This is a genomic window from Rhizobium sp. NZLR10 (genome assembly GCF_019685125.1).
Classification (GTDB): domain Bacteria; phylum Pseudomonadota; class Alphaproteobacteria; order Rhizobiales; family Rhizobiaceae; genus Rhizobium.
In genome coordinates this window covers 168,246-209,238 of the sequence record NZ_JABDWE010000013.1, presented here as the reverse complement: position 1 = coordinate 209,238, position 40,993 = coordinate 168,246, and the positions used below count along the sequence as shown (strand labels likewise).

Sequence of the window (40,993 nt, the reverse complement as noted above, 5' to 3'; positions counted from 1 at the left end):
GGGCCGCACTGCGGCGCTGCCTCTGGACGGTCAGGTCACTCGTGACCTGGGACAGCCGCGCCATCAGCGCCGACAGCCGCATCTGCGCGGCTTTCGGCGGCGGCAGGGCAGCCAGCCGCTTGGTTTCGGCATAATGGGCGATCATCGCCGCATCGATGCGGTCGGTCTTTTCCAGAAAGCCCATGGCTTCGGCAAACCGGCGCACATGGCGCGGATTAGCCAAGGCGCAGGCGATCCCCATCTCCCACAACAACAGGAAGGCCGTCCGCTCGTAACCGCCGGAAGCCTCCATGACGACGAGCTCGACATTCTCGGCCCGGCAAAGATCGGCCAGCGCGCCGATGCCGGTGGCGTCATTGCTGAAACGCTCAAACGTCCCGGACGGGCGGATAGACGCATCCAGCCAGTCCTTCGAAACATCCACTCCACATATAACTCTGTTCACGGTAACCTGCCTTGTGCGTGCGATTGGAACCAAGCGACTATTCGGTCGTACGTGACGATGACGAAGATCCCAGGCTCATCCACGGTTGTAACCAGAGGGGGAACGGGCGACTTCGTCACGCCTCTGGCCGGGTGGCCACCCGGCCAGAGGCTCAATCGCTTCCATCGCACAAAATCTCTAACGTGCAGATACAAGGGGGCTGCTTGTTTAGGGCTTCTTCAGGCTGCTTGCCGGCTGCGGGCCTTGTTGCCCTCGCCTTCCTTTTCGAGCGCTTCGAAGCGCGAGGCGATCTCCCTCATCTGCTCCTGCAGGCGGGTCACCTCATCCTTCAGCCGCTCGTTTTCGGCTGCGAAGGCCGAGGCGGCGCTGGAGTTTTCGGCACTGGCGAGATAGGCGCGAGCGGCGGCGACGAGCTCGTTGGCGCCCATGCCGATTTTCTGCTTGGCGGTGTCGGAAAGGGCTGCGAGCTGCTCGACGGTGTAGATATTGACCGCCTCCATCTCCTTGATCTGGCTGGGCTTCAGATAGGGCCACTGCGCCAGCGGCGTGCCGGTCAGCTGCTCGCGGGCCTCAGCCCCTTGCTTGAACCGCTTGTAGGCGTCGGCGAAGCGGAGTTTGTCGTTCTCGGTCACCTCGCGGTAGACTTCGGTGTGTTTGTCGCCGGCGATAAAGATGCGGACGAATTCCTTGTCGGCAAAGATCGGCCGGCCTTCCTTCTCGGTCAGAAAGGTCTGCTCGACCGGTTCGAGGCTGAAGGAGGCATAGATTCCGGTGTTGTCGGGCATTTGCTGGTCTCGCTGTTGATGGCGGGGAAATAGGGATGGGCGGGGAAGCATCCCCTCCTCGTCATCCTCGGCCTTGTGCCGAGGATCTGCTGCGCATCGACCGGCGGCAGCTGCTCGGGACAAGCCAGAGCATGACGGAAGAGAAGTTTGCAGGCATTGTTAGTAGCCATGACGGGCGCCGAAACGCCCGTTGATAGCTTGATTTAGTTCACCTTCGACAGGAACGGCCGCATCAGCGTCGCTTCGAGTACGCCGGTCGCGGTGATGGTGATGCCGGTGCCGTTGACGGTGGCGTTGGCCGAGAGCGTGATGCTCTGGACGACGCCGTTCGGGCTGTAGGTGATGCCCGAGATCGTCGTGCCGCCTGCGATTCCGGTGCCGGCGACCGCCGCACCGATGAACGGGCCGGAACCGGCACTCAGACCGGCAATACCCGCCAGCAGGTTGGAGCCGTTGACCGTGGTTGCCGTAAACGTCTGATTGGCGGCCGCGAAGTTGACGTTGGCGATGGCCTTGGTGGTGGCCGTGGCCGAGGCCGGGGCGCTCGCCTGGCCTGCGGTGGCGGTGGTTTCGGCAATGACGAGGGCCGCCGTTGCGGTTGCCACCTGCGACGGCGCCTGGCCGTTGCGCTGCAGCCACAGGTAATAGTTGCCGGCTGCGAGTGTCACGGCCCCGACCGGGCCGCCAGTCAGCGTCGGAGGCTGGGCGGCACCGGAAAAGACGCCGCAGCGCTGGCCGACGACGGCCGCCGCCGTGGTCAGCAGCGAAGCGACATAATCCCGGGTCCACTGGAACCACTGGCCGGGCTGAAGGGTGGTCGGCGAGGCCAGCACCAGCTGGCAATAGACCCATTCGGATTCACGGTCCCCGCCGGCGATAGCGCCGAGGGAGAAGTTCGGGCCGGGAATACCGGAGCCGGAAACGATCGGGCCTTCGACGACGAACGGGTTCGCGCCAAGACGATCGGACTGGATTGTTGCGACCGACATTTGCTTGTTCCTTTCGTTGACGATCAGGCGAACAACACGCCCTGCAGGAAGGCGTTGTTCATGGTGAGGTTGCCGGCAAAGCCCATCAGCTGGACGAAGGCATCCTGGTTGGTGTTCATGCGCTCGTCGCCGATCGGGGCCATGTCGCGGTCGCGGTGCGGGCGGTAGAACAGGTATTTGGTGTTCAGGAAGAACATCTGGTTGAGCGGCGCACCGCCGCCGAAGCCGCCGTCGAAGATCACATCGGCGCCCATGTATTGCAGCGACTGGAAGCCGGCCATGCCCTTGTCGGCCGAGGTGATGCGCTGGATTGCCTGCAGCGATTCCCAGTAGAGGCGGAAGAAGTTGTTGTCGGCGACGACGAGATCGGGCGCGTCGGAGCCGCGAACGCAGGACATATAGAGCCGGTTCATGTAGCTCTGGATGTTGGCATTGGTGGCAGCCGCACCACCATCGGCCGAGGCCGAGAATTTCTGGTTGCGCCAGAAACCCCAGGTGGCGCGCGAGATGCCGCCGACGGTACCCGAGGTCGGCGAGGTCGAGATCAACAGCTGCAGGCCGCCGATCTGCCGCCCGCCATCGGCCGTGCCATCGGAATAGCAGTCAAGCGCGATGTTGTTCTTCAAAGTGGTTTCGGCGTTCTCGATGCGCTGCTCGAGCAGATCGAGGATCGCATCCTCGCCGGAGTTCTGCAGCTGTTCGAGGCCGGACATGGAAACTGCGACCGCGGCCTGCTTCAGATCGTATTCGGCCGCAGTGATGACGTCGGACGGCTGCACATTCAGGATATCGTAGCCGGAATAGCGCTTGAAGGTGCTGTTTTCCTGGTACTGCAGTTCCTGGACGATTGTGCGACCGCCGGAGATCGGCTTCTTGCGGCCGCGGCTGTTCAGACGGGTGAGAAGACCGTTGTTCTTCGTCACGTCGTCGGCCACCGTGCCGCTGCGATTGCGCAGCGTCGTGGTGACGATTTCAGAGAGGTTGGGCGAAATGGGCATTGATCATTCCTTTGCTCAGACCTGACCGCGCGAAAAGCGCATGGCGTCGCGCAGCGAGTCTCGGATGGAGGTGGGCTGGCCCCTTGCCGCATCGCGGGTCGGGCCCGGCGCCGAAGAACCAGAGATGGATCGCGAGGCGCGGCGGGCTTGATCTGCCGCTGCTGCCCTCTGGGCTTGCTGTTGTGGGACAGGCGCCGGTGCAGTCTGGCTGATCAACTGCTGGCGAATGTCCGGGCGCATCCAGCATGCGGCGTCGTAGGCGTCCTGGAGCGACGTTGCCCGCCCTGCGTTGACGAGGGCGATCATGTCGTCGAGCACATCTTCGGCGTGCGCGTTTGCCGGGTCGGAAAGGAAGGCATCGACTTGAGTTTCGGTGTCCCTTTTCCGCAAAACATGTTCGACCGTCGCCTCGACATTGAAAGATCGAGGCTGCGGCCCTCCTTGCTGGGGTCCTGCCTGCTGCGAATTGCGCTGCAGGATCTCTCCCGTCTGGCCATTGACCAGAGCGTGAAGATTGACCCCGGCCATCCTGGCGACGTGAACGACGGTGTTGACGGGATCGTGGATCAGCGCCTTCTCCCAGTCGATCGCCCGACGCATGACATCGGCATGGGTCATGCCGGCCTGGCGGACGATCGGGGTGAATTCCTCCAGCCCCTTGTAATCCTGCAGGACGCGGAAGCCGTTATCGACCTCCTGTTCGCGCTTGGCGATCGCCGCCTGCACTTCCCCGGGAAGGCTCGTGAACTGCGCCTTGGCTTCCGCCGACCAGCCGGGCGGAACCCGGTTGCCGATGGCTGCCGGCTGTTCTCCGCCCTGCCCGCGGCTCTGCAGCGTCTGCTGCTGGGCGAGCGCGGCGTTTGCCGCCGGCGCCTGCCCTGCCCGCGCCGTAGCGCCGGCTTGCTCCTGCCCCTTGGCCATGAAGCGGCCGTTTTCGCCGTCGCGCGGCTGGCCTGATATATCGCCCGGTCCATTGGTCTCGACGGTGTCGATCGCCGCTTTCAGGCTGTCGCGGATGCTGACCGGCCTATCGTTCAATGGCTTATCGTCGAACGCACCAAAATCTTCGCTGCCGTTGCCGGCCTCGTTCAGGTCTTCCATATCCATTGGGAAATTTCCTATGTCGGGGATTGATGCCCGGTTCAGGCGTTGTACTCGGTGTAAATTCGCCTCAAGTCGTTGCGGATCTCGCTGCGATCCGTCTTCGGCTTCTCGATCGGCTGCGGCTTTTCATTGCCGATCTCGATCACCCCGGCTGCCCGGTAAGCCGAACGCAGCCTGGCCTTCGAGGTGTAATGCTGTCCGTCATGCATCGACTGGATGTCGATGCTGTCGCTGACGAAATGCGGTGCCGGCAGATCCGACTGCGCCGGGTTTTGCGCTGGCAGGCAATTGTGCGGCCACTGATCGAGTTGGTGCCAGCCGCCGCAGACGCGGCAATAGCGTTCTCTCATGCTGTTGCTCCCGACCAATTCATTGGTACGCTGGCTGCTGGAACTGCTGCACGGCCTGCGCCGCCATTTCGCCGCGCGCCTGCTCCACCGTGGCGCGATGTTCGATCTCGGCCTCGGCGACGCTGAGCTCGGCTCTGCGCTGTTCGGCGCCGGCCTTCACCTCGGCCGTCTTCAGCTTGAGCATCTCGCCGGGCGCAGGCTGCGGCTCCGGTTTTGGCGTGGCTGCTGCCTGGGAGAGCTGCGCTCCCACCTGCTCCAGCGTGCTTTCGAGCTGACGGCCGGCCCGGAAGCCGCGGGCGGCAAAGAGCAGCGTTTCGACCATTACCGGCACCAGCATCGGGCTCTGCTGCGCCATCGCTCCCGCCTGCTGCATAAAGCCGCCGACCATCTGGACGAATTCCATGCGGCGCTGCTTTTCGGCATCCTCGTCAGGCTCGATGGTCGAATCCGTCTCGATCTCGATCTGGAAGCCGCGAATGCTGTCATTGCGTAAGAGCTGCACCACCTCGTCGATCGTCGGCTGCTGCATCATCTGCTGCAGCTGCGGCGGCATTTCGGGCGGCGGTGGCGCCGGTTGGCCGGTCTGCTTTGCCCGCATGGCCGCCTGCTGTGCCGCCATCTGCATCTGCTGCATCTGCATCTCGACCTGCTGCTTCTCGGCCATCGTGGGCAGCCGGATGCCGCTGACCACCATCAGCGTTTCCGGCTGGAACTGGTCGCAGATGATCTCGCCGGCAAGGCGGATGATGTCGCGGGCAAAGCGGGCCAGCTCGGCCTGGCGGTCGCGGATGCGGATCGAGCCCCACTGGCTCTTGATGCGCTGCGCCGTCGCGGTTTCGGAGGCCTGGGTGTCACCGCGGACGATGTCGGAAATGCCGGTAATCTGGTAGACATCCTCGATCAGCTGCTTGCGCGCCGTCATGCAGGCAATAAGGACCTTCTGCACCTCGTCGATCGGCAGCGTCACGATGGCCTTCGAGCCGCCCTTGTCGGTAAACGCCGCCCATTCCGGGATCGGCACCATGACCATGTCGTTTTCCGGCCGCATCGCCTTCTCGATCGCCGGCGAGATCGCGCCGTCGCCGGAGGGATAAAACACTTTCAGCCGCAGCTGATCGGTCAGCTTGTTGATGCGTTTGGTCAGCAGATCGATCTCGTCGCATTGCTGCTGGTAATAGACATAGTCGGGAACCGGGATCAGCGAGCTCGTCGACATCGTGCCATAGGCCGGGCGCGGGCACGGCCAGAAATGCGTCAGATCGAGCGGCGGCTCGGAGACTTCCAACGCCATCGGCGAACCGTCGGCGATCCAGACGGTATAGTTCTCGCTCTTGCACCAGATCTCCCAGACATGGGTCTTGCCCTCATTCTCCAGGCGCTCGGCCTGGCTGATGCCCGTGCGGCTGCCGGCACCTTCCGCCGCCCGCGAAGCCATGGCATCAGTGCCGAAGCGCTTCTCCATTTCCGCGTCGGTCATCGGAACGCGCCGCGCCACCCAGGTCACGTCCTTCCAGCGCCGCGCCGGCGAATGCAGGAAGTCCGACCAGTGGACGTAATCGATGCACACACGCTCGTCGCTGATCGCTTCCGGCTGAGCACCGCCCATCCGACCGGGCAAACTCTCGGGAAGACTTTGGGCTGCCGCCGGGTCCGAGGGCTGGACACCCATATCGAGCGGCTCGAAATCGGCCTCATAGCGCAGCCACACCGTGCCGCGGGCGCAGAGCAGAAAATCGTCGCGCACCGCCCGCATGATCGAATCGATATCGGCCTCATCGCCGGTATAGGCGAGATTGCGCTCGACCAGCTCCGAGGCGATGCGCGCCACCGGCTGGGCATCCTTGAAGCGGCGTTCGACGACCGGCTGCGGCACGCGGGCATAGACGGCCGGCTGCAGCACCGAAGTATTGGCCCAGAGCATCGGAAAGCGGCGCTTGGCCGCGCTCGTCTGGTCCGACTGCTGGTCGAGATAGATCTTCTCGATCTTGACGCAGCGGTCGTGCCAGGACTTGAAATAGCGCTGGGCGCGTTCGAGCTCCTGCTGCCAATGGGCGCCGACCTTGGCCGGATCCCAGCGCTGCTCGCCGTCTGAAGCCGTCATCTCGTCTTCCATCAAACACGCTCGCTTTGGCCAGGGGTGGAATCGGCAAATTCGTTGAATGTCATCGTCTGGAATGTCGGCAGCGCCTTACGCTCGGGCTTCAGCGGTTCGGGCGCCAATCCGGTGAAGATGATCGCCAACCCGCCGAAAGCATCGGCGCCGTGCGACGCCCAATTGTGCAGCGGCTCGTCGCGGAACACGCTCAGATCCTCGTCCCAATCCTTGCGGTAATTGCGCAGGCACTTGATGCCCTCGATGCAGCCGGCCTGGTCGAACTCGATCCTCGCCAGCATGCGCCGCGTGGCGTTGATCCGGTCATGGACATAGGCGCGCTCGACCTTGCGAACGGTGCCGAGACCACGCGCCCTCACCTCTTTCAGCATGACTTCGATGCGGGTCATGCCGCCGCGCGTCCACTCCCGGACCTTGATGTCATGCGGCATGTTGTGGACGCCGTAGACATAGCCGTTGTCGCGGGCGCGGCGCTCCAGCTCGTCGAGCATGCCGTCCATGCCGGTGCCGGTATGCTCGAAATAGCCGATCATCCGCACCCGGCCGGGCAGCACCTGAAACAGCCAGACGCTGTTGGCATCGTCCATGCCGATGTCGGAAATGGTGTGAACCGGATAGCCTTCGGCATGCGGGAAGACCCCGATGCGCTCGTCGGCGTCGGCGACCGCCATCTGCTCGGCGTAATAGGCGCCTTCGACGCTTGCCTCGAAAGCCTCGGCCGGCGTCGAGGGATATTCGCGCTTCATGTCGCCGAGCTGGGTTTCGGCCTTCTTGACGTACCAGGCTTTCTGCCCCTCGGTCAGGGTGATGCCCTGGTCGCCCAGAGTGCGGAAATATTTGGCGAAAGCATCGCTGACGATGACGCCCTGAGGCGCGAGCGCATATTGCGGTTCCTTCCACCAGGGAAAGAAATGGAACTTGAAGTCCAGTTCGGTCAGCTTGGCGACTTGCCGCTGCTTGACCTTGGCATCCTCGCAGAGCGTATAGAAATGCCCTTCCTGGCCTTCCGCCGTGCTTTCGATGAACACCAGCTGGCCGGCCTGCACCGTATTCAAAGCGCCGGTCCTGACTTCCCGCGCCTTGTCGGGATATTTGGCGCAAAGCTTTCCATATTCGGAAATATGCAGATATTGCAGCGTTCCCGAGCGCAGCGAGGTGCCGACGCGGATGCTCGAATTGTTGGCGAGCAGCAGTTCGGCCTGGTTGCCCCTGACGACGGGCACGGCGTTGCGGATGGCTTCCGGCAGATTGTCATAGGGGTATTTGACCTTGTCCCGGAAGATCGTCTGCACGTCACCAAGCGTATGGGCGATGGTGCCGGCCCTGATATCCCGGTTGAAGACGCAGGCATCGAGCATGAAGATCTGGATGAAGGTCGTCAGACCGAGCTGACGGGCCTTCAGCAGCACGTTGAGATAGTGCATCTCCTCGAAAAACGTCATCTGCGTCCAGTTCATTTCGAACCTGACGCGTCGGCCCGCTTTGTCGGTGATCCAGTAGAGATTGTTCAGCCGCCAGCGCCAGTCGGAAAACTGGTCAACCGCCGTTTGGAAGTCCGCGGGTTTTGCCATTGATATCTTCCAGCAATTGCGAGACTTCGCCGGTCACGCCCTGTTCGGGCTCGATCTTCGAACCGTATTTCTTCGGCTTCAGCTTCTCGGCGACCCATTGGCGGGTGGCGATGCGCAGTTGCGAGCGCCTTATCGCCTCGCCGTTCTCCTGCCAGCCGGTGGTCTCGCCGGCGGCATTCTTCTTCTCGATCCAGTCGTCGCTGCGGTCATCGGCTATTTCGACCAGTTCGTCGACGAAGCTGTCGGCGAGGATCTCGCGGGCCAGCGCATAGCGCGCCCGAAACGCCGCCTTGCCGTCATCGGCGAGCCAGGAGAGCACCGTCGATTTCGCCGGCATATCCTCATCCCGGCAGATCGACCGCAGGCTTTCCCTGTCGGCAATGCGCTCGCAGATCTTCTCGGCCAGCGCCTGGGTGAACTTGGTCGGTCTGCCCATGGGATCCGCTTCTGAAGGCTCAGAACAGCGCGATGATGTTCGACGCCGTCGTCCCGGTCAGCGCCACGATTGCCGCATGCACCGGCAGGATCGTCCCGGCCGGCACGCTCTTGAAGATTACCGGATCCATATCCCGCCGCGGCGCAATCGCCACATCTCCCGCCGTGCCGATATAGAGCGCGCGCGCCCCGACAATGGCACTATCATTCGGCGTCACCACCGAGGCCCGCGAGGCCGGAGCAATCGAAGGGTCCATTGCAGTTCTCCTTGAAAGGACACAGCCCGACCCGGCTCGATCCCGATGTGATCGAACATGAAGGCTCGGGCGGAAGGGGTGGGGATCGACGACGATCAGAGGACGCTGTCAGGGCCTCGGAAACGGCCGGTGCGCAAATCGTGCAAGTGACGCACGCGACCGCAGGCCGGCGCCGACTTGGTCGATCACCTCTGAATTCAAATCTCGCAGTTTGGATTTACGGTAGTCTTAACTGATCTGCCGGGGGGTGATCAAGGGTTGATCGTGGGTTAGTTTTGAAATCAAGCCTGCCCGACCAATTGGCGGCAGAATGCCATCCGCTATCCAGCAAGTTTGGCAAAACACGCTCCCCAACCTCCGTCCTCCTCGGCCTTGAGCCGAGGATCCATGCCCGCTGCTGATGGAGGCCACCGTGGATCCCCGGGTCAAGCCCGAGGATGACGGAGCAAGGAGTGAGCTCCTTGGGAAACCCGCGGCTGTGCTCAATGACCGTGGCGGCTCGCAAGTCTGGGCGAGTGACGCATGCGGCGGGAAGGACGACGCCGATTTGATCGTCATTCGTTAAGGACTCAAATTTCGCAGCTTGAATTTACGGTAGTCTTAACTGAGCTGCCGGGGGGTGATCAAGGGCTGATCGCGGATCGGTCTAAACTCTGCCCTGCCCATGCCCCAATCGGCAGCAGAACGCCCCATCCGCTTTGCCAACCTTCAGCTCCGGCGTACAATTGGCAGCCTGTCGGTCAAACGGTGGAGGCGTCAGTGAAAACCGCGGGACTTTTTCTTTGCCTTGTCGCTTGTCTCGGCATCACGCTTGCCGAAAACCGGGCCGATGCCGACGAATTGGTGCGGTTCGAAAGCGTGCCCGTCAAGCTGAGCCCCTTCCGGATACGCAAGGCTGGCGAACAAGGAGAAATTATCTCCCAACCGCAAGGCACGCCATTGCTGGGTTATCTGTCCCGCCCCCAGGGTCAAGGCCCCTTCCCGGCCATCGTCGTCATGCATGGATGCGATGGCCTGCGGTTGAGCGTCAAAGACCTTTGGCCGAAACGGCTGGTCTCATGGGGGTACGTCGTGCTGGTCGTCGATAGTTTCACCACCCGCAATATCAAGGACACCTGTCAAAGCACTCTCCCCGACCGGGTCTTCGACGCCTATGGGGCTTTGGATTTCTTATCGAAATCGAGTTTTGTCGACGTGCAGCGCGTCGCGCTGATGGGCTTTTCGGCGGGCGGCACCGCGACGCTGGAGGGAACGAAAATCGAAGGTAACGAACAGCTGATGGATCACAAATTCAGGGCGGCGGTTGCCTACTATCCGGTCTGCGCAGCCAGTCAGGGCGATGCGACGGTGCCGATCCTGATTTTGAGTGGCGAACGAGACAATTGGAGCCCAACGGAACCATGCCGGAAGAGGCTTGCCAATCTGACTGACGATAGTCCGCCCATCGAGCTGAATATATACAAGGGTACCTATCACGATTTCGATGCCCCGGAGTTTGCAGTGGGAAGGCGGGTGTTCGGTCATATCGAAAAATACGATCCGGACGCCGCAGCAAAATCCATCCGCAGCGTTCACACATTCCTTCGAAAGTATCTCTCGAACTAACGGGAAACTCCGCGATCTGGTGCGACATCGTAATGCGCCAGCGGCGAGTGTGGCACCAGCGCACCCCCAATCTCCGTCATTCCAGGCCTTGAGCCTGGAATCCATGCCCGCTGCTGATGGGGCCGGCATGGATCCTCGGGTCAAGCCCGAGGAGGACGGAGGGTGGGGTGAGCTACGCGGCAAATCACGACGTATGGCGGAATATAAGGGCAATTGCGCTTCCCGATCGCCCTCGCAACACGCGCCGGCTGCCTGCCGGCCGCGCGCCCATTTACCCAGGATTTAGATGCTGCTCGGCCGTGCCGACGTGGTCGAACTGCTCGCCGAAGACAAAAAGTCTTCTTCGGCGCTCGGCAGCTTGCCCTGCGGCGTCAGGTCGTCGACGGCCTTGGGGAGATCGCGGCTCAATCGGCCAAGAATCTCCTCGTGCGAAAGGCCGGTATTTTGAGCAATTTCGTTCAGAACATCCGGACCGAGGGCTTCGGCGAGCTGGCCGTCATTGATCTCGGCATTCTCGCCGGGCTTGACCCACGAGTCGATCTTGTCGCCGTGGCCGTTCTGCTGAAAGGTCTTGAGGAGATCGCCGAGACCGCCGCTGACGATGCCGCCGGAGGTGAGACCGCCGAGAAGGCCGCCCAAACCACCCGAGCCGCCCAGCCCGCCGAGGATGCCACCGAGCCCGCCCGGCTGCTGGCCTCCGGCACCGGCCTGCTGCTGGCCTCCGGGGCCGGCCTGCTGCGGGTTCTGCATGCCGCGCAGGAGTTCCCCGATCTTGTCTCTGTTCTGATAGCCGGCAAGGGCAAGAACGGCGAGAAGCGCCTTCAATTGACCGCTCATCATGATGAATCCTCCCATGGTTTTCCAAAGCGCAGCCGACCCAAGCAGAGTGCTGCATGGGCAGCAATGTCCAGAGCGCCCAAAGGTTCCGCGCCAGGCGCTTAAAGCCCGGCCGTTCACCCTGCCGCAGACGCCGCAGATCAGATTTCCGGGCAGCCGCGCCGGTTGGCAAAGGTCATTCCTCAACGCAAAGAAGACGCGTGGCGGGCGCGGGCTAATCGATGCGGCCACTTCACCGTCCCTCTATCAAACTAATTAGTATTGACTCATCAATTAGTCCACGCTATTGCTTTCCTCATGATCGAAACCGCCTCCATTACCGCCGTCATGCGCGCCCTTGCCGATCCCACCCGGCGGGCAGTGTTCGAACTGATCGTCCGCTCCGACGAGATCACCGTCGTCGAACTGACGCGTGCAGGCCACGTCACCCAAGGCGCCGTTTCCCAACACCTCAAGGCGCTGAAGCAGGCGGGGCTTGTCACTGAGCGTCCCGAAGGCCGAAAGGTCTATTACCGTGCCGCCCCTGATGGCCTCGAGCCGCTTGTCGACTGGATGAGCCATTACGGCCTCTTCTGGCGCGAACGCTTTGCCGATCTCAGAACATTGCTGAAGGAAATCGATCCATGAACGAGACCGCATTGAAGCCCGACACGCAGGAGATCGTGATCGACGAGATCTTCCCGCATCAGCCGGAGACGCTCTGGAAAACATTGACCACGGCCAGTCTGATGGGCCGCTGGCTGATGGTGCCGGCCGGTTTCGAGCCGGTGGAAGGCAAATGCTTCACCTACGAGACGACGCCGGCCGGCGCCTGGGACGGCACCATTCACTGCCAGGTGCTGGAGGTGACGGAAAACGAACGTCTGGCCTATGCCTGGAAAGGCGGGCATGCGGAGAACGCCGGATATGGCTCGCCGCTCGATACCGTGGTCACCTTCATCCTGACCAGGGTCGAAAAGGGCACGCGGCTGCGCCTCATCCATTCCGGCTTCGTGCTGCCTCGCAACGAAACCGCCTTCCAGAAAATGGGCGAAGGCTGGAAGAAGGTCGTCCAGAACATCGGCGCCATCGCCGAAGGCAAGAACTGAGGCGACCAACCCGTCGTCCAACAACCCTTATCAGGAGAGAGACATGAGCAAGCCCTACACCGGCGGCTGCGCCTGCGGTGCGATCCATTATGAGATCGCAGCCGAACCGATCGCGATGAATGACTGCCAGTGCCGCGACTGCCAGAAGACCAGCGGCACTGGGCACGGCTCCTATCTGACCTTCCCGAGCCGGCAGGCGGTGAAGCTTGAAGGCCAGGCGACGCATTGGGACATGGTCGCCGACAATGGCAACGTCAAGACCCGCGGCTTCTGCCCCGCCTGCGGCGCACCGGTCTACCTGACCTTCTCCTACATGCCCGACTTCTTCACCATCCATGCCGCCAGCCTCAACGATCCCGATAGATACCAGCCCGAGATGGTGACCTACACCCAGAGCGGCCTTGGCTGGGACCAGGTCGATCCGACCGCGGCGAAATTCGAAACGATGCCGCCGATGTGAAGCTAGGCCAGCGGAAGTCGCGCGCTTCTTGTTCACGCGATCTGAACAGCAGATGCCGTATTCGCAGGAAAGCTGGGCACCACACTTGGCCCAGTTTTTCCCGTTGCGGGATCTGCAGACGCGGGACTTCCCGCTTCGTTGCCAACGGGTGAGTTTCTTTCCCGTCACTGCCAATCTACCGCAAAATTGCCTTTGACATTTCGCTCCATAGAATATATCCATATGGCTATATAGCTGCATGGTGATATATGGACGACAGGCTCGATGCGATTTTCTCCGCACTCTCCGATCCCACAAGGAGAGCAATTCTTGGGCGGCTTGCTCACGGCAAGGCGACCGTGGCCGAACTCGCTGATCCCTTCGAGTTGTCTCAGCCTGCCATATCAAAGCATCTCAAGGTCCTGGAACAGGCCGGATTGATCCGCTCCGGCCGTGAAGCGAATTCGCGTCCCCGCGTCCTTGAGCCGGACGCGTTGAAGACAATCGCTGATTGGATCGCCGATTACCGACGCTTCTGGGATCAAAGCTTTGATCGTCTCGATGACTATCTGTCCAAGGTACAAGGATACGAAAATGACAAATCCGGAGATCGACACTGACAACACCCGCGACCTGGTTCTTGTGCGAAGGTTCGATGCCCCATGCGATCTCGTTTTCAGGGCATGGACCGACCCGAAAGCGTTGGCGCAATGGAGTGGTCCTCACGGTTTCAAGGCGGTGGGCGACCAGCTTGAAGTCCGGCCGGGCGGTAGACACCGCGCCTGTCTGATCGCGCCAGGTGGAGAAGAGCACTGGGTCGGCGGAAAATACCTGGAGGTCGAGCCGCCACACAGGCTTGTCTTCACACATGCCTGGGAGAGCGGGACCGGCGAAAATAGCCCGGAAACGGTCGTCACGATCACGTTCAGGGAAAGCGACGGAGGCACTGAAATGACTTTTCGGCAGAGTGGATTTGAAAGCGCATCATCGCTTGAGGGTCATGAAGCCGGTTGGTCGCAAAGCCTCGAGCGATTGGGCGTTTTTCTAGAATCCGAAGGACCGGATCATGCGTAAGGCGGCGATGAAACTATACTATTGCGAGACGCTCAATCCTCGGAAGGCCTGCGCCGCCGCTCGTTTTCTTAAAGCCGACGTCGAGTTCGTCAGGATTGACCTGGCAAGCGGAGAACAGCGCACCGCAGAATTCCTGGCGCTTAACCCGAACGGGAAAGTCCCGGTGTTGCAGGATGACGCCGGAACCTTGTGGGAAGCGAATGCCATCATGTGCAGGCTGTCTGACAGCGTTGCATCGGATTTCTGGCCGCATGACCACCGGCAGATCGACGTGCTCCGCTGGTTGAGTTGGGATGCCAGTCATTTTACCCGGCACGGGGCAACACTGTGGTTTGAAACCTTGATCAAGCCGTTGTTCGGTGGAGAGCCTGACGTCGGCCTGATCGAAGATGCGAAGACGAATTTTCGGCACCATGGCCGCGTGCTGGACGATCATTTGGCGAGGAACAGCGTCGCCGTCGGGAAGACCCTGACCGTTGCGGATTTCGCGCTGGCCGCTGCACTTCCTTATGCAGCCGCCGCCGAGATTCCCCTCGCCGAGTTTCGGCATATCCAAACCTGGTACGAACGGCTTGAAGAACTGGATGCGTGGCGAAACCCTTTCCCGGCGTAGGAGCGCACCGGCGAAGGACCCCTTTGCGTGTGAAAGGCGTTGTCAACGTGGTCATGGGCTTACGCGGACCGAGTTACTCCGTTGCCGAACTCTCGGCCGGCGGCGTGCGGCGAGTTAGTGTCGGCGGATCGTTTGCGCGGGCAGCACTCGGGGCTTTGATGCGGGCCGCCGAGGAAGTGGGATCAGCCGGCACGTTTGGCTATGCCGTCGACGCGCTCCCGGCTGCTGTCATCGGCCAGCTGATGTCACAGGGAAAACGCCGTGACAGGCAATGAGCCAAAGCGCGGGCCACGCGTCCGGCAATGCGATCAAGGCGTCAGTTGCAAGCGGATGAAGTTTTGCCTAAGGCGCTTTAACGACCGAAGTCTCGACCCACGCATTCGAAACGTCTTGCGGCGTGCCACTGTTTGTGACCACCACAGTCATCCACGTGTTTTGGCCCTCTATCAAATAGGCCGTGCCGCTTTGCCTGCGCTCTTTCGTTATCTGACCCAGCGAGGCTGCAGAGAGCCCAGCTTCGAAGGCTTCAAGCTCAACGTTGGAACAATGCATCCCTTCCTGACCACCCTTGCCCAAGGCTAAGACTAAATTGAACGAGCAAGTGGCAGAAAAGAGGTTTCGGTATTCCCGAAAAAGCATGGCGAACCGCTGCCCGCTCGGCATCGTGTAAACCTCGCTGCCGGTTCTTGGCTCCGAGCTTGCATTGGGCGGAGAAGAAATCGCGTCGACTTTCCAATCGCCTCGATCAACGCCGCTGTGCAGGGCAGCCAGGCTTCGGCCATTCAATACGCAGAGCTTCAAGGTATCGTCGAGAGGACACGCAACCGCTCCCACCTGGCTCGATATGATTATAATCGCCAAAGCTGCAATCAAACGCACGCGCTCAATCCCCAAATCACCCTGTCGGCACCGTAGTTTGGATGCTGGAGAAAGCAAGACAGCAGCCAGGCAAACACCCGCGGTGAAGCTTGAAGGCCAGGCGACGCATTGGGAAGTCGCCGGCGACAGCGACAATATCAGGAAAGCGCGGCTTCCACCTGGGACGCGGCGCGTCTTGGACGCGGTTCTGGCGATATTGCGCAATCGATCACGCGATATCTTTCCCTGGTCCGTGCCGCAGGCACCCGGGTAAAACCGTCAAGCGAAAGCTCAGGAGAGCCGCATCCTAAGGCGCGGGGGCCGAAGGCCGGAGCCTCGAAGGAGGGGGCGGGTGCCGCAAGGCCGCGGCAACCTCCCGTTTCTCTGGCTGGGAGCGCGCGCCCCGGCAAGGCGCGCGCAACCTTCAACCAGCCTTAGCGAAAGCCGCCGCTGGCATTCAGCCGTTCGCCGGTCAGCCAGCGGGCGTCGTCGGAAGCGAGGAAGACCGCGACGCCGGCAATATCGTCCGGCTGGCCGACGCGGCCGAGTGGCGTCTGGCCGACGATGACCTGCTGGAAATCCGAGCCGATGACGCCGGCGGTGTGCGTGCCCTCGGTCTCGACCATTCCCGGCAGGATGGCGTTGACGCGGATTTTGCGTGGGCCGAGTTCCTTGGCAAGCACGCTGTTGATGCCTTCCACGGCTCCCTTGGTGCCGGTGTAGACCGCAGAGGCCGGCGGCGCCATGCTGGTGACCACCGATGAGATGTTGATGACGCTGCCACCCTCGCCGAGATGCTTGACCGCCGCCTGGGTGGTCAAAAGAAGGCCGAGCACGTTGACGTCGAACATGCGGTGATAATGTTCCTCGGTCACCTCATCGATCGGCGCGAATTCGTAGACACCGGAGTTGTTGACCAGCACGTCGAGCTTGCCGAACTCCCTGACGGCGGCATCGACCAAGCCCTGTGCCTGCTCGGCCTTGGAAACATCGCCCTGTACCGCGATCGCCTTGCCGCCGGCGGCGCTGATCGCCTCAACCACCGCGTCTGCCCCGGCCTTGCTCGAAGCGTAGTTCACCACCACTTGCGCACCTTCCGCCGCAAGGGCCTTGGCAATCGCGGCACCGATGCCCTTGGAGGCCCCGGTTACCACAGCGACCTTTCCCGTGAGCTTTGCCATATCCAATTCCTTCTGACCCGGACTGCCATCGACACTGACGGCCTTGTTCCGTAGTTCAGAAATTCGGAACTGTTGATCTTAATGTCAAGGGTCGCTATATAAAATTCATGAGACCGCTCTTTCACCCAGCATTAGAGGACATCCGCCCCGAAGCGGTCCTTTATGCGCTTTCCGATCCGGAGCGCGCCGCAATTTTCGCGTGGCTTTCCGGCGCCGGCTGCGGCGGGACCTGTTCTGCGCTGGGCCAGCTCGGCGAGCGGGTCATCCCGAAGTCGTCGCTGTCGAACCACTTCAAAGTGCTGCGCGAGTCCGGGCTGATCCTGAGCGAGCGCCAGGGCGTGGAGATGCGCAATCAAACCCGCTGCGCCGAGCTGGACGAGCGCTTCCCGGGCTTGATCAAGGCCATTCTGACGGCTTACAAACAGCTTCCCGGGCAGCCGGAGGCAGATTGACGGGCGGACTGCCGGAGCTTGCGCCGCCCGCTATTCCAGCCATCCTTATTCCAAGATGACGACGGCTTCGACCTCGAAGAGCATGGGGTCGATCGCCAGCTTGGGAACGGGAATCAACGTCTGCGCCGGCAGTGCAGCGCCGAACATCTCCCTGACGTTCTCCGTCAACACTTGAAGCTTGGACATATCGTGATCGACCACGAAGACCGTCAGCTTGGCGACCTGATCGGGCCTGGCGCCAAGCGCATCGAGGGCAGTGCGCAGATTGGCGTAGGCCTGCTTCACCTGGACGGCGAAGTCTGGCGACAAGGCGCCGGTGCTGTCCTGGCCGCCCTGTCCGGAGATGTAGGCCAGCCGGCCTTCCCTCGGCACGATCACCGCCGTGCTGTAGCCGTTCGGCGAGGGATCGTAGAGGTTTTTCGGATTGACGATGGTCAGCTTGAGATCGTTCTCGTTGGCTTTCGTCGCAGCGGAAATTCCGATGGTCATGATGATGAGCCCTCCGATGAGCAGATGCGTGATTGCGCGTGACATGAATTCTCTTGGGCGTTGAGGACTGAGGGGAACCTCCCCCACGGCCTGCAGGTTTGAACGGCGAATTGTTCGCCTATACGATTGGCTCGTACATTGTACGATTAACTCGCATCGTACAATGTACGAGTCAATCCGTCAGCATCGACATTCGTCGCTTTGTCGGCTTAAATTGACGTTTTGTTCACTAAGGAAATCGGATGGCAGCCAAACGCAGCGGCGCTCGGAGCAAGCAGTCTCAACGGAAAACTCCGTTGCCCCAGTCCGGGCCTGAACCGCGCCATGAACCGCCTCTTTCTCTCGAACGGATCGTCGCGACGGCGGTCGAACTGCTGGATACCGAAGGGCTGGACGGATTGAAGATGCGTCGGCTGGCCGATCGCCTCGGGGCCGGCGCGATGAGCCTCTATTGGCACGTCGGCAACAAGGAGCAGGTCTTTGATCTGGCGCTCGATTCGGTGCTCGAATATCGCGGCCCGGCGCCAATCGATGCGTCGGAAGACTGGCGCGGCGACGTGGTTCACATGCTTGAAGACTGGCGTGCCGGCATGCTGCGCCATCCCTGGTCGGCATCGCTCTTGCCGCGCCGGGCGCTCGGCCCGAACATCCTTTCTCGCCTGGAACTGCTGGGCAGAACCTTGTCCAGAGCCGGCGTGGCGGACGCGGATTTGAACGTCGCAATATGGTCGCTGTGGAACTATGTGATCGGCGCCACCACCACAAGGGCAAGCTTCGAGCTCTCGGACGAGGACAGAGCCGCCGCGCAGCAGCGCCTCGCAAGCCTCAGCCAACACTACCCGACAATCGAACGCTCTGGTCTGCTGTTGGACAATGACTGGGACGGTGCTTTCAGCAAAGGCCTCGACTTCCTGCTCGATGGCCTCGTTCCCAAACAAGGAAAGTCGTCGCGCCTGGAAAATGTGGGAGGGAAGTGATTTGTTTCGCTATGTCTGCGGCGTAATATTTGCCTGCGTGCCGCTTGTTGCCGCCAATGCCGAATCTCCCAAATTTTGCCGAAACAGTATCAAGCTGAACGAACCGATCGAGACGCGATTCATGGGAATCGACTACGCACTGATGGTGCATGTCCTGGCGGAGAAATATTGCGGGGCAGAGCCGAAGCCGATGCGTCCACGATTTTTGGGATATATCCAAAAGCAGGGCTGTCCTCCAGGAACGCAGATATATTCGGACGTTGAGGAGGCGATCGCAAAATTGGAGGGAGCGAGCTTGCAGTTTCTCGCTGAAACTGAAGTCCCTGACCTACCGATTTCCGAACGGCAGGCGCAGGAGTGGGCATCAAGCGTTACGAAAGAGCTTGGGGGATGCGACGCACTGAAAAACGCTCATGATGCCGAGCTTCAGCGGTAAGGCACAGACGCCATTTCTTTCCGACCAGCCACACAGATATATCCTTTGGCAAAACGCCCCCCACCCTCCGTCATCCCGGGCGTTGAGCCTGGGATCCATGCCCGTCGCGGATTGAGGCGGCGTGGATCCTCGGGTCAAGCCCGAGGAGGACGGAGGGTGGGATGAGCCTCGTGAATCCAGCGACGTGTGGTGCAAGAAAAGTGTCATTACCCCCACGGCCCAGCCTCGATTATCGCCGGTATTGTCGAGTGCGCCGGCGGCGGGTCTGGCGAAACCGCTCCCACCCTCTGCCGCGTTACGGACATTGACAAACCGCGACATTATGAGGTACGTACATCATTATGGCGCAAGGCTGATCAAGCCAATAACGCAACTCGAAAGGCAAATGGAATGAAGGAGTTCAAGGTCAATCCAGATTTCGCCATAAGAGATGAGCGAGCTCTTCGAGGTCTGTTCGAGGCGACACATGCTCTGGCCATTCAGAAGTGTCAGGACACTATCGGCAAACATGCGCAAGAATTTATCAGGCGTTCGCCATTCCTGTGCATCGGCACGCAGAGCCCGGATGGAAAAGCCGATGTCAGCCCCCGCGGTGATCCTGTGGGCTTCGTCAAAATACTTGACGAGCGGACGCTGGCGATACCGGACCGGCCCGGCAATAACCGCCTCGACACCTTAGTCAATATTCTCGCCAATCCGAGCGTCGGGCTGTTGTTCATCATTCCGGGCTTTGACGACACATTGCGCGTGAATGGCTACGCCACTTTGATGACTGACCCTGAACTTCTGCAAAGCATGAGTGTCAACGACCGCGCTCCCAAACTCGCGATCGTCGTCAAGGTGAATGAGGTTTTTCTTCACTGCGCCAAGGCCTTCCGGCGCTCGCACTTGTGGAACCCGGATCATCTTCAGGATCGCACCGAGATGCCGTCCCTTGTAAAGATCATTCTGGATGAGACGACTGGCGCGCCAAGCGATGAGGATGAGATGCGCAAAATCGATGCCGATCTCGAAGATGCATACAAGCGGACGCTTTATTAACCGGCACGCTTGCGTTTCATTTCAGCCGGCTTGATGCCAGGGTCATGCGGGCGTAATTCAAATAACCGCCCTCTCCGCGACACCCATCTGAAACGATCCCATGGCCCACTCGCTCAACACGACCCCCTCGCCCGCCGCCGGCCCCAACCAGCCGAAACTCGATACGGAGGAAATCTGGCTGGCGCGCGTGGATCTGGCGGCCTGCTTCCGGATGGCGGCGCGGCTCGGCATGGAGGAAGGGATCTGCAACCACTTCTCGGCGGTGGTTCCCGGCTATGACGACCTGTTCATCGTCAATCCCTACGGTTACGCTTTCGCCGAACTGACGGCTTCGATGTTGTTGATCTGCGATTTTCACGGCAACGTCGTGTCGGGCAGCGGTCAGCCCGAGGCCACCGCCTTTTACATCCACGCCAGGATCCATAAGAACATTCCGCGCGCCAAGGCGGCGTTCCACACGCATATGCCCTATGCCACCGCCCTTTCGATGACCGAAGGCGATCCGCTGATCTTTGCCGGGCAGACCGCGTTGAAATTTTATGGACGCACGGCCGTCGACCGGGATTACAACGGTCTGGCGCTCGACGCGCGCGAGGGCGATCGCATCGCGGCAGCGATCGGCGATGCCGACATCGTCTTCATGAAGCACCATGGCGTGATGGTCTGCGCAGCCAATATCGCCGAGGCCTGGGACGACCTCTATTATCTCGAGCGCGCCTGCGAGGTGCAGACGCTCGCCCTGTCCACAGGGCGCCAGGTCCTTGCCGTCGCGCCTGAGATCGCCGAAGCGGCGTATCGGCAGATGCGCGAAGGAGATCCGGAGTCGGCCCGGCTCCATCTGGAGGCGGTGAAACGCGCGCTCGATCGCAGCGAGCCCGACTATAAGCGCTGAGCCCTCGCGACATTCTGCAGCGACAGCGAAGTTCTCGCCAGGGCGGGAGAACTGATATCAGCGGCTTGTGCAAGCCTGCAAAAAGCAGTTAGCTGGCATCGTTGGGTCTGTTCATTCCTGCTTGCCGAAGACAGGCCCCACAAGACGGGCATTGAGCTATAACTGCCGAGACGTGTCCGCATTTCGGGGGAAATCGCGTGCGCTGGTCCAAACCCCTAAGACTGCATCTCGGCGTCCTGGTCGTCGCGTCGCTGCTTTGCACGTCGGCGCCGATCATCTGGATGGCATTCAGCCACGGAAGCGATGCTGCGGTCAGCGCCGGCGCGCAGCAGATGCGCGCGATGAGCTTGCGGCTGATCGAGGGATACCGGAATACGCTGCAGGGCGGCACCGAGGCCGTGGCGCTGGCATCCACCCTGCCGCAGCTCGTTTCGCCACCGCCTCAGGATATCAAGGCAAAACAGCAATTCTTTCTGGAGGTGCTGCGCAACGTCCCCAACGCCACCAGCGTTTACGCCGGCTATCCCGATGGCTCCTACCTGCAGGTGATCAATACTGCCCGGCGCGACGTCCGCCAGACGCTTGCCGCACCCGATGGCACGGCCTTCGCGATCAGAATGATCGCACGCAGACAAGCGGCCGACATCATCTCGACGCTTGGTTTTCTCGATCGGGATGCACTAGTGATCGGGGAGCGGAATGGCGAGGATACATCTTACGATCCGCGGCAACGCCCCTGGTATCAATCGGTCGTTCAAGACGGCGTGCCGGTTTCCGTCGGACCCTATGTCACCCGACCTCTCAATGTTCCGACGCTGACGATCGCAGCCCCGATGCGGGACGATGGCCAGGTGGTCCTCGGCATCAACATTCACCTGCAGACCGTCAGCCGCCTGCTGGACGCAGGTCAGATTTCACCGCGAGCCCGGGCTTACATCATCGATGCCGGCGGCAATCTCGTTGCCCATTCCGACCCTGCTATCATGAGCAGGATCATCGGATTATGGTCGAGAACATCAGGCGCCTTTGCCGTAACGGCAAACAGTTTCGACCCGAGCCTCGAAACCGTGGCGCGGCTCAGGCAGGATCCGGCCTTTGCAGGCGGCGGCCTGGCACGGGTCGATTTCGATGGCGAAACCTATCTGGTGCAGATCGCCCCGGTCAGCGTGTCCGGCCTGTTCGAGGGCAGCGTGGCGGCAATCGTCGTGCCGCTGGAGGACCTGGTGGCGGAGGCCAATCGGCTGTTGCTGCGCAATCTCTTCGTTGCCGCCGCCTTCGTGATCGCCGGTGTCGCCGCATCGGTCCTGCTGTCCCGCATGGTCAGCATCTCGCTCTATCGCCTGGCCGACGAGGCGCGCAGGATCGGCGATCTGGATGTCGGCGAGCAAGGTGTGTCACATTCGTGGATATCGGAGATCAACACGCTGGCGACCGCGCTGGCGGCAAGCCGCCATGCCATCCGCCAGTTTGCCCTCTTCGTTCCGCGTGAAGTGGTTCGGCGGATCGTCAGTCCGGAAGGAAGAACGGTCGTCACGGCGAAGCGACAGGATGTGACCGTGCTGTTCACCGATATCAGAGACTTCACGACCATCGCGGAGCAGCATTCGCCCGAGGACGTGGTCGATATACTCTCGGCCTATTTCGAGCTGCTGAACACCATCGCCGAGCGCAATGGCGGGACAGTCGTGCAATATCTCGGCGATTCCATTTTCGTCATGTGGAACGCCCCGGTCGACGATATCAGCCATGCCGAACATGGTTGTCGATGCGCGCTGGCGATGAAAGCGGCGGTCGACGGCCTGAACGACGCCAATCTCAGCAATGGCCGCCCCGAACTGTTCACGCGATTTGGATTGAACACCGGCCCGGCCGTCGTCGGCAGCTTCGGCGCGATTTCGCGCCAGCAGTACACGGCCATGGGCGATACGATCAATATCGCCTCACGGCTGGAAGGCATGAACAGGGAGCTGAACACATCGATCCTGGTGAGTGCCGCCACCCGCGACGCCGTCGCCGACCGCTTCGCCTTCCGCGCCTTCGGCCTGGCCCCGGTCAAGGGACGCGCCGAGAAGGTCGACATATGGGAGCTTGTCGGGGAAATCAAAGACTGAGGATCATGAACTGAGCGGACCCACCATGACCGACATTCACGCCCTACGTCAAATTGGATGGGATCATTGGGATCCTATCGGAATTCGTCAGCTCGATGATCTGGCATGGCGAAACAACGCAGCCGATGAATACGATACTTATCTCCTTCAAGCCGCCAACATGATCCTGGAGGGTGCGACGCTCGAAACGGCTGCTGCGTATCTGGACGACATCATTTCCAATGACATGGCGCTCGGACCTGTAGACGAGGCTGTTCATGGCGCTTCCCTGCGTACGGCCGAGGCGATCTCGGCCTGCTTGCAAGTCAGTCGCTCCTGACGGCGGTCACTTCGCGCGGGTCCCCCAATCTCCGTCATCCCAGGCCTTGAGCCTGGGATCCATGGCCCCGCTAGTGGGCCCGGCGTGGATCCTCGGGTCAAGCCCATGACCGAGGTGGACAATCGGGATGAAGCAGTGTCGGGGTCGGGCCTGTAGCCGGGTTTACCGGTGCGCTCGATCCAGTCGAGGAGACCGCCGCGCGAGTTTCCCAACGCGCGATCATGCGGTGATTTCCGGCGCGGCGACTGTCTCGCGTTCAGTCAGGATGCGATCAATCAGCCCCCATTCCAGCGCTTCCTCCGCCGTCATGAAGCGGTCGCGGTCCATCCCTTGCTCAAAATCTTCATAGGAGCGTTTGCAATGCTGGGCATAAAGCCGCGTCATACGCTGCTTGGTCTTCAGCATTTCTTCGGCATGGATCAGCATGTCCGATGCCTGTCCTTGGAAACCGCCTGACGGCTGGTGAATCAGGATGCTGGCGTTCGGCAGCGCGGCGCGCTCGCCGGGTTCGCCCGCCATCAGCAGGAACGACCCCATTGAACGGGCCGTCCCCATGCAAAGTGTATGAACCGGCGCGCGGAGGTAGCGCATAGTGTCATACATGGCGAGGCCGCTGGTGACGACTCCACCGGGGGAATTGATGTAGAGCTGAATCGGCTTCTTGGGATTCTCGGCCTCCAGAAACAGCAACTGTGCGCAAACGAGCGCGGAAACGGTGTCGTTTACCTCACCGTTCAGGAAAATGATCCTCTCGCGCAGAAGACGGGAATAAATGTCGAAAGAGCGTTCGCCACGGCTGGATTGCTCGATGACCATAGGGACGAGTTGCATCGCTTCGCGCATGGGCGAACTCCTGTCGGTTAGGACTTTAGGTGACTGGCTAGCTAAAGCGTCAGGCAGCCAGCATCATCAACGGCGCATTGCTGTTTGCCGCTGGCGCCAGCCTCGTATCGGCCAGCCCGTGTACAATTCTGAGTATCGTGCCGCCGTTGGCATCGGGCCTGACCTGAAACGTGACGATGCTCTCGAGGAAGGGCGGCTCATCGTCCCGCATCCTGTAGCTCACTTCCTCGCCCGGTGCCGTGGAGATCGGCTCGGCGTCTGCCAGTTGCTGCTCAGGCAGCCATTTGTCCCGAAAGGCGGGAATACTGACCGCCCGCCAGACTTTTTCCGGAGACACGTCGAGTTCGTATTCAAACACCAGATCTTTTTCCTGCCTTTCGGCCTCCGTATCGCTCATTGGTCCATGTCCTTCAGTAGAGCCTTCAACGCATCAATCCGCGCTGGCCAGTAAGCCCGATACTTCGCCATCCATCCGGCTATCAGTGCGAGGCCGTCAGGATCGACCTCGTAGTTCACGAAGCGCCCCCGCCGTTCCTCGCGGACCAGCCGAGCATTGCGCAGCACGGAAAGGTGCTGGGACATCGCCGGCTGGCTGATGGCCATGCCGTCACGAAGGGCGCTGGCGTTCATGCTGCCGCTCGCCAGCTTCTCGAAGATCGCGCGGCGTGTCGGGTCGGCCAGAGCTTTGAAAATCTCGTTCTCGATCATGCCAACAGATAAGCACACACTTATCTGATTCGCAATGCTGTTGTTGAGCTGCGGGTGCCGGCGTTGATCGAGGCGAAGCTTGCCCGTGGCAAAACGTCAATGGTAACCAGAGGCAGAGGAAGAACAGATCGGTTGGGTTCGCCATGAACGAAATCGGCTGTTTGCTTGGCATCGGGAAAGCCGCTGATGGGATGGGAAGCACTGGAGCTGTGGGATAAAGACGCAGCGCGCATCGAAAAGCTCTCTGGCGGCGTTGCCAATGATGTCTGGAGTGTGCGCGTCCGCGGCCAACTTGCAGTCGGTCGTCTGGGGACCAGGAGTGATGCTGATCTCGCGTGGGAGGCCGACCTCCTGCGCCACCTCGACCGCGAAGGCCTGAGTGTGCCGGTGCCGATCCCGACGGCCGATGGCCGCCTGTTCGCCGGTGGCCTGACGGTGATGGAATACATGCCTGGCGGACCACCCGAGACGGCGGCCGACTGGCGTCGCGTGGCCGACACACTCCGCGAGGTGCATCGGTTGACGCAGGGCTGGCCGCAGCGCCCGGGTTGGCGATGCTCGACCGACCTGCTGCACGTGGAAATCGGGACGAGGATCGACCTTGCCGCGATGCCGCCAAATGGCGTCGCTCGATGCCGAGCGGCGTGGGCGCGGCTTGTCGGTCGCGAAACAAGCGTCGTTCACGGCAATCCCAACAACCCTGGTAACATCCGCATGACCGCGAACCGCGTCGCACTGATCGATTGGGATGAGTCGCATGTCGACGTGCCCGACCTTGACCTCGTCCTGCCCCACAATGCAGCAGGCCTGGAAGGCATCGCCTATGACATAGCCGCGCAAGCATCGGCAGCATGGGAAGCCGCCATCTGTTGGGATGACGAATACGCAGTCAGGCGGCTTGCCGAAGTTCGAGCGCTCTGAGCCGTTTCGGCGGCCCGACGAGCTGCGTCAGGAACCTGCCGCGACTGCAGTGCGCCATGAGCGGACCTTCCTCAAAAAGGAAAAATGCCATCCGGCATTTGCGCCGATGCTGCTTTAGGATAGACTAATCGCTGTCCGTGCCTAGCACGACACGCCATACTTTGGCGCAGGCGACAGCGCACGAACGACCCACGGGTCTTTCCCGCCATTCGCCCACCTCCCCCAACATCGCTAATCTTTGGAGCCCGAGACAATGATCTCAGCCGGATATTGCCGACTTATGGCCCGTTACAACAGCTGGCAGAACAGCTCTCTGGTGACTGCCGCCGATGGGCTTACGCCTGCGGAGCGCTGGAAGGATCGAGGGGCGTTCTTCCAATCGATCGCCGCGACGCTGAACCATCTTTATTGGGCCGACGCCCTGATACTGGAGCGATTGAAGGGCAATGGGCGCCCCGAGGAAACCATCAAGCACTCGCTGACAAGCCCATCGGATTGGGATGAGTTCAAGACACTGCGTCTGCAACGCAATGCGGAAATCGAAGCGTGGGCCGCAGGATTGCGCGACGCAGAGCTTGACGGCATGCTCGTCTGGTATCCCGGCGATGGTGCAACGCGGGTCGAGAGGCCAAAGGCGCACTGTGCCGTCGAACTGTTCAACCACCAGACCCACCACCGCGGCCAGGTGCACGCGATGTTGACGGCAGCGGGTGCAAAACCGGAGCCGACCGACCTTTCGCGTCTGCCATAGCCTGTCCGCCTCGGGCTCGACGAACCTGCCCCCAGCACTCGGCAAGCGCCACTGCCTAAACCTGCACGTTCCAGATTGTGTCGTTTCCGCATCACTTTCTGTCAGGTTGTAAATTCCCGGTTGGCAACGGCGATCGCCTTCGCTACAAGAGGCTTACCGCGTCAGATCGAACATAAGGGAGGCGTTGCATGACAGCAGTATTCACCAAAATCCTCCCGTGTGGAATGTCCCGACACTAGGTCATTTCCATTCGCGGCCCGCCTCAGGCGCGCCCGACATGCGGTTTTCACTCCCTTCATAGCCCGATTGATCTGACGGGATCATTTCGTCTCCCGCTTGGGCTGTGCCAATTCACTCTCGATTTTGAGGACCGGTTGCCGATATGCGGCCGGGTTGGTTCAAATGACTCGCAAGAAGCTCGATTTCCGCGCCGATGCCTATCGCAACGTGCTCGGCTTTATCTTTCATCATTGGACCCACCGGCCTGCTTTGGTGGGGCTGATCATCGTGCTGGTGATATCGAGCACGCTGGCCGAAGTCATGGTGCCGGTCTTCTCCGGCCAGATCGTCGATGCCATCGCCGGCACGAATGCGGCCGACGGCGCGCTCAGCGCCTTCGTCATTGTCGTGGCTTTGGGCTTCAGCAGCGTGGCGCTGCGTTATTTCATCTTCAACGGCATCATCCGGCTGACGCTGCGCACCATGGCGGATGTCACCAATGGTGGTTTCCACAAGGTGCAGCGCTTCTCCACCGACTGGCACGCCAACAGCTTTGCCGGTTCGACGGTGCGCAAGATCACCCGCGGCATGTGGGCGCTGGATTCGCTCAACGACCTGCTGCTGGTGGCGCTATTGCCGTCGATCGTCATGCTGGTCGGCGCCAGCATCGTGCTCGGCAGTTACTGGCCGATCATGGGGCTGATCGTCGGCCTGGGATCGCTGATCTATATCGGCGTCACCGTGGCGCTTTCGATGGGCTTCGTGTCGCCGGCGGCAAGGCTTGCCAATGCCTGGGATACCAAGCTCGGCGGCGCGCTGGCCGATGCGATCAGCTGCAATTCGGTGGTCAAGGCATTCGGCGCCGAAAACCGCGAAGAGATCCGGCTCGGCCATGTGCTCGGCAGGTGGGACAAGCGCACGCGGCGGACATGGAAGCGCGGCACATTGAGCGGCACGATCCAGGGCTTCATGATGGTCTCCATGCAGGCCGGCATTCTGGGAACGGGCCTCGTCATGTGGCAGCAGGGGCTGGCGACGCCTGGAGATGTGACCTTCGTGCTGGCGATGTTCTTCGTCCTGCAGGGCTATTTGCGCAATGTCGGTCAGGACATCCGCAATCTGCAACGGGCCGTCAACGACATGGAAGAGCTGGTGCTGCTCGACAAGATGCCGCTCGGCATCGAAGACAGGCCGGACGCCACACCGATCAGGATTGGCAAGGGCGAGATCGTCTTCGATCACATCACCTTCCAATACGGCGCGCATCCCAGCCCGCTTTATGAGGATTTCTCGGTCGTCATCGAGCCGGGCGAGCGTGTCGGGCTGGTGGGGCATTCGGGCTCGGGCAAGACGACCTTCGTCAAGCTCATCCAGCGCCTTTACGACGTGAACTCGGGCGCAATCCGCATCGACGGGCAGAATATCGCCAGGGTCGAGCAAGCAAGCCTGCGCGGCCAGATCGCCATCGTCCAGCAGGAGCCGATCCTGTTTCACCGCACGCTGGCCGAAAACATCGCCTATTCCAGGCCGAACGCCTCGCGGCGGGAAATCGAGCAGGCGGCGAAACAGGCGAGCGCCCACGACTTCATTCTGAGCCTACCGAAGGGCTATGAGACGATGGTGGGAGAACGCGGCGTCAAACTCTCGGGCGGTGAGCGACAACGCGTCGCCATCGCCCGCGCCTTCCTGGCCGATGCGCCGATCCTGATCCTCGACGAGGCGACCTCCAGCCTCGACAGCGAGAGCGAAGTGCAGATCCAGCAGGCGATGGAACGCCTGATGGACGGCCGCACCACACTTGTCATCGCCCATCGGCTATCGACGGTGCGGGCGCTCGACCGGCTGCTGGTCTTCGACAAGGGCAAGATCGTCGAAGAGGGCGATCATCAGGCGCTGATCCGGCGCAGCGACGGCATCTATCGCCGACTGTTCGAGCGGCAGGCGCTGGAGCTGACCAAGGGTCTTGTGGCCTGAACCGAAACGCCAGGGTTTTGCTCTGGCGTTTCCTTTCTCGTGTTCAGCGAACAATGGCTGCGCTGTTCTGCAGGCAGTCAGGAAAGTGGGTCTATGGGGGTGTCCGCTCAGACCTTCATATTTAGGAAGCAGTCGAGGAAACGATTAGATCGGCAGCTCTTCTAGCCGTGATGAGGAAATTCATCAATCGACTGCGAATGAGTGTCTCTGTGGATAGCGGAGCGCTTTGATCACCGCTTGGAAAGCCGGTGTGACCTGCCGTTTACTTGGATAATAGATGTGATATCCGGAATAGGTGGGGCTCCAGTCGTCGAGCAGCAGGACCAACTGCCCATTCTGGATGTGCTGCACCACCATTTGCTCCGGCATATAGGCCAGGCCGTGGCCAGCAAGCACCGCATGAAGGATCATGTGAGCCGTGTTGAACACGAGCTGCCCTTTGACGCGGACATTGACCTCTCTGCCATCTTTGCGGAACTCCCACGGATAGACGCCGCCGTAGGTCGGAAGCCTGTGGTTGATACAGTCATGGGAGGTGAGATCCTTGGGATCGAGCGGAAGCTCCCGGCTTTCCAGATAGGTCGGTGAGGCGACCACCACCATGCGCATGTCCGGTCCGATGCGCACTGCAATCATGTCCTTGGCGATGTATCCCCCGGACCGTACGCCAGCATCATACTGCTCGGCCACGATGTCGCTGAGGCCGTAGTCGACTACGACCTCGACCTCAATGTCAGGATATTCGGGCAACAGGCGATGAATGGTCGGCCATAGGATGGATTCCGCTGCGTTTTCGTCAGAGGTCAATCGGACCTTGCCCGAAGGTTTGTCTCTAAGTTCGCTGAGCGCATCGAGCTCGTGCTTTATGCCGTCTACGTAAGGACCAACCGTGCGAAGCAAGCGCTCGCCGGCCTCGGTCGGCGCAACGCTTCGGGTCGTTCTGGTGAGCAGCCTGAGCCCCAGCCTCGCTTCCTCGCGACGGCGAGAAATGCCACGAGGTCCTGGATGTTGTCCTGCGCCATTCATGAGCTCCGTTTCTGAAATCATGCGCATATTAGCGGATTATCGTTCAGTGGGAAATCCGTTAGTTTCGTCTCGTTAGATGAGGAAAGGAATTTTAGATGAAGAAGAGAGTTTTGGGTCGCGAAGAACTGAACGTCTCGTCCATCGGCCTGGGATGCATGGGCCTTTCGTTTGGTTATGGCCCGGCGACGGATCGCGATGACGCCATTGCGCTGATCCGCGCCGCGCATGATCGCGGTGTGACTTTTTTTGATACCGCCGAGACCTATGGTGCGGCAAACGAAGAACTGCTGGGCGACGCCGCCGCTCCATTCCGCAAGGACGTAGTGCTCGCCACTAAGTTCGGCATGAAGGATGGCAACGCGCGAGCCGGAATGGACAGCCGTCCCGAACGTATTCGCTTCGTCGCAGAGCAGTCGCTCAAGCGGCTCAAGACCGACGTGATCGACCTGTTCTATCAGCATCGCGTCGATCCCAATGTCCCTATCGAGGACGTCGCCGGCGCCGTCAAGGACCTGGTGGCAGAAGGCAAGGTGAAGCACTTCGGTCTGTCCGAGGCAGGGGTCGATACCATCCGCCGTGCCAATGCCGTTCACCCCGTCACTGCCCTGCAGAGCGAATACTCCATGTGGACGCGCGAACCAGAGAACGAGATCCTGCCGACCCTTAACGAACTGGGGATTGGCTTCGTCCCCTTCAGCCCACTCGGCAAGGGGTTCCTCACCGGCAAGATCGACACCGGCACCAGCTTCGGTGACGGCGATATTCGCAGCACGCTGCCTCGGTTCACCGAAGAAGCTCGCCAGTCTAACTTGAAGCTCGTGGAACTGGTGGGGCGCATCGCCGAGCGCAAGAGTGCAACGCCGGCTCAGGTGGCCCTTGCATGGTTGCTGGCGCAAAAACCTTGGATCGTTCCGATCCCCGGCACCACCAAGCTGCATCGTCTCGCGGAGAACGTCGGCGGCGCGGACGTCGAGCTGACCGAGGAGGACAGACAGGATCTGGCAAAGGTTCTTGCTGCGGTGAAGATCCAGGGTGAACGCTACAATTTCCAGCAGCAGAGCATGATCAACCGCTGATCAATGGGCTCGCGGCCAATCGCCGCGAGCCGCCTGGTCATCTGCCAATTGCACGAACCGCGGTGCACCCACGGGCAGGCTGCCGTTGGCATAAGCGAAACTGCGGCGATTTGGGACGAGATTACATGGACGAGCAGCGCACGGTAGCAGAGCGGATCGGGAGCAGTGTATCGACACCTTCGCGTCTGCGGGAATTTCAACGACTGGCGATCCTCAGCACGCTGATGGCCTTTGCGGCGATCTCGACGGACCTCTATCTGCCCGCCATTCCCAATATGAGCGCGTCGCTCGGTGCCAGTCAGAGCACTCTGGAATGGACGGTGTCGGGCTATCTTATCGGCTTCAGCCTGGGCCAACTCTTCTGGGGGCCGATCAGCGACCGCTTCGGGCGCCGTATGCCGATAGCGATTGGGATCGTCATTTTCATTATCGGTTCGGCAGGGTGTGCCCTCGCCACGGACGGATGGCAATTGATTGGTTGGCGGATCATTCAGGCGCTTGGGGCATGTGCGAGCGTAGTGCTATCCAGAGCCATTGTCCGTGATCTCTACGGCAGAGATCGCGCGGCACGCGTTCTGTCGACCCTGATAACGGTTATGGCTATTGCACCATTGGCGGGACCAAGCCTTGGAGCCCAAATCCTTGTGTTCGGCTCGTGGCAAGTCATCTTCTGGGTGCTCGTCGTGATCGGTATGGCGACCTTGGCGGGCCTATTTACGCTGCCGGAATCTCTGGCATCAGACAACAGGAACCATGAACCCCTGACCAAAGCCTTAGCTGCTTATGGCTCACTCCTCCGAAACCGAAAGCTTGTCGGCTACGCGGGCACGGCCGGGTTCTTCTTCAGCGGCACCTTTGCCTATATAGCCAGTTCGGCTTTTGCGTTTATCGACTTCTATGGCTTGTCGCCTGAGAGCTACGCATTGCTGTTCGCAGTGGGAATCGTGGGGCTCATGATCTCAAACCAGATCAATGCCCGACTGGTCACTCGGCTGGGTAGCGACCGAATGCTGTTGATCGGTGCTATCGGTGCAGCGATTACCGGACTTGTCGTGGCCGTGGTTACCTTCACTGGTCTTGGCGGCGTATGGGGATTGGCGATATCAACCTGGCTTTTTATCGGGATGAACGGCTTCATCGTTGCCAATTCGATCTCCGGCGCATTGGCGGATTTCCCGCATCGCGCGGGAACGGTTTCGGCACTCCTCGGTGCCATCCAATACGGTAGCGGTATAGGCGGCTCAGCGGCTGTTGGCCTCTTCGCCAACGGAACGCCCGCTCCCATGGGATGCATGTTCGCCGTGGCAGGGTTGGGCTGCCTATTGTCCGTCCTTTGGATGAGCAGCACTGGCGATCATGAAGTAGGACCTTCAACCAGCAAGAATGGCAGCTAAGCAGCCTTGGGTGCTGGAAACCGGTGTTGCGGCTCTCCCAACCGTCACCAAACTGATAAGGGGGGTTGACGGTATCGTGCAAAAATCAAGAATTCTGCCCCATGCGGTTGGCCTGGAATGGCAGGGCTTTTCAGAGTGGACCGTGTGAGACGAAGCACGGGGCGCGTTCGCCCCGCCGTGTTTTATCGTTCGAAATTCGAGGTTTCTGCAGCGCTACTGCAGTTGTGTTTGTGCACAGCGTGCCAGGTTGGCCCTGACCACGAGGTGATGAAAAGGCCTGATCGCGTTGAGATAGGTGAAGCCCAAGGCATTGTGGGTATGCACAACGGTTGTCGCGATGAGCAACGTGCCTATTGGAGAATGCCGTCGGAGCAGAGATAGCCGGAAGTCCAGGTGTCGGTCATCCGTACCGCGCACAATTTCGTCCTTGGCCTCCCAGTGCACCGGGAAGAAGTCCACCCGTTCATGGCTATCCCGGGACGTCCTGACCGTATCGGAGGTTTTGATGCGAAAGGGCGTAACCATGGCGTCACGCAGCGCGATCAACGCCTTTTGCCACGAGGGTGGATTGACGAGTGTCCGCGTCGCCAGCTCGCGCATGCTCGACTGTTCCGATGCGCTCAAGTCAATGCTGTAGCTATCGAGTAAACTGGCGTTCTCGTACCAGCTCGCAATGACACTTTCCGACGGCGGCGTCGTGCTGCGTACCTGCGGTTTGCGGTCTAAACCCATGTTCATGATAATGCCACCTATTCAAGGGGCCATCAACTACGGGCGTGAAGACAAGCAAAGGTCAATGTTCGAGGCCGATTCAGGCTCAAACCAGGAGGGACTGATTGCGGCTAGCTGCATTGAGAAGGAAGTCCGCTCCGGGCCGAGAGCGGACGTCGATGCCATCGGCAGGACGCTACACCCAGGGATAGTGTGGATAACGCTGCAAAGTCGTCAAACGCGCGCCGACAGCGATTGAATTGACCAAGCCCATTGGAGTTTTATAAAATAGCTTTTTGCGAAACGCCGATTGGCCAAAATAATCATTTTAGATCAATGAGTTTTTACCGTAAGCGCTGTTTTACCCCCACCTTCCGGACTGCCGGTTGATCGTTGATGTTGTGCTCGAACGGGGCTTCGACATATGACGATTACAGGACTTACGCATAGCACCAGGGCTGATGATGTGGTGCAGCGGTTTGAGGTTTTCACCGGCGCTGGCCGCCGTCGCGAGTGGAGCGATGAGGAGAAGCACCAGATTGTCGCTGAGAGCTATGGCGGCGAGGTGTCGGTGAGTGCTGTTGCTCGACGGCATGGTTTATCGCCCGGTCAGTTGTTCACTTGGCGGCGGCAGTTGCGAAAGCAGCCAGAGCAAGCCTCATCAGCAATGTTTGTGCCAGCAGTGATCGATATCGCAGCGGAAAGGCCTTCGACCCGGCGCAAGACGATAGCGAGGAACACTCCGCATCTTTTTGCTATTGAGTTGGAGATTGATGGAGCGATACTGAAGATCGCACCTGGCACGGATGCCGCGACGATTGCAGCCGTCATTCAAGCCCTGAAGGCATCATCGTGATTTGTCCGTCAGGCGCGGTTAAAGTCATGATCGCCATGAAGCCTGTCGACTTCCGCAAAGGTGCAGAGGGGTTGGCCGCGCTGGTGAAGGCTGAGATGGGAGCCGATCCGTTCTCCGGAACAATCTACGTGTTCCGGGCCAAGCGAACCGACCGCATCAAGTTGATCTTCTGGGATGGGAGCGGCGTGTGCCTGGTGGCAAAGCGGCTTGAGGATGGCGAGTTCCAGTGGCCCCGGATGCAGGATGGCGTGATGCATCTGACATCCGCCCAGTTCTCGGCTCTATTCGAAGGGCTGGATTGGAAACGCGTGCATGCGCCGAGCGAAACGCGCACGCCTGTTCAGGCCGGATAGCAGCCGCGACGAATTGAATCAGCCGCACCAGACATCTCGTCTTGCGGGGCTGAATATGCTGTTCTTTGCCCATGACGATCAGAGCGGACGAGCTTCCGGATGACCTGAACGCGCTGAAAGCTATGGTGCTTTCGCGCGAGGCGGAGAATGCTCGCTTACGGCAGATTATCAAGGAACTGCAGCGTCATCGTTTTGGTCGCCGCGCCGAAACGCTTCCCGAGGATCAGCTTCTCCTGGGCTTGGAAGAGGCCGAACAGGTCGAGGCGGACGGACTGGAGGAGAAAGAACAGGCCTCAACCGATCTGCGCCAGACGCGGGTCGCCAAACGGCGAACGAACCGAGGCTCGCTTCCAGCTCACCTGCCAAGGATCGAGATGGTCGTTGATATCGATGATCATGCCTGCCCAGGTTGCCATCATGATTTGCATCGGATCGGAGAAGACATCAGCGAAAAGCTGGACATTGTTCCGGCCCAGTTCCGGGTACTGGTTGTTCGCCGTCCGAAGTACGGCTGCCGGGCCTGCGAGGATGTCGTCGTCCAGGCTCCGGCTCCCGCCCGATTAATCGAAGGCGGCATTCCGACCGAAGCAACTGTTGCCCAGGTTCTAGTCTCCAAATATGCCGACCACTTACCGCTCTATCGTCAGGCGCAAATCTACAAGCGGCAAGGGATCGACCTCGACCGCTCGACGCTTGCCGACTGGGTTGGCCGTGCCGCTTGGCACCTTCGTCCGGTCCATCAACGGCTGCTCGACGTGTTGAAGACATCATCCAAGCTCTTCGCGGACGAGACGACAGCACCGGTGCTCGATCCGGGGCGTGGCAAGACCAAGACCGGCCAACTCTGGGCCTATGCGCGTGATGACCGGCCGTGGCAGGGAAGTGATCCGCCGGGTGTCGTTTATATCTATGCACCGGATCGCAAGGCCGAGCGCCCGATGACTCATCTCGAAGGCTTCGTCGGAGTCCTGCAGGTCGATGGTTACAGTGGTTATCGACCGCTTGCGGCCAAAAATGCCGTGTCCCTGGCATTCTGCTGGTCTCACGTTCGACGTCGCTTCTATGAACTGGCCGCTGCCGGTCCCGCACCCATTGCCACCGAGGCGCTACGGCGTATTGCCGAACTCTACAGGACTGAAGACGACATCCGTGGCCGCGCCCAAGACGAACGCCGCGCCGTCCGACAGGAGAAGAGCCGCCCGATCACCGACAGTCTTGCTTCCTGGCTCACCGAACAGCTCGGCCTCATCAGCCAGAAGACAAAACTGGCCGAAGCAATCCGATACACCTTGTCGCGCTGGGATGGGCTGACCAGGTTCATCGATGACGGCCGCATCGAAATCGACTCCAACGCAGTCGAGCGATCTATCAGGCCAATTGCTCTCAATCGGAAAAATGCCCTCTTCGCGGGTTCCGACGCTGGGGCCGAGCACTGGGCGACCATCGCATCACTCATCGAGACGGCCAAGCTCAACGATGTCGAACCGCTCGGCTATCTCATCGATGTGCTCACCAAGATCGTCAACGGCCACCCGAACAGTCAGATCGACACTCTTCTACCATGGGCCTATCTGTCCGAGCACAACCTGAGCCGTAAAATGAAAGCACCGCGATAAACCGCTAAGCTTTCGTTCCGCTGTACACGATGATACCAATGAGAAACGAGCTAGGTCTGACTATGTTGCTGTTGGAGTTCTAAGGGTTGATGGCGGGACTGTTTAAATCATTGAAGAGAGTGCTGACTGGAAAGATAATCCGACAATCAGACGTTCAAATTATGAACGGCAGTTGCATTATGTCCTTGCGTATTAAACGCGATAGCGGAAGCGGAGGCGTCTATGTGGTGTTAGCCTCTAAAGCATCGGGCAACTATCAATATTACCCTTTCGATGCAGAAGAGTTCGACAGTTTCGTTGATGCTGCTATCGAGATCAAGAAAGCGTTACGGGCCGATGAATCGGCTGGTATCGGTCAGACCCAAGCCAGCGTCAAACCGTGACCCGGGAACACCGCTTACTTTTTACCGGATGGTGGCAAATCAAGAAAGCGGAGCCAGCGGATTGGCGAAGCGACGCAGTGCGGCTGTCTGCATCAGCCATGGAGAAACACGATTATCAAGATAATGGTATTGCTGCACAGCGCCGATGGCGTGGATTGGCAGTCTCCCCCTAAAGGCACAAGCCTGAAGACATTGAGCGAAGCCGAAGAGCAAGGCTTCATCCTGATCCGCGGGGAATTTCAGAAACGACAATTCCGTCTGACAAAGCTGGGCTCCGACTATGTCGGGCGCGATAAGCGGCGTCTGGAAGCTCGCAGGCTCTGAACCGATCCCGTCACGCTGAAACCAATGACGCACTTGCTTGGTTACGCTGGAGTTTTCACACAAGTTCGACCGATGGCCGTCATGACGCAGAAGCGCCAACCAGTCACTGTAGCTGTCGCAAAACTCCCTATCTCTGCTGGTCTTCGACAAGGGCAAGATCGTCGAAGAGGGCGACCACCAGGCGCTGATCCGCCGCAGCGACGGCATCTACCGCCAACTGTTCGAGCGGTAGGCGTTGGAGCTGACCAAGGGTCTGGTGGCCTGAACCGAAACGCCAGGGTTTTGCTCTGGCGTTTCCTTTTTGCGGGATCAACGAACGATGGCTGCGCTGTTCTGCAATTGTCATGTTTCCGCTTGATGGTCGAGATGGCGGCGGCCCCGGCGAAGCCCGCCTCGTGCAGATTGCGCCATTTGCGGACGACGGCTCGCGCTCGATGGGTGACCGATTTGGGGCCGGAAGGAGACCGTCCGATGCTAGGGCCAATAGGCCTTAAAGCGGACATTTGATTGATCTGCGCCAAAGCGGTGTAGCTTGGATCGACGTCGGCGGTCGAAGCAACTGCGCAGCCATCTCGTGCGTCGATCGCCGGAAGCCTCCTCTGTCAACCGGCGTACAAAACTTCCACGCCGAAACACATCCGAAAACACTTCTCAATCAATTGCGTGCGGAGTTTCTGGCCGTTATTCCGACGGTTTGGAGAAGCCGCGGTAGAAGCGTGTCGGCTGCAGCAGCGAACTGACGATGTTGGCGACGATCTGCCCATCCGCCTCGCTCTTCGCCTTCGCTTCCTGCCACTCGCGATCGGCCATGAACTCGGCCCATTTCTGCTCGCGCTCCGCCAGCGACCGCCATTCGAGCAGGTAGGTCAGATCGTTGCTGGAAGAACCGATCATCGTCGTCCAGAAGCCGAGTGAGCGGATGCCGAGGCGTTCCCAGATCGCCAGCGTCGCGGTCTCGAAACGCTGCTGCAGTGCCGGCAGCCTCCCCGGCAGACATGTATAGATGCGCAATTCGTGGATCATCGGATGCTCTTCATGTTGGATCAGGCAAGATCGTGCATATCGTTCAGCGCCGGAAAAAGCGAGGGGCCGCTTGCCAGCGGAATTCAAGCCATACCAAAATAGAGAATCCGGAGCCCCGTCGCTTCGGATAGGTTCTAGGCTTCAAGTCCGGAAACCGATAGGGTCCAACGATCAGGACGAACGCTTCAAACTCGTTTGGAAAAGCAAAATGGTTCGACCGGTCCGTGCGATCGTCATTGCAGTGCTCCTGTCAGTCGTCGCCGTTGCCGTTGCCTGGTCGTCGCTCGCGCTTTGGTACCGCTTGCCGTTGCCCGAGGTCGGCAGGCAAGCCAGCGCCATCTTGTTCGGGCTTTTTGGCGCCTCCGTCATCGTGGCGCTCTTTGGCAGGAGACGCATTCGTGCAGTCCTCGCGTTTGCGGCCGCGTTCGTCATTGTCCTCTTCTGGTGGAGCACGATCAAGCCGCAGGCAAATGGCGCGTGGGCTCCGGATGTTGCTCGTCAGGTCACCGGCGAATTCGACGGTGATCTGTTGACTCTGACAAATGTCCGCGATTTCGAGTGGCGCAGTGCCACCGACTTCACGGAACGATGGACGACGCGCAGTTACGACCTGAACAAGCTGAAGAGCGTCGACATGTTCATGTCGTACTGGTCAGGTCCGACCATCGCGCATGTCATAATGAGCTTCGGCTTCGACGACGGCCGTTATCTGGCGTGGTCTATCGAAGTGCGTCGCCTTTCCGGAGGTTCGTTCTCACCGCTGGCGGACCTCTTCAAAAGCAGTCCTCTGGTCATCATCGCGGCAGACGAAAGGGATGTGATCGGCCTCCGCTCCAATTTTCGCGGTGAGGACGTCCAGATCTACCGCCTGAGGGCGACGCCGGCGGCTGCGAGGCTTCTTCTGCGCGAGTACGTCTCCGACGCAAACGCGCTCGCAGCCAGGCCCGCCTTCTACAATTCGCTGACGACCAATTGCACGACGACCATCGTCAAGATGATGCGTGTGACAGGCGACGCCGTGCCGATGGACTGGCGCCTCATCGTCAACGGATACCTGCCGGAATACGCCTTTGACCGGCGCGCGCTGGACATCTCTGTTCCCTTGTCGCAACTGCGGTCGGCCGCACACATCGCGGCAAGAGCGCACGAGGACGGTCTTTCGCCGTCTTTTTCGCAGGCCATTCGCGTCGGCGTTCCGTCGCCACAGGGCGCGTTGTAACGTCTTCTATCGATGGGGTCTCGCTCGAAGAGATAGTCGAGGCTTATAAGAAGTCGCAGGAAGACTGACCCTGTGACCCAATCGAAAAGCGGATTTCCTTTGCTTCTCACTGAGAGGCTGAACCTGCGCGAACCGGTTATGGTGGGTGGCTGGGCAAGGGTTGCCGCAAACATGAAAGTGTAAATCCGAGCCTATTTGAACGTGGCGCAACTTCCGGAATTCCGACGCTTTGGCTGCACGGAATCCATGACCAGTACTATCGGATCGAGCACTGCCGAGGTAATTTCGAAAGGTTTTTATCGGCTGGCGGACAGGGAGAGTTCATTGCTGCGCCCATGGGCCACGCTTTGATGTTCAAACCAGCGCTGTGGAAGAGCCATCTTGATCAGTACATGGGCGGCATGTCGCAGAAATCCTGACATATGCAGCATTCCGGCCTTCCGTCTCCGACGCCGGTTGGACCGAGAATGAGCGAGACGTGATGGCCGATCATCGCTGGTGGTCTGAGCAAGAGCTTGGAGAAACCAGCGACACCGTATTCCCTGACTGCCTCACAGACTTGCTGAGGAAGGTATGACCGCACGGGGCCGATAGCCGGCCTCCGGTTTTGGCAGGAACGCGCCAATTGCGGTCATATAGCTGCCGCAACTTAATAATTTGCGGCAGCGTCCAACAAAGACTGGAGATTGCTGGGGGGCAAAAAACAAGCGTGACATCCAGCTAGTCCCTGGCAGTCCACATGGGAAACGTCTCTCGTTCGTCTCCCGCTTTGACTGCCTCCAGGTAACGCGGCTTCCAAACCTCGCCAATGAACACCTCCATCGTTGTGGGCAATTTTGGGCGATCCTCGTGCTCCCCATGGAACTTTACGATGCCATTGTTCAAAGCGTTAGCAGTCAGGGTGTCGTCCTGCCATTTCTCCGGCGTCCCGAACCGCGCCAGAAATTCAGCTTCCACGTCTTTGCGGGTCGTCTCGATGTATCGATACTCCACCGGACTGCCGATCTTCTTGCCAATGAGCACGGCCAGTTCGTTCATCGAGACATCTTCCGAGCCAACTTCGAGATAGACGCGGTGTCTGCCCGTCGGATTGGTCAGTTCCTTCGCTGCCAGCCATGCAATGTCATCGGTGGCCACCCAGGGCATCTTCAAATCAGGTTTACAGAACCAGGCAATTCGACCGTATTTGGCAACCGGCCTCGTCCACATTGCCACGTCGTCCATGAACCAGGCGGCGCGCAGGTGGACCAAATTGATATTGCCGAGTTCGTTGAGCTTTTCGTCCAGATCGTGGAAGCACTCGAAATGACCCGTCTTCCCCTTCACGTCCGAACCCATGGCCGTCAGGCTTACGGCCAGTTTGACGGAGGATTTTTCAAGCGCATCGACAAAGCGCTGGGCAACAGCGGGGTAGTGTCCCTCGATGTTGTTCCAATCGGTCTTCACCATCAGGAACGCAGCATCTGCATCGTGGAAAAATTGGTCAAGGTCTCCCTCTCCTGTGTCAAAGCTTCCCAGGAATGGCTCTGCTCCAAGCGCGACCAACCCGTCCAACCCTGGGCCACCTCTCGACAACGCTCTGACCTGATGCCCGGCGCTCAGCAGGGTCCGGGTCAGCTTAGCGCCAATTCGTCCCGTTGCGCCGACGACAGAAATTCGCATGACAGTCTCCATTCGATTGTTGACCGCCCGATAATAGACTATGGCAGTCCGCAAGAATTTGGAGATAATGCCAAATGATCTCCAAATTGGGCCAATCCGCAAAACTGCTGCGTTCCTGCTACGACGACTTCGATCCAGACTGGTCGGATCGCCTGGCTGTCGCTGTCCGCCTCGACTTCAGTGACTATGAAGCTGAGGTGCCCCAGCACCAGCACAAGCAAGGGCAGCTCATTTTGGCCTTGCACGGGGCAGTCACATGCAGGACGGAGAATGGCCTCTGGATTGTCCCACCGGACTGCGGAGTCTGGATACCCGGCGGCATACCGCATAGCAACCTGGTCACGTCCAACGCACGCCTGTCCTATCTGTTCGTTCAACCCGACGCGGCGACGCTGCCGCAGGAGTGCTGCACTTTGTCTGTGTCGCCGATGCTCCGCGAGATGATCCTCCGACTGGCGGATGTATCGGTCAACTC

General features: G+C 60.2%; 48 protein-coding genes and 1 pseudogene (1 of these 49 running past the window's edge). 27 read left to right on the top strand and 22 right to left on the bottom strand.

The features are described 5' to 3' along the window. The 10 genes from HJB82_RS20465 to HJB82_RS20420 all read right to left on the bottom strand — a co-directional run. On the bottom strand, window positions 1-424 hold a 424-nt coding region (locus tag HJB82_RS20465; RefSeq protein WP_311044410.1), incomplete at its 3' end, for a transposase. A 239-nt stretch (window positions 425-663) separates the two neighbouring features. Continuing rightward, window positions 664-1,230, bottom strand: coding sequence for a hypothetical protein (locus tag HJB82_RS20460; protein ID WP_221141216.1), 567 nt, complete (start codon window positions 1,228-1,230; stop codon window positions 664-666). A 203-nt stretch (window positions 1,231-1,433) separates the two neighbouring features. After that, window positions 1,434-2,219, bottom strand: coding sequence for a hypothetical protein (locus HJB82_RS20455; protein ID WP_221117046.1), 786 nt, complete (start codon window positions 2,217-2,219; stop codon window positions 1,434-1,436). A 23-nt stretch (window positions 2,220-2,242) separates the two neighbouring features. Beyond that, window positions 2,243-3,217: a phage major capsid protein gene (locus tag HJB82_RS20450; RefSeq protein ID WP_003587937.1), complete on the bottom strand. Its 975-nt coding sequence runs from the start codon at window positions 3,215-3,217 to the stop codon at window positions 2,243-2,245. A gap of 15 nt (window positions 3,218-3,232) precedes the next feature. After that, a complete protein-coding gene (locus tag HJB82_RS20445; RefSeq protein ID WP_221141214.1) occupies window positions 3,233-4,324 on the bottom strand; it encodes a hypothetical protein in 1,092 nt (363 codons plus the stop codon). 35 nt (window positions 4,325-4,359) lie between these two features. Further along, window positions 4,360-4,671 (bottom strand): hypothetical protein, encoded by a 312-nt coding sequence (locus HJB82_RS20440; protein ID WP_207583371.1) that lies wholly within the window; start codon window positions 4,669-4,671, stop codon window positions 4,360-4,362. A gap of 19 nt (window positions 4,672-4,690) precedes the next feature. Continuing rightward, window positions 4,691-6,784 (bottom strand): hypothetical protein, encoded by a 2,094-nt coding sequence (locus HJB82_RS20435; RefSeq protein ID WP_221141211.1) that lies wholly within the window; start codon window positions 6,782-6,784, stop codon window positions 4,691-4,693. Further along, complete coding sequence (locus HJB82_RS20430) at window positions 6,784-8,355, bottom strand: terminase (protein WP_221141209.1); 1,572 nt, start codon at window positions 8,353-8,355, stop codon at window positions 6,784-6,786. The genes HJB82_RS20435 and HJB82_RS20430 overlap by 1 nt, the downstream gene beginning before the upstream one ends. Then, window positions 8,321-8,791 carry a terminase small subunit protein gene (locus tag HJB82_RS20425; protein ID WP_221117050.1) on the bottom strand — a complete coding sequence of 157 codons (471 nt, stop codon included), beginning with the start codon at window positions 8,789-8,791 and terminating at the stop codon, window positions 8,321-8,323. Before HJB82_RS20425 ends, HJB82_RS20430 begins: the two co-directional genes overlap by 35 nt. Window positions 8,792-8,810: 19 nt before the next feature. After that, complete coding sequence (locus HJB82_RS20420; RefSeq protein ID WP_207583368.1) at window positions 8,811-9,047, bottom strand: hypothetical protein; 237 nt, start codon at window positions 9,045-9,047, stop codon at window positions 8,811-8,813. 759 nt (window positions 9,048-9,806) lie between these two features. Between HJB82_RS20420 and HJB82_RS20415 the strand changes: the two genes are divergently transcribed. Then, complete coding sequence (locus HJB82_RS20415) at window positions 9,807-10,652, top strand: dienelactone hydrolase family protein (protein ID WP_207584273.1); 846 nt, start codon at window positions 9,807-9,809, stop codon at window positions 10,650-10,652. A gap of 282 nt (window positions 10,653-10,934) precedes the next feature. Here the strand turns inward: HJB82_RS20415 and HJB82_RS20410 are convergent, their stop codons facing one another. Continuing rightward, window positions 10,935-11,492 (bottom strand): YidB family protein, encoded by a 558-nt coding sequence (locus HJB82_RS20410; protein ID WP_207583367.1) that lies wholly within the window; start codon window positions 11,490-11,492, stop codon window positions 10,935-10,937. Window positions 11,493-11,786: 294 nt separating this feature from the next. Here HJB82_RS20410 and HJB82_RS20405 point away from each other — a divergent pair, with 294 nt between their 5' ends. From HJB82_RS20405 to HJB82_RS20375, 7 genes are all read left to right on the top strand, one after another. Beyond that, on the top strand, window positions 11,787-12,116 hold the full coding sequence (locus tag HJB82_RS20405; RefSeq protein ID WP_207583366.1) for a helix-turn-helix transcriptional regulator: 330 nt from the start codon (window positions 11,787-11,789) through the stop codon (window positions 12,114-12,116). Continuing rightward, complete coding sequence (locus tag HJB82_RS20400) at window positions 12,113-12,577, top strand: SRPBCC domain-containing protein (RefSeq protein ID WP_207583365.1); 465 nt, start codon at window positions 12,113-12,115, stop codon at window positions 12,575-12,577. The genes HJB82_RS20405 and HJB82_RS20400 overlap by 4 nt, the downstream gene beginning before the upstream one ends. A gap of 43 nt (window positions 12,578-12,620) precedes the next feature. Continuing rightward, window positions 12,621-13,037, top strand: a complete 417-nt coding sequence (locus HJB82_RS20395; RefSeq protein WP_207583364.1) for a GFA family protein — start codon at window positions 12,621-12,623, stop codon at window positions 13,035-13,037. Window positions 13,038-13,285: 248 nt separating this feature from the next. Next, a complete protein-coding gene (locus HJB82_RS20390; protein WP_207583363.1) occupies window positions 13,286-13,636 on the top strand; it encodes a helix-turn-helix transcriptional regulator in 351 nt (116 codons plus the stop codon). Continuing rightward, the gene (locus HJB82_RS20385) at window positions 13,611-14,090 is read left to right on the top strand and encodes an SRPBCC domain-containing protein (protein ID WP_221117051.1); all 480 of its coding nucleotides are present in this window, start codon (window positions 13,611-13,613) and stop codon (window positions 14,088-14,090) included. Before HJB82_RS20390 ends, HJB82_RS20385 begins: the two co-directional genes overlap by 26 nt. Next, window positions 14,083-14,703 (top strand): glutathione S-transferase family protein, encoded by a 621-nt coding sequence (locus HJB82_RS20380; protein ID WP_207583361.1) that lies wholly within the window; start codon window positions 14,083-14,085, stop codon window positions 14,701-14,703. The genes HJB82_RS20385 and HJB82_RS20380 overlap by 8 nt, the downstream gene beginning before the upstream one ends. 29 nt (window positions 14,704-14,732) lie before the next feature. Continuing rightward, window positions 14,733-14,978 carry an isocitrate lyase/phosphoenolpyruvate mutase family protein gene (locus tag HJB82_RS20375; protein WP_409201850.1) on the top strand — a complete coding sequence of 82 codons (246 nt, stop codon included), beginning with the start codon at window positions 14,733-14,735 and terminating at the stop codon, window positions 14,976-14,978. 67 nt (window positions 14,979-15,045) lie between these two features. Here HJB82_RS20375 and HJB82_RS20370 read toward each other — a convergent pair whose 3' ends face one another. Both HJB82_RS20370 and HJB82_RS20365 read right to left on the bottom strand, forming a co-directional pair. Beyond that, a complete protein-coding gene (locus tag HJB82_RS20370; protein ID WP_221141207.1) occupies window positions 15,046-15,582 on the bottom strand; it encodes a hypothetical protein in 537 nt (178 codons plus the stop codon). A 413-nt stretch (window positions 15,583-15,995) separates the two neighbouring features. After that, complete coding sequence (locus HJB82_RS20365; protein WP_207583359.1) at window positions 15,996-16,742, bottom strand: glucose 1-dehydrogenase; 747 nt, start codon at window positions 16,740-16,742, stop codon at window positions 15,996-15,998. Between the two features lie 107 nt (window positions 16,743-16,849). Here HJB82_RS20365 and HJB82_RS20360 point away from each other — a divergent pair, with 107 nt between their 5' ends. Beyond that, window positions 16,850-17,194: a helix-turn-helix transcriptional regulator gene (locus HJB82_RS20360; protein ID WP_207583358.1), complete on the top strand. Its 345-nt coding sequence runs from the start codon at window positions 16,850-16,852 to the stop codon at window positions 17,192-17,194. Window positions 17,195-17,239: 45 nt separating this feature from the next. Here HJB82_RS20360 and HJB82_RS20355 read toward each other — a convergent pair whose 3' ends face one another. After that, window positions 17,240-17,728: a RidA family protein gene (locus tag HJB82_RS20355; RefSeq protein ID WP_207583357.1), complete on the bottom strand. Its 489-nt coding sequence runs from the start codon at window positions 17,726-17,728 to the stop codon at window positions 17,240-17,242. A 197-nt stretch (window positions 17,729-17,925) separates the two neighbouring features. Here HJB82_RS20355 and HJB82_RS20350 point away from each other — a divergent pair, with 197 nt between their 5' ends. The 6 genes from HJB82_RS20350 (at window position 17,926) to HJB82_RS20325 (ending at window position 23,459) form a co-directional block, all read left to right on the top strand. After that, entirely contained in the window at window positions 17,926-18,660 is a 735-nt protein-coding gene (locus HJB82_RS20350; protein ID WP_207583356.1) for a TetR/AcrR family transcriptional regulator, read from the top strand. Window position 18,661: 1 nt separating this feature from the next. After that, complete coding sequence (locus HJB82_RS20345) at window positions 18,662-19,096, top strand: hypothetical protein (RefSeq protein ID WP_221117053.1); 435 nt, start codon at window positions 18,662-18,664, stop codon at window positions 19,094-19,096. Between the two features lie 390 nt (window positions 19,097-19,486). Next, window positions 19,487-20,137 carry a pyridoxamine 5'-phosphate oxidase family protein gene (locus tag HJB82_RS20340; RefSeq protein WP_207583355.1) on the top strand — a complete coding sequence of 217 codons (651 nt, stop codon included), beginning with the start codon at window positions 19,487-19,489 and terminating at the stop codon, window positions 20,135-20,137. Between the two features lie 100 nt (window positions 20,138-20,237). Further along, window positions 20,238-21,029: an aldolase gene (locus HJB82_RS20335; RefSeq protein ID WP_221141204.1), complete on the top strand. Its 792-nt coding sequence runs from the start codon at window positions 20,238-20,240 to the stop codon at window positions 21,027-21,029. A 197-nt stretch (window positions 21,030-21,226) separates the two neighbouring features. Beyond that, on the top strand, window positions 21,227-23,140 hold the full coding sequence (locus HJB82_RS20330; RefSeq protein WP_221141202.1) for an adenylate/guanylate cyclase domain-containing protein: 1,914 nt from the start codon (window positions 21,227-21,229) through the stop codon (window positions 23,138-23,140). Window positions 23,141-23,165: 25 nt separating this feature from the next. Continuing rightward, on the top strand, window positions 23,166-23,459 hold the full coding sequence (locus HJB82_RS20325) for a hypothetical protein (protein WP_221141200.1): 294 nt from the start codon (window positions 23,166-23,168) through the stop codon (window positions 23,457-23,459). A 219-nt stretch (window positions 23,460-23,678) separates the two neighbouring features. Here the strand turns inward: HJB82_RS20325 and HJB82_RS20320 are convergent, their stop codons facing one another. Genes HJB82_RS20320 through HJB82_RS20310 form a run of 3 tightly spaced genes read right to left on the bottom strand, consistent with a single transcriptional unit; the run spans window position 23,679 to window position 25,010 of the window. Continuing rightward, on the bottom strand, window positions 23,679-24,302 hold the full coding sequence (locus HJB82_RS20320) for an ATP-dependent Clp protease proteolytic subunit (protein WP_221141198.1): 624 nt from the start codon (window positions 24,300-24,302) through the stop codon (window positions 23,679-23,681). Between the two features lie 49 nt (window positions 24,303-24,351). After that, window positions 24,352-24,699 (bottom strand): SRPBCC domain-containing protein, encoded by a 348-nt coding sequence (locus HJB82_RS20315; protein WP_221141196.1) that lies wholly within the window; start codon window positions 24,697-24,699, stop codon window positions 24,352-24,354. Further along, window positions 24,696-25,010: a helix-turn-helix transcriptional regulator gene (locus HJB82_RS20310; RefSeq protein WP_221141194.1), complete on the bottom strand. Its 315-nt coding sequence runs from the start codon at window positions 25,008-25,010 to the stop codon at window positions 24,696-24,698. The genes HJB82_RS20315 and HJB82_RS20310 overlap by 4 nt, the downstream gene beginning before the upstream one ends. 186 nt (window positions 25,011-25,196) lie before the next feature. Here HJB82_RS20310 and HJB82_RS20305 point away from each other — a divergent pair, with 186 nt between their 5' ends. From HJB82_RS20305 to HJB82_RS20295, 3 genes are all read left to right on the top strand, one after another. Continuing rightward, the gene (locus HJB82_RS20305; RefSeq protein ID WP_221141192.1) at window positions 25,197-25,931 is read left to right on the top strand and encodes a phosphotransferase; all 735 of its coding nucleotides are present in this window, start codon (window positions 25,197-25,199) and stop codon (window positions 25,929-25,931) included. Window positions 25,932-26,184: 253 nt separating this feature from the next. Further along, window positions 26,185-26,682, top strand: coding sequence for a DinB family protein (locus HJB82_RS20300; protein ID WP_207584272.1), 498 nt, complete (start codon window positions 26,185-26,187; stop codon window positions 26,680-26,682). Window positions 26,683-27,084: 402 nt separating this feature from the next. Then, window positions 27,085-28,875 carry an ABC transporter ATP-binding protein gene (locus HJB82_RS20295; protein WP_221132187.1) on the top strand — a complete coding sequence of 597 codons (1,791 nt, stop codon included), beginning with the start codon at window positions 27,085-27,087 and terminating at the stop codon, window positions 28,873-28,875. 183 nt (window positions 28,876-29,058) lie between these two features. On the opposite strand, the gene HJB82_RS20290 is transcribed toward HJB82_RS20295, so the two are convergent. Next, window positions 29,059-29,901: a LysR family transcriptional regulator gene (locus HJB82_RS20290; protein ID WP_405048992.1), complete on the bottom strand. Its 843-nt coding sequence runs from the start codon at window positions 29,899-29,901 to the stop codon at window positions 29,059-29,061. 95 nt (window positions 29,902-29,996) lie between these two features. On the opposite strand from HJB82_RS20290, the gene HJB82_RS20285 reads away from it, so the two are divergent. After that, window positions 29,997-30,977: an aldo/keto reductase gene (locus tag HJB82_RS20285; protein WP_221141183.1), complete on the top strand. Its 981-nt coding sequence runs from the start codon at window positions 29,997-29,999 to the stop codon at window positions 30,975-30,977. Window positions 30,978-31,102: 125 nt separating this feature from the next. Continuing rightward, on the top strand, window positions 31,103-32,371 hold the full coding sequence (locus tag HJB82_RS20280) for a multidrug effflux MFS transporter (RefSeq protein WP_221132190.1): 1,269 nt from the start codon (window positions 31,103-31,105) through the stop codon (window positions 32,369-32,371). A 213-nt stretch (window positions 32,372-32,584) separates the two neighbouring features. On the opposite strand, the gene HJB82_RS20275 is transcribed toward HJB82_RS20280, so the two are convergent. After that, entirely contained in the window at window positions 32,585-33,109 is a 525-nt protein-coding gene (locus tag HJB82_RS20275; protein WP_221141180.1) for a DUF2867 domain-containing protein, read from the bottom strand. A gap of 397 nt (window positions 33,110-33,506) precedes the next feature. On the opposite strand from HJB82_RS20275, the gene tnpA reads away from it, so the two are divergent. The 4 genes from tnpA to HJB82_RS20255 all read left to right on the top strand — a co-directional run bounded on the left by tnpA (window position 33,507) and on the right by HJB82_RS20255 (window position 36,290). After that, window positions 33,507-33,938: an IS66-like element accessory protein TnpA gene (gene tnpA, locus HJB82_RS20270; RefSeq protein WP_221117062.1), complete on the top strand. Its 432-nt coding sequence runs from the start codon at window positions 33,507-33,509 to the stop codon at window positions 33,936-33,938. A gap of 26 nt (window positions 33,939-33,964) precedes the next feature. After that, window positions 33,965-34,291 carry an IS66 family insertion sequence element accessory protein TnpB gene (gene tnpB / locus HJB82_RS20265; protein WP_259669655.1) on the top strand — a complete coding sequence of 109 codons (327 nt, stop codon included), beginning with the start codon at window positions 33,965-33,967 and terminating at the stop codon, window positions 34,289-34,291. A gap of 71 nt (window positions 34,292-34,362) precedes the next feature. After that, the gene (gene tnpC, locus HJB82_RS20260) at window positions 34,363-35,907 is read left to right on the top strand and encodes an IS66 family transposase (protein WP_207583342.1); all 1,545 of its coding nucleotides are present in this window, start codon (window positions 34,363-34,365) and stop codon (window positions 35,905-35,907) included. Window positions 35,908-35,996: 89 nt separating this feature from the next. Next, complete coding sequence (locus HJB82_RS20255; RefSeq protein ID WP_207583341.1) at window positions 35,997-36,290, top strand: hypothetical protein; 294 nt, start codon at window positions 35,997-35,999, stop codon at window positions 36,288-36,290. Between the two features lie 39 nt (window positions 36,291-36,329). Here the strand turns inward: HJB82_RS20255 and HJB82_RS32030 are convergent, their stop codons facing one another. Beyond that, window positions 36,330-36,764, bottom strand: a complete 435-nt coding sequence (locus HJB82_RS32030) for a hypothetical protein (RefSeq protein ID WP_207583340.1) — start codon at window positions 36,762-36,764, stop codon at window positions 36,330-36,332. Between HJB82_RS32030 and HJB82_RS31675 the strand changes: the two are divergent. Beyond that, a pseudogene (locus HJB82_RS31675) lies at window positions 36,748-36,846 on the top strand (ATP-binding/permease fusion ABC transporter); the annotation flags it as partial. The gene HJB82_RS32030 and the pseudogene HJB82_RS31675 sit on opposite strands and share 17 nt — an antisense overlap. A gap of 449 nt (window positions 36,847-37,295) precedes the next feature. On the opposite strand, the gene HJB82_RS20240 reads toward HJB82_RS31675, so the two are convergent. Further along, a complete protein-coding gene (locus tag HJB82_RS20240; RefSeq protein WP_207583338.1) occupies window positions 37,296-37,637 on the bottom strand; it encodes an NIPSNAP family protein in 342 nt (113 codons plus the stop codon). Window positions 37,638-37,845: 208 nt separating this feature from the next. On the opposite strand from HJB82_RS20240, the gene HJB82_RS20235 reads away from it, so the two are divergent. Beyond that, the gene (locus tag HJB82_RS20235; protein WP_221141229.1) at window positions 37,846-38,856 is read left to right on the top strand and encodes a DUF4105 domain-containing protein; all 1,011 of its coding nucleotides are present in this window, start codon (window positions 37,846-37,848) and stop codon (window positions 38,854-38,856) included. Between the two features lie 720 nt (window positions 38,857-39,576). On the opposite strand, the gene HJB82_RS20230 is transcribed toward HJB82_RS20235, so the two are convergent. Beyond that, window positions 39,577-40,518, bottom strand: a complete 942-nt coding sequence (locus tag HJB82_RS20230; protein WP_221116987.1) for an NmrA family NAD(P)-binding protein — start codon at window positions 40,516-40,518, stop codon at window positions 39,577-39,579. A gap of 74 nt (window positions 40,519-40,592) precedes the next feature. Here HJB82_RS20230 and HJB82_RS20225 point away from each other — a divergent pair, with 74 nt between their 5' ends. Continuing rightward, a protein-coding gene (locus HJB82_RS20225; RefSeq protein ID WP_221116986.1) for a helix-turn-helix domain-containing protein crosses the window boundary here: on the top strand, window positions 40,593-40,993 show its 5' end (the start). 403 nt of this gene lie beyond the right edge of the window; 401 of the gene's 804 nt are visible here — the first part of the coding sequence; it begins with the start codon at window positions 40,593-40,595; the stop codon falls past the right edge of the window.

What these genes read in the sequence shown, in the direction of transcription:
- tnpB (WP_259669655.1), top strand. Translation starts at nt 33,965, where the DNA reads ATGATCGCCATGAAGCCTGTCGACTTCCGCAAAGGTGCAGAGGGGTTG.
- HJB82_RS20455 (WP_221117046.1), bottom strand. Translation starts at nt 2,219, where the DNA reads ATGTCGGTCGCAACAATCCAGTCCGATCGTCTTGGCGCGAACCCGTTC.
- HJB82_RS20285 (WP_221141183.1), top strand. Translation starts at nt 29,997, where the DNA reads ATGAAGAAGAGAGTTTTGGGTCGCGAAGAACTGAACGTCTCGTCCATC.
- HJB82_RS20255 (WP_207583341.1), top strand. Translation starts at nt 35,997, where the DNA reads ATGGCGGGACTGTTTAAATCATTGAAGAGAGTGCTGACTGGAAAGATA.
- tnpA (WP_221117062.1), top strand. Translation starts at nt 33,507, where the DNA reads ATGACGATTACAGGACTTACGCATAGCACCAGGGCTGATGATGTGGTG.
- HJB82_RS20300 (WP_207584272.1), top strand. Translation starts at nt 26,185, where the DNA reads ATGATCTCAGCCGGATATTGCCGACTTATGGCCCGTTACAACAGCTGG.
- HJB82_RS20295 (WP_221132187.1), top strand. Translation starts at nt 27,085, where the DNA reads ATGACTCGCAAGAAGCTCGATTTCCGCGCCGATGCCTATCGCAACGTG.
- HJB82_RS20395 (WP_207583364.1), top strand. Translation starts at nt 12,621, where the DNA reads ATGAGCAAGCCCTACACCGGCGGCTGCGCCTGCGGTGCGATCCATTAT.
- HJB82_RS20360 (WP_207583358.1), top strand. Translation starts at nt 16,850, where the DNA reads ATGAGACCGCTCTTTCACCCAGCATTAGAGGACATCCGCCCCGAAGCG.
- HJB82_RS20355 (WP_207583357.1), bottom strand. Translation starts at nt 17,728, where the DNA reads ATGTCACGCGCAATCACGCATCTGCTCATCGGAGGGCTCATCATCATG.
- HJB82_RS20445 (WP_221141214.1), bottom strand. Translation starts at nt 4,324, where the DNA reads ATGGATATGGAAGACCTGAACGAGGCCGGCAACGGCAGCGAAGATTTT.
- HJB82_RS20275 (WP_221141180.1), bottom strand. Translation starts at nt 33,109, where the DNA reads ATGAACATGGGTTTAGACCGCAAACCGCAGGTACGCAGCACGACGCCG.
- HJB82_RS20320 (WP_221141198.1), bottom strand. Translation starts at nt 24,302, where the DNA reads ATGCGCGAAGCGATGCAACTCGTCCCTATGGTCATCGAGCAATCCAGC.
- HJB82_RS20410 (WP_207583367.1), bottom strand. Translation starts at nt 11,492, where the DNA reads ATGATGAGCGGTCAATTGAAGGCGCTTCTCGCCGTTCTTGCCCTTGCC.
- HJB82_RS20235 (WP_221141229.1), top strand. Translation starts at nt 37,846, where the DNA reads ATGGTTCGACCGGTCCGTGCGATCGTCATTGCAGTGCTCCTGTCAGTC.
- HJB82_RS20280 (WP_221132190.1), top strand. Translation starts at nt 31,103, where the DNA reads ATGGACGAGCAGCGCACGGTAGCAGAGCGGATCGGGAGCAGTGTATCG.
- HJB82_RS20405 (WP_207583366.1), top strand. Translation starts at nt 11,787, where the DNA reads ATGATCGAAACCGCCTCCATTACCGCCGTCATGCGCGCCCTTGCCGAT.
- HJB82_RS20435 (WP_221141211.1), bottom strand. Translation starts at nt 6,784, where the DNA reads ATGGAAGACGAGATGACGGCTTCAGACGGCGAGCAGCGCTGGGATCCG.
- HJB82_RS20400 (WP_207583365.1), top strand. Translation starts at nt 12,113, where the DNA reads ATGAACGAGACCGCATTGAAGCCCGACACGCAGGAGATCGTGATCGAC.
- HJB82_RS20365 (WP_207583359.1), bottom strand. Translation starts at nt 16,742, where the DNA reads ATGGCAAAGCTCACGGGAAAGGTCGCTGTGGTAACCGGGGCCTCCAAG.
- HJB82_RS20380 (WP_207583361.1), top strand. Translation starts at nt 14,083, where the DNA reads ATGCGTAAGGCGGCGATGAAACTATACTATTGCGAGACGCTCAATCCT.
- HJB82_RS20340 (WP_207583355.1), top strand. Translation starts at nt 19,487, where the DNA reads ATGAAGGAGTTCAAGGTCAATCCAGATTTCGCCATAAGAGATGAGCGA.
- HJB82_RS20305 (WP_221141192.1), top strand. Translation starts at nt 25,197, where the DNA reads ATGGGATGGGAAGCACTGGAGCTGTGGGATAAAGACGCAGCGCGCATC.
- HJB82_RS20315 (WP_221141196.1), bottom strand. Translation starts at nt 24,699, where the DNA reads ATGAGCGATACGGAGGCCGAAAGGCAGGAAAAAGATCTGGTGTTTGAA.
- HJB82_RS20335 (WP_221141204.1), top strand. Translation starts at nt 20,238, where the DNA reads ATGGCCCACTCGCTCAACACGACCCCCTCGCCCGCCGCCGGCCCCAAC.
- HJB82_RS20385 (WP_221117051.1), top strand. Translation starts at nt 13,611, where the DNA reads ATGACAAATCCGGAGATCGACACTGACAACACCCGCGACCTGGTTCTT.
- HJB82_RS20240 (WP_207583338.1), bottom strand. Translation starts at nt 37,637, where the DNA reads ATGATCCACGAATTGCGCATCTATACATGTCTGCCGGGGAGGCTGCCG.
- HJB82_RS20325 (WP_221141200.1), top strand. Translation starts at nt 23,166, where the DNA reads ATGACCGACATTCACGCCCTACGTCAAATTGGATGGGATCATTGGGAT.
- HJB82_RS20420 (WP_207583368.1), bottom strand. Translation starts at nt 9,047, where the DNA reads ATGGACCCTTCGATTGCTCCGGCCTCGCGGGCCTCGGTGGTGACGCCG.
- HJB82_RS20390 (WP_207583363.1), top strand. Translation starts at nt 13,286, where the DNA reads ATGGACGACAGGCTCGATGCGATTTTCTCCGCACTCTCCGATCCCACA.
- HJB82_RS20460 (WP_221141216.1), bottom strand. Translation starts at nt 1,230, where the DNA reads ATGCCCGACAACACCGGAATCTATGCCTCCTTCAGCCTCGAACCGGTC.
- HJB82_RS20350 (WP_207583356.1), top strand. Translation starts at nt 17,926, where the DNA reads ATGGCAGCCAAACGCAGCGGCGCTCGGAGCAAGCAGTCTCAACGGAAA.
- HJB82_RS20430 (WP_221141209.1), bottom strand. Translation starts at nt 8,355, where the DNA reads ATGGCAAAACCCGCGGACTTCCAAACGGCGGTTGACCAGTTTTCCGAC.
- HJB82_RS20425 (WP_221117050.1), bottom strand. Translation starts at nt 8,791, where the DNA reads ATGGGCAGACCGACCAAGTTCACCCAGGCGCTGGCCGAGAAGATCTGC.
- HJB82_RS20450 (WP_003587937.1), bottom strand. Translation starts at nt 3,217, where the DNA reads ATGCCCATTTCGCCCAACCTCTCTGAAATCGTCACCACGACGCTGCGC.
- HJB82_RS20440 (WP_207583371.1), bottom strand. Translation starts at nt 4,671, where the DNA reads ATGAGAGAACGCTATTGCCGCGTCTGCGGCGGCTGGCACCAACTCGAT.
- HJB82_RS20230 (WP_221116987.1), bottom strand. Translation starts at nt 40,518, where the DNA reads ATGCGAATTTCTGTCGTCGGCGCAACGGGACGAATTGGCGCTAAGCTG.
- tnpC (WP_207583342.1), top strand. Translation starts at nt 34,363, where the DNA reads ATGACGATCAGAGCGGACGAGCTTCCGGATGACCTGAACGCGCTGAAA.
- HJB82_RS20310 (WP_221141194.1), bottom strand. Translation starts at nt 25,010, where the DNA reads ATGATCGAGAACGAGATTTTCAAAGCTCTGGCCGACCCGACACGCCGC.
- HJB82_RS20290 (WP_405048992.1), bottom strand. Translation starts at nt 29,901, where the DNA reads ATGAATGGCGCAGGACAACATCCAGGACCTCGTGGCATTTCTCGCCGT.